The organism is Leptotrichia hongkongensis (assembly GCF_041538065.1).
Classification (GTDB): Bacteria; Fusobacteriota; Fusobacteriia; order Fusobacteriales; family Leptotrichiaceae; genus Leptotrichia; species Leptotrichia hongkongensis.
Window position 1 is genome coordinate 288358 of record NZ_JBGORW010000001.1, and the last position, 44686, is coordinate 333043.

36 protein-coding genes (1 of these 36 cut by a window edge) are annotated in these 44686 nt (G+C 30.0%); 28 read left to right on the top strand and 8 right to left on the bottom strand.

Annotation, left to right across the window (positions count from 1 at the left end; translation table 11 throughout):
- The 9 genes from infB to ACEG17_RS01420 form a co-directional block, all read left to right on the top strand.
- Positions 1-2170 carry the 3' portion of a translation initiation factor IF-2 gene (gene infB / locus ACEG17_RS01380; RefSeq protein ID WP_372582266.1) on the top strand. 866 nt of this gene lie to the left of the window's left edge, so 2170 of the gene's 3036 nt are visible here — the last part of the coding sequence; its start codon lies off the left edge, out of view; its stop codon occupies positions 2168-2170.
- A 22-nt stretch (positions 2171-2192) separates the two neighbouring features.
- A complete protein-coding gene (rbfA, locus tag ACEG17_RS01385) occupies positions 2193-2561 on the top strand; it encodes a 30S ribosome-binding factor RbfA (RefSeq protein ID WP_372582267.1) in 369 nt (122 codons plus the stop codon).
- A gap of 87 nt (positions 2562-2648) precedes the next feature.
- Positions 2649-4346 (top strand): single-stranded-DNA-specific exonuclease RecJ, encoded by a 1698-nt coding sequence (gene recJ, locus ACEG17_RS01390; protein ID WP_372582268.1) that lies wholly within the window; start codon positions 2649-2651, stop codon positions 4344-4346.
- Positions 4347-4403: 57 nt separating this feature from the next.
- Positions 4404-5690 (top strand): trigger factor, encoded by a 1287-nt coding sequence (tig, locus tag ACEG17_RS01395; RefSeq protein WP_372582269.1) that lies wholly within the window; start codon positions 4404-4406, stop codon positions 5688-5690.
- 181 nt (positions 5691-5871) lie between these two features.
- Positions 5872-6447, top strand: coding sequence for an ATP-dependent Clp endopeptidase proteolytic subunit ClpP (clpP, locus tag ACEG17_RS01400; RefSeq protein ID WP_026746415.1), 576 nt, complete (start codon positions 5872-5874; stop codon positions 6445-6447).
- 366 nt (positions 6448-6813) lie between these two features.
- Positions 6814-8043: an ATP-dependent Clp protease ATP-binding subunit ClpX gene (gene clpX, locus ACEG17_RS01405; protein WP_021745019.1), complete on the top strand. Its 1230-nt coding sequence runs from the start codon at positions 6814-6816 to the stop codon at positions 8041-8043.
- Positions 8044-8173: 130 nt separating this feature from the next.
- Positions 8174-10531 (top strand): endopeptidase La, encoded by a 2358-nt coding sequence (gene lon / locus ACEG17_RS01410; RefSeq protein WP_372582270.1) that lies wholly within the window; start codon positions 8174-8176, stop codon positions 10529-10531.
- A gap of 588 nt (positions 10532-11119) precedes the next feature.
- Positions 11120-11581, top strand: a complete 462-nt coding sequence (locus ACEG17_RS01415) for an autotransporter-associated N-terminal domain-containing protein (RefSeq protein WP_372582271.1) — start codon at positions 11120-11122, stop codon at positions 11579-11581.
- A 134-nt stretch (positions 11582-11715) separates the two neighbouring features.
- Positions 11716-18057: an autotransporter domain-containing protein gene (locus tag ACEG17_RS01420; protein ID WP_372582272.1), complete on the top strand. Its 6342-nt coding sequence runs from the start codon at positions 11716-11718 to the stop codon at positions 18055-18057.
- Positions 18058-18490: 433 nt separating this feature from the next.
- Here ACEG17_RS01420 and ACEG17_RS01425 read toward each other — a convergent pair whose 3' ends face one another.
- Together ACEG17_RS01425 and metH are read right to left on the bottom strand one after the other, a co-directional pair.
- Positions 18491-19030, bottom strand: a complete 540-nt coding sequence (locus tag ACEG17_RS01425; protein WP_372582273.1) for a hypothetical protein — start codon at positions 19028-19030, stop codon at positions 18491-18493.
- A gap of 75 nt (positions 19031-19105) precedes the next feature.
- The gene (metH, locus tag ACEG17_RS01430) at positions 19106-22615 is read right to left on the bottom strand and encodes a methionine synthase (protein ID WP_372582274.1); all 3510 of its coding nucleotides are present in this window, start codon (positions 22613-22615) and stop codon (positions 19106-19108) included.
- A 470-nt stretch (positions 22616-23085) separates the two neighbouring features.
- Here metH and ACEG17_RS01435 point away from each other — a divergent pair, with 470 nt between their 5' ends.
- From ACEG17_RS01435 to ACEG17_RS01480, 10 genes are all read left to right on the top strand, one after another.
- Positions 23086-23325: a thioredoxin domain-containing protein gene (locus ACEG17_RS01435; protein WP_147005528.1), complete on the top strand. Its 240-nt coding sequence runs from the start codon at positions 23086-23088 to the stop codon at positions 23323-23325.
- A 372-nt stretch (positions 23326-23697) separates the two neighbouring features.
- A complete protein-coding gene (gene nrdI, locus ACEG17_RS01440) occupies positions 23698-24069 on the top strand; it encodes a class Ib ribonucleoside-diphosphate reductase assembly flavoprotein NrdI (RefSeq protein ID WP_372582275.1) in 372 nt (123 codons plus the stop codon).
- A gap of 492 nt (positions 24070-24561) precedes the next feature.
- Positions 24562-26661, top strand: coding sequence for a class 1b ribonucleoside-diphosphate reductase subunit alpha (gene nrdE, locus ACEG17_RS01445; RefSeq protein ID WP_372582276.1), 2100 nt, complete (start codon positions 24562-24564; stop codon positions 26659-26661).
- Complete coding sequence (locus ACEG17_RS01450) at positions 26649-28361, top strand: hypothetical protein (RefSeq protein WP_372582277.1); 1713 nt, start codon at positions 26649-26651, stop codon at positions 28359-28361. The genes nrdE and ACEG17_RS01450 overlap by 13 nt, the downstream gene beginning before the upstream one ends.
- Positions 28362-28695: 334 nt before the next feature.
- Positions 28696-29322: an Abi family protein gene (locus tag ACEG17_RS01455; protein WP_372582278.1), complete on the top strand. Its 627-nt coding sequence runs from the start codon at positions 28696-28698 to the stop codon at positions 29320-29322.
- Between the two features lie 392 nt (positions 29323-29714).
- Complete coding sequence (locus tag ACEG17_RS01460) at positions 29715-30005, top strand: type II toxin-antitoxin system RelB/DinJ family antitoxin (RefSeq protein WP_068154069.1); 291 nt, start codon at positions 29715-29717, stop codon at positions 30003-30005.
- Positions 29995-30291 carry a type II toxin-antitoxin system YafQ family toxin gene (locus tag ACEG17_RS01465; RefSeq protein WP_372582279.1) on the top strand — a complete coding sequence of 99 codons (297 nt, stop codon included), beginning with the start codon at positions 29995-29997 and terminating at the stop codon, positions 30289-30291. The genes ACEG17_RS01460 and ACEG17_RS01465 overlap by 11 nt, the downstream gene beginning before the upstream one ends.
- Positions 30292-30369: 78 nt before the next feature.
- Positions 30370-31374 carry a class 1b ribonucleoside-diphosphate reductase subunit beta gene (gene nrdF / locus ACEG17_RS01470; protein WP_021770171.1) on the top strand — a complete coding sequence of 335 codons (1005 nt, stop codon included), beginning with the start codon at positions 30370-30372 and terminating at the stop codon, positions 31372-31374.
- Positions 31375-31377: 3 nt separating this feature from the next.
- Positions 31378-32109, top strand: a complete 732-nt coding sequence (locus tag ACEG17_RS01475) for a YaaA family protein (RefSeq protein WP_372582280.1) — start codon at positions 31378-31380, stop codon at positions 32107-32109.
- 55 nt (positions 32110-32164) lie between these two features.
- Entirely contained in the window at positions 32165-32353 is a 189-nt protein-coding gene (locus ACEG17_RS01480) for a hypothetical protein (protein WP_372582281.1), read from the top strand.
- A 174-nt stretch (positions 32354-32527) separates the two neighbouring features.
- Here ACEG17_RS01480 and ACEG17_RS01485 read toward each other — a convergent pair whose 3' ends face one another.
- The 4 genes from ACEG17_RS01485 to ACEG17_RS01500 all read right to left on the bottom strand — a co-directional run bounded on the left by ACEG17_RS01485 (position 32528) and on the right by ACEG17_RS01500 (position 35591).
- Positions 32528-33337 carry a metal ABC transporter permease gene (locus ACEG17_RS01485; protein ID WP_372582282.1) on the bottom strand — a complete coding sequence of 270 codons (810 nt, stop codon included), beginning with the start codon at positions 33335-33337 and terminating at the stop codon, positions 32528-32530.
- Between the two features lie 76 nt (positions 33338-33413).
- Complete coding sequence (locus tag ACEG17_RS01490) at positions 33414-34112, bottom strand: metal ABC transporter ATP-binding protein (RefSeq protein ID WP_372582283.1); 699 nt, start codon at positions 34110-34112, stop codon at positions 33414-33416.
- Between the two features lie 50 nt (positions 34113-34162).
- On the bottom strand, positions 34163-35092 hold the full coding sequence (locus tag ACEG17_RS01495; RefSeq protein ID WP_372582284.1) for a metal ABC transporter substrate-binding protein: 930 nt from the start codon (positions 35090-35092) through the stop codon (positions 34163-34165).
- A gap of 142 nt (positions 35093-35234) precedes the next feature.
- Positions 35235-35591 (bottom strand): Fur family transcriptional regulator, encoded by a 357-nt coding sequence (locus tag ACEG17_RS01500; RefSeq protein WP_015769305.1) that lies wholly within the window; start codon positions 35589-35591, stop codon positions 35235-35237.
- A 383-nt stretch (positions 35592-35974) separates the two neighbouring features.
- Here ACEG17_RS01500 and ACEG17_RS01505 point away from each other — a divergent pair, with 383 nt between their 5' ends.
- The 4 genes from ACEG17_RS01505 (at position 35975) to ACEG17_RS01520 (ending at position 39668) form a co-directional block, all read left to right on the top strand.
- A complete protein-coding gene (locus ACEG17_RS01505) occupies positions 35975-36430 on the top strand; it encodes a MarR family winged helix-turn-helix transcriptional regulator (RefSeq protein ID WP_372582285.1) in 456 nt (151 codons plus the stop codon).
- A 15-nt stretch (positions 36431-36445) separates the two neighbouring features.
- The gene (locus ACEG17_RS01510) at positions 36446-37279 is read left to right on the top strand and encodes an ABC transporter ATP-binding protein (RefSeq protein WP_372582286.1); all 834 of its coding nucleotides are present in this window, start codon (positions 36446-36448) and stop codon (positions 37277-37279) included.
- Positions 37280-37419: 140 nt separating this feature from the next.
- On the top strand, positions 37420-37944 hold the full coding sequence (locus tag ACEG17_RS01515; protein WP_372582287.1) for an NAD(P)H-dependent oxidoreductase: 525 nt from the start codon (positions 37420-37422) through the stop codon (positions 37942-37944).
- A gap of 203 nt (positions 37945-38147) precedes the next feature.
- Entirely contained in the window at positions 38148-39668 is a 1521-nt protein-coding gene (locus ACEG17_RS01520) for an ABC transporter permease/substrate-binding protein (RefSeq protein ID WP_372582288.1), read from the top strand.
- Here ACEG17_RS01520 and ACEG17_RS01525 read toward each other — a convergent pair.
- Positions 39658-39792, bottom strand: coding sequence for a hypothetical protein (locus tag ACEG17_RS01525; RefSeq protein WP_372582289.1), 135 nt, complete (start codon positions 39790-39792; stop codon positions 39658-39660). The two genes, ACEG17_RS01520 and ACEG17_RS01525, sit on opposite strands and share 11 nt — an antisense overlap.
- Positions 39793-40108: 316 nt before the next feature.
- Positions 40109-40609 carry a hypothetical protein gene (locus ACEG17_RS01530; RefSeq protein ID WP_372582290.1) on the bottom strand — a complete coding sequence of 167 codons (501 nt, stop codon included), beginning with the start codon at positions 40607-40609 and terminating at the stop codon, positions 40109-40111.
- A 228-nt stretch (positions 40610-40837) separates the two neighbouring features.
- On the opposite strand from ACEG17_RS01530, the gene ACEG17_RS01535 reads away from it, so the two are divergent.
- From ACEG17_RS01535 to dusA, 5 genes are all read left to right on the top strand, one after another.
- A complete protein-coding gene (locus tag ACEG17_RS01535) occupies positions 40838-41245 on the top strand; it encodes a YkvA family protein (RefSeq protein WP_372582291.1) in 408 nt (135 codons plus the stop codon).
- Positions 41246-41257: 12 nt separating this feature from the next.
- The gene (locus tag ACEG17_RS01540; RefSeq protein ID WP_372582292.1) at positions 41258-42163 is read left to right on the top strand and encodes a YlmH family RNA-binding protein; all 906 of its coding nucleotides are present in this window, start codon (positions 41258-41260) and stop codon (positions 42161-42163) included.
- A 67-nt stretch (positions 42164-42230) separates the two neighbouring features.
- A complete protein-coding gene (locus tag ACEG17_RS01545; protein ID WP_372582293.1) occupies positions 42231-42413 on the top strand; it encodes a hypothetical protein in 183 nt (60 codons plus the stop codon).
- Positions 42414-42499: 86 nt separating this feature from the next.
- Positions 42500-43294, top strand: coding sequence for a M48 family metallopeptidase (locus tag ACEG17_RS01550; RefSeq protein ID WP_299570573.1), 795 nt, complete (start codon positions 42500-42502; stop codon positions 43292-43294).
- 75 nt (positions 43295-43369) lie between these two features.
- Complete coding sequence (gene dusA, locus ACEG17_RS01555) at positions 43370-44368, top strand: tRNA dihydrouridine(20/20a) synthase DusA (protein WP_372582294.1); 999 nt, start codon at positions 43370-43372, stop codon at positions 44366-44368.
- Positions 44369-44686 lie beyond the last annotated feature (318 nt).

Here is a 44686-nt window from a genome sequence, read left to right on the forward strand (position 1 = left end):
TGGAAATACTCAATCAAGAGATGGCCGTGATAACCGAAGTTTCCAAAATCGAGATAGAGATAATCAAAGTGGTTCAAGAAACTTTAGAGATAGACAGGACAATAGAGGATTTTCTGATAAAGGCGGATTTAATAAGGACAGAGATGACTTTAGAAGAGACAGCCGAAGTTTTTCTAATGCTAAAAAGGAGCCAGCATCTGAAATTCCTGCAGCAACAGTAGCCGAAAAAGGGAAAGCTGGTGGAAAAGGAAAAGGAAAATTTGAGAAGAAAAAATACGAAAAAAACAGAAGAGACAGAGAACATCAAGAAAAAGAACTTCGTTCAGACTTTAGAAAAGATGACAAAAAGAAAAAGAAAAACAAGAAACAGGAAAAAGTTGTCAAGGATGAAATTGTTAGAATTGAAGGAGAGAGCATAGGAATGATAACAATTGGAGAAGAAATTGTTATTAAAGATTTAGCTGAAAAACTAGGAATCAATGTTTCTGATATAATTAAAAAATTCTTTATGGAAGGAAAACTTCTTACTGCAAATGCAATTTTATCATTTGAAGAAGCCGAAGAAGTGGCTCTTGAATATGAAGTAATTGTAGAAAAAGAAGTAGTTGAAGAAGTTAGTTATGGTGAAAAATATCATCTTGAGCAGGAAGATACAGATGAAGAACTTGTAACAAGAGCACCTGTTATTACAATAATGGGACACGTTGACCACGGTAAGACATCGTTATTAGATGCACTTAGACACACAAATGTAATGGGTGATGAAGCTGGAGGAATCACGCAAAAAATAGGGGCTTATCAAGTAAATTGGAAAGGTCAAAGAATTACATTTATTGATACTCCAGGACATGAGGCGTTTACTGAAATGAGGGCAAGAGGAGCGAATATTACAGATATTTCAATTCTAATTGTAGCAGCTGATGATGGGGTAAAACCCCAAACTGTAGAGGCAATTTCTCATGCTAAGGAAGCAGGAGTCCCAATAATCGTTGCAATTAACAAAATTGATAAGCCAGGTGCAGATCCTATGAAGGTTAGAACTGAATTGACTGAATATGGACTGATGTCACCTGAATGGGGAGGAACTACTGAATTTGTTGAAATTTCTGCAAAACAGAAAATTAATTTAGAAGAACTTCTTGAAACAATACTAATTACAGCGGAACTTGAAGAATTAAAGGCCAATCCAAACAAACGTCCTAAAGCAGTTGTAGTAGAGTCAAGACTGGATCCAAAAATGGGAGCAGTTGCCGATGTGCTTGTGCAGGAAGGGACACTTAAAATTGGAGATGTGTTCGTAGCAGGGGAAGCTCATGGTAGAGTCCGTTCAATGCTTGATGACAGAGGTAAAAAAATAAATAAAGCCATTGTTTCACAGCCAGTAGAAATTACAGGATTTAATGTTGTGCCAAATGCAGGTGATGTTTTATACGGTGTAGAAAGCGATAAGCAAGCTAAAAAAATTGTAGAAGACTTTATTAGAGAGAAAAAAGTAAACGAGCAGAATAAGAAAAAACATATTTCACTAGAAAGTTTGTCTCAAGAATTAGAAGAACAAGAATTAAAAGAATTGAAATGTATTATAAGAGCCGACTCAAAAGGGTCTGTTGAAGCATTAAGAGAATCACTTGAAAAACTTAATACTGAAAAAGTTGTAATTAACGTAATTCAAGGAAGTGCAGGAGCTGTAACTGAAGGAGACGTAAAACTTGCAGAAGCATCAAATGCGATTATAATTGCATTTAATGTACGTCCAACAACACCAGCTAGAATCATTTCTGAAAAAATTGGAGTAGAAATTAGAAACTATAACGTAATCTACCATGCAACTGAAGAAATTGAGAAAGCAATGAAAGGAATGCTTGATCCTGAATTTAAAGAAGTTTACTATGGAAGAATAGAAGTTAAGCAAGTGTTTAAAGTATCAAATGTTGGAAATATTGCTGGAGCAATCGTTGTTGATGGAAAAGTTACAAAAGATTCAAAAATTCGTGTAATTCGTGATGGAATTATCATTTTTGATGGTGAATTAGGTTCATTGAAACGATTTAAAGATGATGTTAAAGAAGTTGTAATGGGACAAGAATGTGGAATTGGTATTCAAGACTTTAATGATATTAAAGCTGGAGATATTATTGAATCGTACATTATGGAAGAAATCCCAAGATAACGGATAGATAGGTGATAATTGTATGAATGATAGAAGAAAAAGAGGACTGGAAAAGGAAATATCAAGAATTATCGGAATGACACTTTTAACAGAAATAAAAAATGACAAAATAAAAAATCTTGTATCAATTCACAAGGTTGAGCTGACAAAAGATGGACGATACCTTGATTTAACATTTTCGGTACTAGATTTGAAAGATAAGGTAAATAAAGAAAAAATCGCCGAAGATTTGAATAAGTTAAAAGGTTTTTTTAGAAAAAAAATAGGTTCACAGCTGTCGATAAGATTTGTTCCAGAAGTGAGAATTCATTTGGATGACAGCGTTGAATATGGAGTAAAAATTGCTTCGATATTGAACGAAATAAAAAAGGATGATCACAATATCGAATAAAACATGGGTCTGCTTTAAAAATATAGAACTAGTTTGATTTTGAAGCAGTCCTTCAACTAAACAAAAAAGGAAGCGATTAATCTTGTAATGAAATGGGAATTAAAAAGCTATAATGAAGATTATTTGACAACAAAAAGTTCTGAATTTGGTGAAAGCAGATTAATTTCAAGGCTGCTTTTGAATCGAGGAATTGACACAAAGGAAAAAGTTTCTAAGTTTTTAAATTCAGATAAAAAAGATATTCATAATCCATTTTTATTTGAAAATATGGAAAAAGTCGTAGAAAGAATAAAAAAAGCTGGGAAAAATAAAGAAAAAATTGTAATTTATGGAGATTATGACGTTGATGGTATATCTGGAGTAGCATATCTAGTAATAATGCTACGAAAATTGGGACTTAATGTTGATTATTATATTCCAAATCGTGTTCACGAAGGGATAGGTATAAATAAAAACCTTTTAAATTTTTTGAAAAAACGGGATGCAAAATTATTTATAACAGTTGATATTTCAATAAATAACCATGAAGAGATATTAATGTTAAAAAATAGCGGTATCGATATAATTATAACAGATCATCATAGGCAGATTGGAGTTCTGGAAGATAAGAATCAGGAAAAAGAATTGGGGATTCTTACAATAAATCCAAAGACTAGTAAAACTTATCCAAATAAATCTCTGTCAGGTTCAGGAGTTGCCTTTAAACTTGCTGACGCTATTTATGAAAGATATGATGCAAATAAAAAAATACTGTATGATTATATGGATATTATAATGATTGGAACAGTTGCAGATGTAGTACCAATGACTGATGAAAACAGGTTTATCATAAAAAAAGGACTAAATAATTTAAAAAAAACCAAAATAAAAGGTTTAAAGTATATTATTAACTATTTGAAGATAAATCCTAGAAATATAACAACTAGCGATATTGGATTTTTTATTGCACCAATTTTTAATGCACTTGGAAGAATTGATAATTCAAAAATTGTTGTAAATTTCTTTATTCAGGAAGATGATTTTAAACTTTTCTCGATTATTGAGGAAATGAAGCGAGCTAATAAAATCAGACGTTATTTGGAAAATGAGATTTATAATGAGCTGGAAGAAAAAATACAGCGTCTAGAACGTCCCAAATATATTTTTATGAAAAGCAGAAAATGGCATTCTGGCGTAATTGGGGTAGTCTGCTCAAGAATCTCAATAAAATATAATATTCCAGTAATTCTTATTTCAATAAAAAATGGATATGGAAAGGCATCATGCAGAAGTATTGAAGGAATTAACATTTTTGATATTTTAAAAAGCGTGTCGAATAAATTGGAGCGATTTGGAGGACATGACTTGGCGGCAGGATTTCTTGTTTCAGAAAAATATTTAGGTGAAATTGAAAAACATCTGCGGCAAAGACTTGCAAGAAAAAATAGGGAAAATGTGCAAAAAACTTTGTATGTTGATGCATGGTTGAACATTGAGTATTTAAACAAAAGAAAATTACATGAAATAAATAGGCTGTCGCCTTTTGGGCTAGATAATCAGGAGCCGAACTTTATGGATTCAGATATTAATTTTCTAAATTTAACGAGATTTGGGATAAATAATCGACATTTTAAAGGATTTGTCAGAAAAAATAACCGTATTATTTCAGTAATTGGATATAATTTAGGACATAAATTGAAAGCAAATAATTTTTATAAGAAAAAATTTAAAATAGTTTATACTCCGATATTTAAGTCAGGACATTCAGATTTATTTATCGAATTGAAAATAAAGGATTTTAAATAAAAATAAATTAATTAAAAAAATTATATATAATAAAAAATTTTAGGAGGAATTAAAAAGATGGCAGTAAAAAAATTAAATGAATCAACTTATGAAGTATCAGCAGTTAGAGAAGGAAAAGAGTTAAAACACTTAAAAGAGCATGTTTTGGTACATTTTAAAGATGCGAAAGTTGATGGATTCCGTCCAGGACACGTACCTGCAAAAGTAATTGAAGAAAAATTCAAGAAAGAAATTGAAGGAGAAATATTAAACCACATTATTTCTGATGAATACAGAAAAGCAGTTGCAGAAAATGAATTAAAACCAATTGCTGATATTAAACTTGAAAAATATGAGCTTAATGATGACAAAGTTGAAGTAGTATTTACAATACCTGTATTGCCTGCATTTGAATTGGGACAATATAAAGGTGTGGAAGTAGAAAAGGAAAAAGTAGAAATTACTGATGAAAAAGTAAACGAAGAAATTGAAAGATTAAGAGAAAATGCTGCAAAATTAAAAGAAGTTGCAGAAAATGAAGAAGCTAAAAATGATGATGTTGTAAATATTAACTTTGAAGGATTTATAGATGGTAAAGCATTTGATGGAGGAAAAGCTGAAGGATATGACTTGACATTAGGTTCTCACAGCTTTATTGACACTTTCGAAGATCAAATCGTAGGACATAAAAAAGGTGATGAATTTAACGTAAATGTTACATTCCCTGAAGAATATCACGCTGAAAGCCTAAAAGGAAAACCAGCTTTATTCAAAGTAAAAGTAAATTCAATCAAGAGAAAAGAAGAAGCTGAATTAAATGATGATTTAGCAAAAGAATTAGGATTTGATTCTGTTGAAGATATGACAGCTAAAACTAGAGAAAATATTACAAAAAGAGAAGAAGCAAGAGCAGAAAATGAATTTAAGAACAAAGTTATAGATGCTGTAGTAAACGGAACAGAAGTTGAAGTTCCAGAAGCATTAGTTCAAAGAGAAATTGACTACCAAATCAACAGATTTGCACAACAATTGCAAATGCAAGGAATTAATCTTAACCAATACTTCCAAATGACAGGGCAAACGATGGAAGCAATGAGAGAAAGCTCAAAAGAAAATGCTGAAAAAGCAGTAAAAACAGAATTAGTACTAGCTGAAATCGCAAAAGCTGAAGGAATTAAAGCAACTGATGAAGAAGTATCAAAAGAAATCGAAACATTAGCTGCAATGTATGGACTTGAAAAAGATGCATTAATAGCTGATGTAAGAAAAAATGGAAACTATGAAAGATTCATTGATGAAACAAACTATAGATTAGTAAATCAAAAAACAATTGATTTATTAGTAAAAGAAGCAAAAGTTAAATAGTAATTTTGAGAAAATTGCTAAATAAAAAGAATATTTTGATTTTAGAAGAATTTTGTGATAAAATAGTTTATTGCGAAATTCTTTTTTCTCTATATTTAAATTGCAAAATGTTAAAACAATTTTGTAATAACAAGAGAAAATAAAAAATGAAAGAAAATTGACGGAAACAGGAGGAAATAATATGTCAGCATATAGTCCAGTAGTTATTGAAAATGATGGGCGTGGGGAAAGAAGTTATGATATTTATTCAAGACTTTTAAAGGATAGAATAATTTTTGTAAGTGGAGAAGTTGAAGATGGAATGGCAAATGCGATTGTCGCTCAATTATTATTTTTAGATGCACAGGATAATGAAAAAGATATAGTTATGTATATAAACAGTCCAGGAGGAGTAATTACCGCTGGGCTTGCGATTTACGACACAATGCGTCACATAAAAAGCGATGTTTCTACAGTATGTGTAGGACAGGCAGCAAGCATGGGAGCAGTGTTATTAGCGGCTGGAGCAAAAGGTAAAAGATACTCGTTGCCAAACTCAAGAATCATGATTCATCAGCCACTAGGTGGAGCAAGAGGTCAAGCAACAGACATTCAGATCCAGGCAAAAGAAATTGAAAGAATGAAGGAAATTACAAGCAAAATTTTATCAGAAGCAACTGGAAAATCAGTAGAAGAAATCTACGCAGATACTGAAAGAGACAACTTTATGTCACCAGAAGAAGCTGTAAATTATGGATTGATAGATAAAATTTTATAAAAACTTTATTTAAAATATATTTTTAAAATTATAGAAAATTTTATTTATGATAGTTTCATTTTTAATTATCTAAACTTCTATTTAATTAAATACATATTAAGCAAAATTTCGTTAGAAGAAAAATAGCTGTCTGAGCTTTTAAAATAAATTTTAAATTGATATAAAATTATTTGTGTTGAAATAATTTATATTTAAAAGCGAGTTCTATTTTTCTTTTATAAGAAAGTTTTGCGTAAAGCGGGAGTGCAGAGGTATGGCGCTTGATACCTCTGCGTTAAAAAAATAATAAGTAAAATAATAAAATAGAAATTAATAATAAAAATATATAAATAGGAATTATATAAAGAAAAAACGAGGTGAAAAATATTGGCAAATAAGAAAAAAAATTACTGTTCATTCTGTGGCAGGGAAGAGCATGAAGTGGAACGGTTAATACAGAGTCCTGAAGAGGATGATGTGTTTATTTGTAATGAATGTATAGAAGACAGTGCTGAATTACTGGACAGTTTTAGGGAATATGACGAAAATGAGCATAACAGGGAAATCACGCTGTTAAAGCCAAAAGAAATAAAGGCAAAACTTGATGAATATATTATCGGACAGGAACAGCCTAAAAAGGTGTTGTCTGTGGCGGTTTATAATCATTTTAAGAGAATAATGCACAAACAGAAAAATGTAGATAATGATGTGGAGCTTCAAAAATCAAATGTACTGCTAGTAGGACCTACTGGAAGCGGAAAAACCTTGCTTGCACAGACACTAGCGAAAACATTGAATGTGCCTTTGGCGATTGCAGATGCAACAACATTGACAGAAGCTGGATATGTTGGGGATGATGTTGAGAATGTACTTTTAAAACTGATAAAAGCGGCTGATTATGATATTGAAGCAGCAGAGCATGGAATAATTTATATTGATGAAATTGATAAAATCGCTAGAAAATCGGAAAATATGTCAATTACAAGGGATGTTTCTGGAGAAGGAGTACAGCAGGCGTTACTTAAGATTATTGAAGGAACTGTTGCAAGTGTGCCTCCACAAGGTGGAAGAAAGCATCCAAATCAGGAAATGATTGAAATTAACACAAAGGATATTTTATTTATCGTTGGTGGAGCATTTGAAGGACTGGAAGCGAAAGTTAAGGATAGAGTTAATGAAAAAAGAGTTGGATTTGGGCTTGAAACAAAAAATACAAAACTAGATGATTTGACTTTATTTGAAAATGTACTGCCTGAAGATTTAATAAAATTTGGACTGATTCCTGAATTAATTGGGCGGTTACCAGTAATCACGGCACTTCATGGACTTGATGAAGAGGCTATGATTAAGATACTGACAGAGCCTAAGAACTCGCTTGTTAAACAATATAAAAAATATTTCGAAATGGAAAATGTTGACTTGGAATTTGATAAGGATGCGATTGTTGAAATTGCACAGCTGGCACTTAAGCGAAAAATTGGAGCGAGGGGGCTTCGTTCAATTATTGAAAGTGTTATGACTGATTTAATGTATGAAATTCCATCGAAGGAAAATGTTAAGAAAGTGATAATTACAAAAGAAGCGGTTACAGATAAAGAAAAAGTGGTTATAGAGTAATCAAGATTTAAAATTATTTATAATAAACTTGAAAATTATTAAATAATAATGGGATTTTATTTATTAAATCTGATTTTAAAGCAGTTTTACTGTATTAAAGAGCAGATTTTAAAGTATGAAAGGAGAAATTATGCAAAATAAACCATTTATAGCAACAAGAGAATTAGTTGTATTTCCAGGTGTTGTAACTCCGATTTTTATCGGTAGGCAGTCAAGCCTGAAAAGTCTTGAAGAAGCAATAGCAAGATTTGACAGCAAACTAATTCTTTCGGCACAAAAAGATGCAAATGTAGAAGAGCCCAAATTTCCAGAAGATATTTATGAAACGGGAGTTTTAGTTCACGTTATACAGACGGTAAAAATGCCAAATGGAAATGTTAAGGTACTAGTTGAAGCTAAGCATAGAGTTTTAATCAACCAATTTCCAAAAGATGATAATGGTGTTGTTTATGCTGAATATGAAGAAATTTTTTCAAAGCCTATCGAGGAGAGTAAAGCTGAAGCCTTGAAACGTAGAGTAATTGATGAATTTTCAAATTATGCACAGAAAACTAATAAAGTATTGCCTGACATTATTTATAATATAAAAGAGATTAGCAATATTGACAAGGTATTTGATTTGATTTGTACAAATCTGATGGTAGCAGTTGAAACAAAACAAGAATTATTGGAAATATTAGATGTGGAAGCAAGAGCATATAAAATTTTGAGTATTCTTGAAAGAGAAATTGAGATTTTTATGCTTGAACGTGAGATTGAAAATCGTGTAAAAGAACAAATGGCAGAAGTTCAGAAAAACTATTATTTACGTGAAAAAATTAAGGTAATGCGTGAAGAAATGGGAGAAGGAACTGATTCTGACGAAGAACTGGAGGAACTTGACCAAAGAGTTAGAGATGCAAAAATTCCTCAGGAGCTAAAAGATAAACTGGTAAAAGAGCTTTCAAGAATGAAGAAGATGCCAGACTTTTCTGCTGAATCTTCGGTAATCAGAACGTATCTTGAAACTGTACTTGAATTACCGTGGGAAGTTTCAACTAATGATGAAATTGATATTGAAAAAGCTGAAAAAATTCTAAATGAAGATCATTATGGATTGGAAGAAGTTAAGGAAAGAATATTAGAATTCTTGGCAATTAAAAAATTGAATAACACATTAAAAGGTTCGATTATCTGTCTTGTAGGACCTCCAGGTGTAGGGAAAACATCGCTTGCACATTCGGTGGCACGTTCAATGAACAGAAAATTCACAAGAATATCACTTGGTGGAGTAAGAGATGAAGCTGAAATTCGTGGACATAGAAGAACTTATGTGGGAGCAATGCCGGGAAGAATTATAAACTCATTGAAACAGGTTGGTGTAAATAATCCAGTAATGCTGTTTGATGAAATTGATAAAATGGCTTCTGACTTTAGAGGAGATCCCGCTTCAGCAATGCTGGAAGTTCTAGATCCTGCACAAAACAACTCGTTTGAAGATCACTATATCGATCATACTTTTGACTTGTCAAACGTATTTTTCATTTGTACAGCAAATGATTTGGGAGGAATTCCAGGACCACTTCGTGATAGAATGGAGATTATCTCAATCGAATCATACACAGAATTTGAAAAATTAAATATTGCAAAAAAATATTTAATACCTCAAACACAAGAAGAAAATGGATTAAAGGATTATAAAGTTTCATTTTCTGATAAAGCAATCATGAAGATTATAAATGAATACACAAGAGAAGCTGGAGTAAGAAATTTACGAAGAGAAATTGGTAAATTATTCAGAAAAATAGCAAAAGAAATACTTGTATCAAAATCTAAGAGTAAAAAAATCTCTGTTTCTGAAACAAAAATCAAGAAATATTTAGGAAATCCAAAATTCAGAGCAGATAAAGTCAAGGAAAAAGAAGGTAAAATTGGTGTTGTAAATGGACTTGCATGGACAGCAGTCGGAGGTACAACTTTAGAAGTGCAGGCAGTAAAAATGGAAGGAAAAGGTGTGCTGCAGCTTACAGGAAAACTAGGAGACGTAATGCAGGAATCAGCTAGAGTGGCTTATTCTTACGTAAGACATATAAAAAATGAACTTGGTATCAAGGAAAAATTTAACGAAACAACAGATGTTCATTTACACTTCCCAGAAGGAGCAGTGCCTAAAGACGGGCCATCAGCAGGTATTACAATTACAACAGCAATTATTTCAGTATTGACGGATAAGGAAGTTAGGCAAGATGTCGCAATGACAGGAGAGATTACGATTACTGGAGAGGTTCTGGCAGTTGGTGGAATCAAGGAGAAGGTAATTGGAGCTCATAGGGTTGGAATAAGAGATGTTCTACTTCCTTATGACAATAAAGTTGATACAGAGGAATTGCCAAAGGAAATTGCAGACCAGATGAAATTCTACTTTGCTAAAACTTACGATGATGTGAAAAAGATTGTTTTTGTAGAGAAGAAAGAAGTAAAAAAAGCAGGAAAAAGAAATAATAAGTAAAAGTATTTAATAAAAAATATTGAGGGAATAAAACAATAGAGATTCTTAGAAATATAACTAAGTTTGCCCTTATTTTTTAGTATAAATTTTCATTAGCATAAAATTAGACTGATATATTTTTTTTAAGTATACATACTGTTTTGAAAAAAAGAAAAATTAGATAAATTAAAAAAGAGATTAGAAATTTTTCGAAATATGGACTAAAAGGCTAGATAAATTCTAGTCTTTTTATTATTTTCTTAGAAAAAAAAGTAAATTTAAAAAATTTTTTTAATTTTTTTTAAAAAAACACTTGATTTTTTTAGTTTTTTGTATTATATATATATTAATAACTTTTCACAAAGACAATATTAATCTAAAATCAAAAAATCACTTATTTTATTTGAAATCACTAAAGCTAAATATCATCTAATTTTAGATTATTCCATTATTTTTGTGAAAATTTTAAGTTGTTTTATAATATGGCAATATTTATTTAAAATTAAAGCTGTGTTATTAGAATTCCAAGTTAATTTAATTTTTTATTAAATTCAAAGGGATTCAAATGAAACTTAAAAATTCTAAAAAATAAGGAAAGAGGAGAGATTTATGACAAAAAGTTTGTTACAAGTAAAAAAAGATTTAAAAGCCTTTGCCAAAAGATGTAAAGACTTTAAATACACTGATTCTGCATTGCTTATATTTTTATTATGCGGAATGTTATTGTCAGTTAATTTATTTTCAGCGCCTACAGCTGATTCGAGCATTAAAAACCAGGTTCATCAGATTAATACGTCAATAAGTCAGATACGAACAGATTTCAAGCGTGCAAAAGCTGAAAACAGAAAACTGATAAAAGGTACAAACCTTGAATTAATTCAGTTAATGGAACAAGGAGATCATGTAGTAAAATCGCCTTGGAGCAGTTGGCAATATGGAATGAATTTCTTCTACAATGACTGGCAAGGAAAATACAAAGGTCGTGGAGATAAAACAGAAAATATTAAATACAAAAGAGATGCCAGCAGTAAATTTGGAACATTCGATGGTGGGAAATATGGAACACTTTAAATAATAAAGTTATTGAACCAATTTCGGCGGTACCAGTAGATGCTGCTGTTAGACCAAAAAATATTGACAAGCAACCGCCAACATTCACTGTTGCAGGGGCAGATGGTGGGTTCCCAAGCTTCGAAACAAGAACAGTGCCAAGTATTTCAAGAATTGAAATTGGTACTCCCGCTACTATAAATACATTTAATCCACCTGCATTAAGTTTTGTAGGAACTGGTTTTGGACAAGGTGATTCAATAGGTAGGATAGGTGATTATAAATTTTTAACAGGGTCTGGAACAGTAGTAATAGAAAATTTTGAAACATATAATGCTAATAATTTTGTAGTTGAAATGACAAATAGTGCTTCAAATGCTACAGCAGGAAGTTTAACGGCAAGTGTAACGGCCAAAGAAGGTGGAAAACCATGGTCTTCAGCCCCTGCTGCTACAGTAAGCATTAATAATTCAAATACATTTGGAGGAAAAAATGCTTTTATTAATGATTTACGTCCACGTGATGTAAATTACAATGGAAATTATACATTTAAAACAAATTCTTCAGATCAGAAAATATTTATAAGTTATAATCCTGCCGGACTTATTAATGGTACTGAACGTCCAGTTTATGCTCCTGGTTCTGGTACTTTTTGGTCTGGATTTGGACAACACTATACTTCAAAGCTGAATGGAGATTTAAATATAGAATCTAACGGTTCTGGAATTACAATAGGAGTAGAACATCAATTATGGAATTCTGCTGTTGGGGCTACTGCCGATTTGTCAGATGGATATTCAACATGGCTTAATACAGGAAATATGAACCTGAACAGAGGTAATCAGATAATAGGAATTATGATTGATATTGAGTCAGAAGCAGATGATGCAAATGGATTGAGAAAGAAAAATAATGAACAGACTATTAATAGAGGAAAAATTACAATAGGAACAGGAAATAATACGACAACTGATAGTATAGGAATAGATTTTGGTGATTATGCGGCTTCTCCAACAATTCCAGTAGATGTAGAGCTTGGAAATATTGTTGTAAATGATAATAGGAATTATGGATTTAGAATGAGAAATTTAACATCACGTGCTATAGCTGATACTTACTATGATGATGTTACTATATCTGGTGGAAATGGGAAAGTATCAGTTGATGGAACAAATAATGTTGGACTAGCTATTCAGAAATCAGTATCAGCTAATGTTAAAGATACTGCTACTGGTAATGGTGCTACTGTAGCAGCCAATGGAATTTATACAATAGCTGGAAACAAAAACTACGAAAGACTTATAGGAGATAACCCTATTTCAAACTATTTTTCATTGAATGTTGATTTAAAAGGACATGAAAATGTAGGTATTTTAAGAATGGCAGGTTATTCAGCAAATAATACAAATGACTTTATTTTCTTTGATAACTTTACAGATAGTAAAGGAGCTGCACAAACTGGAAATATAGGAACTTTTGATATTCATAATGCAGCTAACACTACATATATAGATAGTGGGATAACAAAGACAAGACATGGAGCTACAAATAACGTATTATTAAGAACAGATGCACACGGAATGCAAAATCAGGGAACAATAACTATCAATGGTTCAAATGGAGGATATGTAACATATCAAGATCCTGTAAATTCAACTAAAACAATAGAAGAAGCAGCAGGAAATATAGTTATGCTTGCTAATGGAACTGGACAAAAAGTTGTAAACTACGGAGTAATTAATCAGACAAATGCCGGACTTAAAAATACAGTAGGACTTGTTGCAAATGCTGGTGGAGAAGCTAAAAATAGTGTTTTAATAGCAGCAGATGCAAATAATGCAGCAAATCATAACAGAAGAACTAAAAATGATACGGCTAGAACAAATGATATGATTGGTAAAATCGAAATGGCAGGTGTGGGAAGTATTGGAATGTATATTACTTCTGGTTCAACAGGGGAAAATAGCGGAGAAATTAAACTTACAGGTGCAGATGGAAGAAATGTAGGAATATTTAATGCAGGAACTACAACTGTAACAGGAGCAGTACTTACAGCAGCGACAACAGATGGTAAAATAGAAACAACAGGTAAAAATTCAGTAGGATTATTTAATGAGAATGGTGGAATAGCTAACATAAAATTAGATAATGGCGGTGCAACAGCTTTAAATGTAAGCATTATAGGAAATGATGGTGCTAGTGGAATTTATGCAAAAGGTGGAACAGTAACAGCAGATGACAGTAAAAATGCTATTACAAATCCAACTTCTACAAAAGGTGAATTAAAAATAACGGTAACTGATACCGGTGCAGATAAAGGTGTTGGAGTTTACGCAGAAGGAAATGCAGTTATTACATTAAAATATTCTGATATTAATGTAAATAATGGAATAGGAGAAGGTGGTGGAGGAATCTACGCACTTAATACCTCTAATGTGAATGTAGAAGGAGCTACTGTAACATATAATGGAGAAGGTTATGCTCTCTATACAGAAAACAGTGGAACTATAAATGCTAATAATTCTAAGATTAAATTACTTGGAAAAGCAGTAGGATTTAATATTAAGGGAACTGGTGGAACATATGTTTCAAATGTCAGTTTGAGTGGTGCTGGAATAGATATTGATTCAAATGATGTTATACTTTTAGGAGTAACAGATCCAACTTCTCATAATTTGAGCAATTTTGATTCTGTATTACTTGGTGCTTCAGGAGTGAGCTTGTCTGGTATTGGTGGAACAGCAACTGATTATAAGATAGCGGTACTTGATGGTGTAAATAATGGAAAATCATTTAAAATAGATCAAGTATTAGATAAAAGTGAAGCTGTAACACCTACACCTATATCAGCAGCTACTCAATCATATAAATATGTTAGAAATTTATTGTTACAAAGAAGTATTATTGATGTAAATGCGGATGTAAAAGCTGAATTAAGTTCATCTGATGCAACAGCAATGAAATCTCCAAATGGTGCTGTTGTTGGACTTTATGTAACTGCAACACCAAATGCAAGTAGTAATAATGAAACTGGAATAAATGTAAATAATATTACAATAACTTCTGATAGAACAGATGCAGGAGCTGGAGCAATTGGATTATATACAAATTATGGTAAAATTAATATTTCTAATGGTTCAACTTTAAATATTGAAACAAATACCTCAAATACTATAAATGATAAAGCAGTTGGAGCATATGTAGTAAATGGTTCCGAAATAGATAATAAAGGTACAATTAATATTGGTGGAAAAAAATCTATAGGACTTTTAGGTCTTTCATATAGACAAGATTCGAGCGGTAATGTTGTTGGAAATGAATTTGGAAATGGAGACGAAGGAATAATAAAAGTTAATAATGATGGTAATTTAGTTCTTGATGGAGAAGGAGCAAAAGGAATATTGGTATATAATAATAGTAGTAAAGCTCCTCTTACATATACAAACAATAGTGGAATAACTGTACCGCTTCCTACAAATATAACACCAGTGGCGGTAAACACAGCTACTAACGATTCAAATGGAATAATAACACTTACAGGAGAAAAAGCAGTAGGAATTTATGCTGATGAGGCAATTGCGACGAATAAAGGTATTATAGACTTACAAGGAACAAAAGGACAGATAGGACTTTATGGAACAACTACTTCAGGAATAGCAGGAAGGGATTCTGTATTAATAAATGCCAATGGTGGAACTATTAAAGTAGGAAATTCAACATTATCTGCAAATACTGATGTTCCAAATATTGGAATATTTACAGAATCTAACAATCAAGTTACAAATGACGGAACAATTACAGTTGGAGATAATTCTTATGGAATTTATGCTAAAAATATAAGAGAAACTGGGAATTCTAATTTAACTGTTAATCAAAATGGTGTTGGAATATTTGCTGTTGGTGAAGTAGGAACACCTGGAAATGTTGTTATTGATAATGGAGCTAAAATAACAGTAAATAATGGTATACCTAAAAAGGAAAGTGTTGGGGTATTTACTGGTGGAAATAACACAGTTAATGTAACAGATAATGGTTCTATTATGGACTTGAAAAATTCAACATTTGGTTTTGTATTAAAAGCTCCAGGTACATTTGTTAACTCAAATACAGGAACTGTTAAACTATCAAATGATGCAGTCTATGTTTACACAGATAACAGTGCTTCTAATATTACTAATAATGCTACGTTAACAACAACAGGAGACAGAAACTACGGATTATATGGAAATGGTACGATGGTAAATAACGGGGTAATTGATTTCTCAGCAGGTAATGGAAACGTAGGAATGTATGCAACCACAGGTGGAACTGCAACTAACTTTGGAACTATTAAAGTTGGAACATCTAATACTTCAGCTAAAGAATTTGGTGTAGGTATGGCGACTGGATATTATGATGACACTCCAGGTTCACCAACACGTGGTCAAACATTTAATCAAGGAACTGTAATAAATAGAGGAAGAATAGAAGTAAGTCAGCCAAATACAATGGGTATGTATGCGGTAGGAGCAGGTTCTAAAGCAGTTAACTATGGAGATATCGACCTTTCTGGAAGTAGTACAATAGGTATGTACATTGATAGAGGAGCAACAGGAGAAAACTGGGGAAATATAAGAACAACAGCAAGCGGACTTACATCAGTAAAAGGTATTTACGTTGCTAACGGAAGTTACGTTAAGAACTACGGAACAATAAATATCGCAGCATCAGATCCTAAGAGTGCAGGTGTTTGGACTGATACTCAATCTGTAGCAAATGTTGATGATACTGCAACAGGAGTAAGTCCAATAACAGGATTTAGTCAAACAGGAACTTCAACACCTAGAATGAAAGTAGTAACAGCTGATGACATGAAAGAAATGGGAGGAATCACAATTAAAGTTCCGCCTAGAATGACACCACCTACTGTTACTGATGCACAAGGTAATGTTATCCCAATATTTAAAGTCGATACAGATGTTCCAGCACCAGCACCAACAACTGCAATTGTAACATCACCATCAGGAATTACTTCAATAAATCTTGCTACAAGTAACTTCTTGAACTTCCCATCAGCTTCGGAAGCTTCAAGTTTAGGAATGTATGTAGATACTTCAGGAGTTAATTACACAAATCCTATACAAGGAATAAACAACTTGACAGGATTGACAGACATTAATTTATATTTCGGAAGTGAAGCGGCAAAATACACTACCGCAAAAGCAATACAGATAGGGAATAATATTTTAAAACCATATAATGATGCACTAGCTTCAGTAGTAACAGCTGGAACAACATTAAACTCAACTGCAGCCAGCCTTACTTGGATGGCACAGCCTACAAAAAATGCTGCGACTGGACTTTTGGATAAAGTATATCTGGTAAAAATTCCTTATACAATTTTTGCCAAAGCTGGAGATGCCCAAACTTATAACTTCCTGGCAGGACTTGAAGAAAGATACGGAGTAGAAGGCTTGGGAACGAAAGAAAAATCAATATTTGATAAGCTGAATAGCTTGACAGGTGGAGAAGGACACATTTTAGCTCAAGCAATCGATGAAATGAAAGGTCACCAATACTCAAATATCCAACAAAGAACTAAAGAAACTGGAGATATCTTGAGTCAAGAATTTAATTACTTGCAAGATGAATGGAGAAATCCTACCAAAGACAATAACAAGATTAAAATGTTTGGTCATAGAGGAGAATACAACACTGATACAGCTGGCGTAGTTGATTACACAGATAATGCTTACGGAGTGGCTTATGTTCATGAAAATGAAACTGTTAAACTTGGACGTAAATCAGGATGGTATGCAGGAGCTGTAACAAACAGATTTGACTTTAAAGATTTAGGTAAATCGAAAGAAACTCAAACTATGGTAAAAGCTGGATTATTCAAGACAGTATCGCCTTACAATGATCACAATGGCTCATTAACTTGGAAGATTGCCGGAGAGGCTTTTGCAGGACGTGGAGATATGAAACGTAGATACTGGATAGTTGATGAAGTATTTGAAGCAAAAGGAAAATACACTACTTACGGTGTCGCACTTAAAAATGAAATTGGAAAAGAATTCAGAACAAGTGAAAACACAAGTATCCGTCCATACGGAGCTTTGAATTTGGAATATGGAAAATATTCAGACTTTAGAGAAACAGGGCCTATGGCTTTGAAAGTGAAAGGAAACGACTATTTTTCAGTAAAACCCGAAGCAGGAATATCATTTAACTATAAGCAGGATTTGGGTGAAAGAAGCAGATTAACGGCTAGTTTAACAGCGGCTTATGAAAACGAGCTAGGTGAATTATACGATGTTCAAAATAAAGCCAAACTAAAAGGAACAAAAGCGTCTTACTACAAACTTCGTGGAGATAAGGAAAATCACAGAGGAAATGGTAAGTTTGACTTAAACTTTGGATGGGACAACACAAGATTTGGAGTAACGGTAAATGCTGGATATGATACAACTGGAGAAAACTTTAGGGGTGGAATTGGATTTAGAGTTATTTACTAATTCTTAATATTTTGAGTTATAGTTCTAATTAATAAAGTTATAAAAAATTGGAAGTTATCTATTAATTTAGATTTTCTTCCAATTTTTTTGTTATATATATAGTAAAACTAGTTTAAAACAGAACTCAAAAATTATGATTATTTTACTCAAACCCTAAATTATATAATTTCTATCAGTTTAATTTTAAATGGGTTCGAGTATACTATTTACAAACTATGTAATTGTTATCCTATTCCCCGTTTGAAAGTAGTCTCTAATATGCTTTAGAATAAGATTATTTTGTTTAATAATGGTTTTTATTGTTTTATTATGTTTTTTCTTTATTAAAAAAAATTTTAATTATTTTGAAATACTAGGTTTTTATCCTTCATTGGAAAAGTTTTTAACGAATTCGTTATTTAAATGGAGCTTAGTATTAATTTATCACGAATTATTATTTTTGCCATTTATCTCTATTTTCCTTTTCGATTTTCTTCTGATTCTCTATATATTCTGTAATGTTTATAAAAATTTCTTTTAATTTAAATAATGTAATGCAATAAAGTGATAGAATGCTTAAACTGTTAATTTCAATATTAAAAATTAACATTAGCAGTAAAAATATTAAAATAGTAATTAAAACTATTGTCCATTCAATTTTAGAAAAAGGATTGATATTATTGTCATCCATTCCTACATCAGTTGTAATGAGAAGATGAAGAATATAAACGCCAATTAATTTTATTAATTGCCAAAAAAATGAAAAATTTTCTAGAATAATCTTGTTTCCAGCCAGATGAAATAAAATAATCATAAGAAATTCAATTATAAAAAATTTTTTCTCGTCATATAAATTTATAATTCCATTAATTAGTGACAAAACAAGCATTATTTCAATAATATGTATTGTAAATCCGTTTTTATCCAACTTTTGAATATCAATATAATCCATAAAAATTGAATTTAATAAAATCATTTTTATTATTTGATACATTTTGTTTCTCCTTTCATAAGAAAAGTGCATTATATAAGTTAAAATAACACACTTCACTTACAAAAAATTCAAAAACTACATATTAAAATATTTACAGAATGGCTGTGAGAATACAATCGCACTTACTGTAGCTTCTGGGTACATCATAAACTCTTCTGTTAGAGAGATTCCGTATCTTTCTGGTTTCAATAAATTAAATAATTTTCTCTGGTCACTTAAATCTGGGCAGGCTGGGTATCCGAAAGAGTAACGGTTTCCTTGATACTGAGCGTTTAAAATTTCGTTTAAGGAGATGTCCTTGTCAATAATTCCTACATCCTGACGCATCATTTTGTGAATGTATTCTGATGTTGCTTCAGCAAGTTCAAGTCCTACAGAGTTTACAATATGCCCTCTGTAAAATTCACCTTTTTCTTTAAGTTCATTTGAAACAAGTCTTGATTTTTCTCCTGCAGTTGCAACGAAGAATCCGATGTAGTCAATTCCATCTGGGCTTACATAATCATTTAATGATAAAAACTGTCCGTATTTTTGTCTTGGGAAATCAAATGTTTCTAGAACAGTTGACAAGTCATCTGATAAAACTTCGATTTTGAAATCTTCCTTTCTTTCTCCAGCTTTTCGACGTACAGGGAAAAACTTGTAGATAGCTTTTATATCAAAATATTCATCACCATTTTCGATAATATCCAAAATTTCATTGTATAATTTTATTGTTCTAGGATCTTGCTTTTCAATTAGATTATTTACAATCCATTTCATTCCAAGGTGTTTTCCAATTAACATTTGTAAATTTATGAATGGGAATACATCTTTTGCTTTTATGTTTGTTATAATTTGTTTATTTAATGTTTGTGGCTTATAAATTTTTTCAAAGTCGTATTTTGGAAGTTCAACTTTTGAAAAATCAAATGTTCCGTCAGCATCCTTAATGTCACTTACTGTTGGTTTAACTTTTAACTGCTCAAGTTTTTTTGCATCTTTAATTGTTACGAGTTCTCTACGTTTTTGCAAGTATTCCTTAAATTCTTCAAATTTTTTCTCATCAATCATTTTGTTTAAGTCAGCAAGAGCCGTCATTGCATCTCTTGAGTAAATTACGATATTATTTTTGTAGGCAGGCTCAATTTTATTTACAGTGAATTTTTCCGTAAGTGCCGCACCTCCTACAAATATTGGAATATCAATACCAGCTTCATGCAGAACGCCCATAGTATTCACCATTTCTGTGGCAGATTTTACAAGAAGTCCAGAAAGGCCCAAGAAGTCTGCTTTATGTTCAATAATTGCTTCACGGATTTTTTCAGCAGGAGTATTTATTCCTAAGTCGATTACTTCATAACCATTATTTCCAATGATTATTCCAACCAGATTTTTTCCAATGTCATGAACATCCCCTTTTACCGTTGCCATAATTACTTTTCCTTTTACAGATGATTCATCTTTTTCCATAAACTGTTCCAGATGTGAAACTGAGGCTTTCATAACTTCTGCACTTTGCAGGACTTCGGCAACAATTAAGTCATTGTTGTTAAACAGTCTTCCGACTTCATCCATTCCAGTCATCAGAGGACCGTTTATTATGTCGATTGGAGAATATTTCTGAAGTAATTCATCAAGATAGACAATCAGATTTTTTTTACTTCCTTCAACAACTAAATTTGAGACTTTTTCTTCGGTAGTTAAGTTGCTTGTATCGACCACTTTTTGGATGGCTTTTTTCTCACGGTAGAAGTTTGCAAATTTTGATACATTTTCATCGTTTGTATGGAATAATAGATTTTCTGCCAATTCCTTTTCTTCATCTGAAATTTCGTCCATTGGCATAACTTTTTCAGTATTTACTATTGCATAGTCAAGTCCAGCTTCGTAGGCTTTTTGCATATAGTAAGTATTCAAAACTTCTCTTCCTGCGACAGGCAGTCCAAATGAAACATTACTTACTCCTAAAATTGTCTTTACATTTGGCATTTCAGCTTTAATTTGTCTAATTGCCTCAATTGTTGCTGTGGCAGAGCCAATATACTTCTGATCTCCTGTAGCAACTGGGAAAACTAACGTGTCAAAAATTATATCTCTTTCATCAATTCCGTATTTTTTCGTAAGAAGTTCGTAACTTCTTCTAGCAACTTTCAATTTTTTCTCAACTGAAACAGCCATTCCTTCCTCATCAATCAGTCCCACAACGACAGAAGCCCCAAAATCCTTAATAACTTTTGCCATATCAGCAAATTTCTTTTCTCCATCTTCAAGGTTAATCGAATTTATAATTCCTTTTCCTTGTAAGTAAGTAAGACCTTCCTTAATAACATTTATATCAGTTGAGTCAATCATAAGAGGAACTTTTGCAAATTTTGCCACTTTATCTAAGAAAGCTTTCATGTCTGCCACTTCATCCCTGTCTGGATTTGCAAGGCAAATATCAATTACATCTGCACGCCCCTTAATCTGAAGTCTGGCAACTTCTGTAGCCTCGTCAAATTTTTCGCTTGCAATTAAGTTTTTAAAAATACGTGAACCAATTACATTTGTACGTTCTCCCACGTAAATTGGACGGTTTTGGGGAGTTTCTAGAGTAATTAGTCCTGATACATCATTAAAATCTTTGCTTTCATCAATAACTCTTGGAGAATAGTTTACACTTTTTTCCTTAATTTTCTGAATATGTTCAGGCGTAGTTCCGCAGCACCCTCCAACAATATTTAAATAATTATTTTGGAAAAACGGCTCAATTTTTGCAGATAATGTATCTGGAGTTTCCTCGTATTCCCCATCTTCGTTAGGAAGTCCAGCATTTGGGTAAACTGAAATATATGTATTTGAAATATTATTCAATGTCTTTAAAAATTGTGTCATAAATTCAGGTCCTGTTGCACAGTTCAGTCCCACAGAAAATGGATTCATATGATTTACAGCGTAATAAAAAGCGTCTGCCGACTGTCCAGCAAGTGTAGTCCCTGTACTTTCGATTGTAAACGATAGCATCAACGGTACAGTATAATTTTCTTCCATTGCCTTTTTAAGCCCCAAATAAGCTGCCTTCAAGTTTCTTGTATCCTGAATTGTTTCAAATAGAATCAAATCCACGCCACCAGCAAGAAGTCCTGAAACAGCTGTATAATAGCTATGGATAAGTTCCTCGAAAGTAACGCCACCAGTAACGCTGATAGATTTGTTAGAAGGCCCTAATGCCCCTGCAACATAAAGATTTCGAGTAACTTCAGGATGTTCGCTTCTATATTCAGCAATAGCTTCATTTACAAGTTCCGCTGCAGCTTTATTCATTTCAAAAGCTTTATCTTCCAAGTCATAATCCTTCAAGACAATATCCAAAGCCCCAAAACTGTTAGTTTCAATAATATCACTCCCAGCCTCCAGATATCCTTTATGAATATTTTTAATAATGTCAGGTCTTTGTAGAACAAGATAATCATTACATCCTTCATATTTTTCACCACCAAAGTCATCGGCAGTTAAATGTTCCTGCTGAATCATAGTCCCCATTGCTCCATCCAGCAGTAATATTTTGTTTTTTAAATCATTTTGCAATAAATTGTAAGAATTTTTGTATTTGTTTTCTTTCATTTTTTCAGCTCCTATTTTCAAATTACATTTTATTATTTTATCATAAAAAAGTGTATGTGTATATAGAAATATAATATTTTTCTAGTATATTTTTACTTATCAGAAACAATTTATATAAATATTTAAAAATAATCACAAATTTTTTAACATTATTTAAAAATAAATTTAATTATATTTGTAATAATTTTAGAAAATTTTTTATATTGATAGTTAAATAAAAAAATAATATTACAAAAACTATTATTTTTTCAGAACTTTTTTAAATAATAATAAATAAGAAAATTTTGATATATAAAATATATAATTTATAAAACCCCTTTATCCATCAACTTAGAAAACTCTTTAATCAAAAATTAAATATAATCTTATTGAAAAAATTTCAAAAATGAGATACACTACATATACGATATAAATTTAAAAACAAACACAATATATTGTGTTTTGTTTATAACAAAGGAGAAGATGTAGAAATGAGAAAAATTATAAAATTTGAAAAAAATGATTGTAATCCATGTGCAATGGTATCTGACTTATTAGATAAAAAAGGAATAGAATATGAAAGAATAAATCCATTTGACAATCCAGAGATTGCTGTAAAATATAAAATAAGAAGTGTTCCAACAGTAATTTTATTTGAAGAAAACGAAGAAATAAAAAGAACGATTGGATTTAAGCCAGAAGAAATCAATGAAATTATCTCAATGATGTAACTTTAGAACAATTTGAAAATACAATTTAAAGTAATAATAATAATACTCAAAACAAATTTTATTAAAATATTTAGTTTTGGGTATATTTTATGCCAAAAATTCGGAAATGTAATCGAACCAATTTAAAATTATACAATTTAAAGTTATACAAATTTAGGGTTTGAGAATAATAGTTATAGCTTTTGAGCTTGGTTTTAAAGAAATTTTACTATATATTTAGTATATTTAAAATTACTTGAAATTTAAAATTATATAAAATTAAGTGAGTTAGCATAATTAAGGATTTTTGGTTTAAAAAAGTATTTGTAAAATAAAAATGAGCAGCTTTTTGACGGAAAAGTGAAACAAATATTAAAAAGCAAGGTGAAATCGATGTATATATATTACGATTCAAAAACAGGAAATGTTGAACGATTCATAAAAAAAATACAAGCCCAACGTCCAGACTGGCATTTTATAAAGATAAATCCAACTATGGTAATCAAAAATGAAGGACATTTTCTGACATTTACAACAAAAATTGGAGAAATTCCAGTAACAACAAATGAATTTCTGCAAAATGAAAACAACAGCAAACTATTAAAATCAGTAAGTTCCAGCGGAAACAGAAACTGGGGACAATTTTTCGCACTAGCAGCTGATAAAATTCAGCAAAAATACAAAATTCCAGTATTAATGAAATTTGAATTGTCAGGAACAAATACGGAAGTAGAAAATTATATAGATTATTTGGAAAATAATTAATTTTTAATTTTATTATGATATTTAGAATTAAAAGATGTTTTTATTACAAATTATTTTAATTAATAGTTCTTTTTAGTTATAGTTAAATTAATCGCTGTATTAAACTAAAGTTGTTGTGATTTTATAAAAAAAATGCTTATACTAAAATTCTTTTTAAATAAGGGATTTATTATAAACTCTTTTAAAAAAGTATAATTTAAAATAATTAAAACACAATTTTTTAAGAAACTGACGAAGCTTTTATTTGTTCAGCTACGACTGTTTGACGACTGAAAGGAGGAGTTTCGGAGTTGAATAAATAAAAGTCGTAGTCTAGCCATAGGTGCAGGATTTGCGGCAATGAGCAATCCTGCTGAAATAAAGGAAAAACAATAAAAATTATAGAAAAAATATTTATTAACAATAATTTGTTTTAAAATTGAAAAAAATTATTAATTTTATGTAAGCATTGAGTTTAGTTAAATTATAAAATAAAAAAAATAGGAGAAGATTATGGTAGATAAAAGAGCAAAAAAATGGATATACCTAAATAACGAGATAATGGTAAAGCAAGGGGAGGATTTTCAGCTTGAGAAAGATAAGGAGGCTGTTTATTCGTATTTTGTGGATTATGTGAACAAAAATACGGTGTTTTTTCATAACCTTGAGGAAAAGATGAGATATTTGATAAAAAATGATTATTATATTGATTTTTATGAGATGTATAGCCATGATGAGATAAAGGAAGTGTTTAAGCTGGTTTATGATAAAAAGTTCAGGTTTGCTTCGTTTATGAGTGCATCGAAATTTTATCAAAGTTATGCTTTGATGGATGATTCTGGGGAGAAATTTTTGGAAAGATATGAAGACAGGGTTGCGACAGTTTCGCTTTATTTGGCACAGGGAGATGTTGAAAAAGCGAAAGAGTACGCTTTGATGTTGATAAATCAAGAATATCAGCCTGCTACGCCAACTTTTTTAAATTCTGGAAAAAAACGTTCTGGGGAGCTTGTTTCTTGTTTTCTTGATGAAATGGGAGATAATTTGAGCGGGATTGGATATGTTTTTGATTCTTCAATGAAACTTTCTTCAATTGGTGGAGGAGTTTCGATTAACCTTTCTAAAGTAAGAGCAAGAGGAGAGTCAATAAAAGGCGTTGAAGGCAGAGCTTCTGGAGTTTTACCAATTATGAAGATTTTAGAGGATATTTTTTCGTATGCAAATCAATTAGGACAAAGAGCTGGAGCTGGAGCGGTTTATTTGAATGTATTCCATTCTGACATTAATGAATTTTTGGATAGTAAAAAAATAAATGTAGATGAAAAAATCAGGATAAAATCATTGTCAATCGGAGTTATTGTTCCAGATAAATTTATGCAGCTGGCAATGGAAGATGAAGTTTGTTACACATTTAATCCACACACAGTATTCCTTGAATATGGGCAATATCTGGATGAGATGGATATGAATGAAATGTATGAAAAACTGGTTGATAATCCAAATGTTAAAAAGAAAAAAATAAACGCAAGGGAACTTCTTGTGAAAATTTCTCAAACTCAAAAAGAAAGTGGATACCCTTATTTATTCTTTAAAGATAACGCAAATAGGGAGCATGCATTAAAAGAAATCGGAACAGTTAAGTTCTCAAATTTGTGTACTGAAATTATGCAATTATCAGAAGTTTCAGACATTAATGCTTACTATGAAGAAGACACGATAAGACGTGGAATTTCATGTAATTTAGGTTCATTGAATATTGCAACAGTAATGGAAAACAAAAGAATAAAAGAAGCTACAAAAGCGGCAATTGATTCACTTACAATGGTATCAGACTTAACAAACATTGATATTGTTCCGTCAATAAAAAAAGCAAACGACGAGCTGCACTCAGTAGGGCTGGGAGCAATGAACCTGCACGGATACTTGGCTAAAAACTTTATTATGTATGAAAGCAAGGAAGCGCTTGACTTCTGTAACGTATTCTTTATGATGGTAAACTTCTATTCATTGGAACGTTCAATGGAAATTGCAAAAGAAAAAGGCGAAACTTTCAAGGACTTTGAAAAATCTGAATACGCCAATGGAAACTATTTTGACAAATACATTACAAAAGAATACATGCCACAAACAGAAAAAATAAAACAGCTATTTGAAGGAATCTACATCCCAACAAAAGAAGACTGGGCAAACCTAAAAGAACAGGTAATGAAACACGGAGTCTACAACGCCTACCGAATGGCAATCGCTCCAAACCAGTCAACATCCTACATAATGAACTCTACAGCCTCAGTAATGCCAGTAGTTGACACAATCGAAGTAAGAGAATACGGAGACAGCACAACTTTCTACCCAATGCCATACCTGACAAACGACAACTACTTCTTCTATAAGTCAGCATACGATATGGATCAAAAAAATATCTTGAAACTAATTTCTGTAATCCAAAGACACGTAGATCAAGGAATTTCAACTATCTTGTATACAAAGAGTACAGACAGCACTAGAGATTTGGCTAGACTTTATATTTATGCACATAGGCTGGGGTTGAAGTCGCTTTATTATACTCGAACTAGGAAGGCTACGATTGAGGAGTGTATAAGTTGCTCGGTGTAAATAAGCCTAAAATTATTCATATTAAAACTATAATAGAAGAGAAAAAGAAGTATAATTCCAATTATTTTTATAAAAAGAGATTTCCGACAACATTCATCATTATTATTTTAATAATTCCAATTACTTCAACGGGAATTATAAAGTATTTTTTTAGTAATGTAGATTTTTTTAAAACATGGATTAGTACTGTATTTTTGGTAATGAATTTATCAATATTTTGGGTATATTGGTGTTATTCTAAACGTTTAAAGTCAAAATTAAAACTTGGGAAAAATGAGATTGTAGATTTCTATGATGATAGAGTTTTAATTAATAATAGAATCAACAATTTATTTAAAGAGTATATTGATTCAAATTATATAATTAAACTAGAAAATATAGATGAGTTGTTAAAGGAATTAGAAAACGAAATAAATGACGAAATTAATAAATGGAAAAAAATTACTACTATTACTACAATCAACTTTTCTTTGGTTACTCCAATATTATCTGTTGTATCAAGTCAATATTTTAAAATAAATGAAAAATTTGAATGGATTAATTTTATAATTTTTATAGCAGGTTGTTATTTTTTTGGATACTGTATATTAGTAGGTAGTAATTTTTTAAGAAAAAAATTTTTAAAAGAAATTATAGATATAGGAATTGTAGAATTAATTGAAATCAAAGAATTTTTATTAATTAAGAAAAATATTTTGGAACTAAAAATAAATAATATCTTGAATGAGATACTTAAAACAGACTATAAATATGAAAATATTTCAGAATATTTGTTGGAAGAAGATAAAGAAAAAATATTAAGTTTTTTGAGAATAAATCAAAATGAATTAAATGAAAGAATTAACGGTATAACTTTTAATATAGAATTTGATTATTTTAATTTACATGAGTATAAAAATAATAATGAAGAAAGTTTTGTAATTTTTCCTATAAAACTAAAATTAAAAAAAGAAAATTTTGAAAATAATATTAATATTAGAATTGGTGATGTGTATTCGTTTGATTTTTTCTTTGTGTTAAAAAATGAAAATGGTTGGAATTTAATAAACGAAAAGAAATTTATCCAAAAATACAAATCAGAGTATTTAGTAGAAAATAAAAGGAAGAATCCTAAAATATCCTCTTTTTTAATTGTGTTGTTTGCTTCAATAATATCATTAGTTGTAATATGGATTAATAAAGATGGAATAAGACAGAATGACGTATTAGACAAAGGTTTAAAAAAGTATACTTTAAATAATTCAACTGATAAAGAAATGAAAATAAAATTAGATACAACAGCAGATTACAATTACATATTAGAATCATATTCTTCAAAAAAAATAACATTAAAAGCAGGTGAACATAGCATAGAAAAAAATGATGGTACTAAATGTCAATTTACTATTAATTCTGATTCAGAAATTGGAATAATTGATTTAAAAAGTTGTGGTGTTGTTAATCAGCAAAGTCAATTTAAATCTTTTCCTAAAGAGTATGATTATATTTTAACTAATCTATCAGACAGAGAAATAAGTATAGATTTATATTTGGATAAGGAAGAGTTCTATAAATTAGAACCAAATACTTTAAGAAAAGTAACTTTTAAAGAAGGAAAATATAGTTTAACTAAAAATTGTAAATTAAATGTTGAATTTAATTCAAAAGGTGGAATAGTTACTTTTATTGATAGTGATAAATGTAAAAAATCTTATTATTAAAAAAATTAAAGAATGTAGGTGTTATTTATAGAAAGCGAATATAAAAAATACAAGAAACGATTGGCAAGTATAAAAAACAACATATTGGAAAATAGTGGTTGGGCTTAATCAGGTTGATGATTTGAAATTAAGTTATTAAAAGAGTTGCCAAAATTTACTTAGTAAAATAAAATTTTTTTACATTTGACAAATATCAAAATATAGAGTATAATAATTTTAATGATCGTACTACAAGAATAACCCACTTAACTGTGCGTTGTTGTAGACTGTAGAAAAAGCTCTTTCAATTTTGATAGGGCTTTTTTGCATTTTTGAGATAAAAGGGGGAAAGGGAATGGATAAGCCATTTAAAACTTTTAAGGAACAAGTTGAGATTTTAAATGGAGAAAACGGAGGTAAATTACGGGTAAAAACTGATGAGAAAACAATTTATTGTTTAATGAGGTATAATTATTATTCTATCATAAATTTTTACAAAGAACCTTTTTTAAAAGGGAAAGATTTAAACGGAAATGATATTTATAAATCGGAAGTTCATTTTAATCATTTGAAAGCATTGTATGATTTTGATAAAAGTTTGAGAATGTTGTTTTTTGATATTTTGACACAATTGGAAAGAGCTTTTAAAACGGCAATTGCATATTATTATTTGGAATGCTATACAAATAAAGAAAGTTATTCGGAACTTGATAATTATTATGTTGGAATTAGAAATGAAAATACACATCTTATTTCACATTTAGTAAAAAAACTAAATTTTTTAAGAAATAACAAAAGCAATAGTATAATAAAGCATTATAGTACAACAAAAGATAATATACCATTTTGGATAGTAATTAATTTTTTTACATTTGGAGAAATGAGCAGGTTTTATTTGATTTTAGAGCATAGAGTACAAAATAAAATAATAAGCCATTTTAGAAATTTGTATAAAATGAGTACACAAATTTACCTAAATTAAATAATAATTTTATAAAAACTTTTTTACGTGCAAGTTCATTATTTAGAAACATAGCAGCACATAATGAAAGAATGTATGATTTTTCATCAAAAAATATTGTAAATATAAATAATATTATAGATATAACAAATAATAAGAAACAAAAATTATTTACGATATACGAGGGACTTAAATTATTTTTATCAAAAGAAGAATATGAAAGTCTAACAAAAAAGTTACGAGAATTATTAAGTTTACTTGAATTTAAACTAAAAGATATTATAGATATAAATGATATTTTATATAAAATGGATTTTCCGAAAGATTGGCATAAATAAACATTATGATAAACTAATTGATTGACAAAAGATATACTTTGTATGTATAATAAATATAAAAGGAAGTGATATTTTATGGCAACAGTTAATACAAGTATAAAGATAGATGAAGAAACTAAAAAAGAAGCACAGGAATTATTTAAAGATTTAGGATTAAGTCTTAGTACAGCAATTAATATATTTTTGAAACAAGCTATAAGAGAAAAAGGCATACCATTTTATATAAATTCTTTACCTGAAAATTCAGAATTGGCTCAAGCATTTGAAGAAGCTAAACAAATTAAGAAAAATCCTTCAAATTATAAATCGTACAGTAGTCCAGAAGAAATGTTTAAAGATGTCTTGGGAGAAGATTATGAGGGGTAAAAAAGAAGAGTATAAATATTCTATTATTCTTACTGGGAAATTTAAAAAACATTTAAAAAATCTAAAAAAACAGAAAAAAGATTTAAAATTATTGGAAAGTATAATCTCAATATTAGCAAAAGGAGAGAAACTTCCTCCTAAAAACAAGGATCATAAATTAGTCAATAATTATGATGGGGCAAGAGAATGTCACATAACTCCAGATTGGTTATTAATCTATGAGATAGTTGAAGATAAATTAATATTGATTTTATTAGCATCAGGTAGTCATAGTGAACTATTCTAAATTTTATATAAAATGTGGGAGTTGATTGAGATAATATAAATTGATAAAACAATTTTATCAAGAAAGGAAAACAAAAAAATGGAAAAGAAAATATACGAAGCAGTAAACTGGAACACACCAGAAAATGATTATGTAGAGATGTTTTGGGAGCAGAATTTGAAGCAGTTCTGGATTGATACGGAGTATATTCCATCAAAGGATATTGATAGCTGGAATTCGCTTGAGCCTGCGATGAAGTTGGCGTATTTGCACGTGTTGGGAGGATTGACGCTTTTGGATACGTTGCAGAGCCATACGGGGATGCCGAAGATTATTGATCATATTGAGTCATTGCAAAATCGTTCGGTGCTTTCATATATGTGTATGATGGAAACGATTCACGCAAAGTCTTATTCGACAATATTTACAACGGTTGCATCTACAAGGGAGATTAATGAAACATTCAGATGGGTTCAGGAAAATCCGCATTTGCAGTATAAAGCCAATAAAATTGATACATATTATCAGAAAATGAATAATCCTGAGGCTTCAAAAAGAGATATTGCGATGGCTCTGGCAGCTTCGGTTTATTTGGAAACATATTTATTTTACAGCGGATTCTTTTTACCGCTTTGGCTTGCAGGACAGGGAGAAATGGTTGCAAGCTGCGACATAATCAAGAAAATCATAGCTGATGAGTCGATTCATGGAGTTTTTGTCGGACTATTATTTCAAGAATTATACAATTCTTTCAGCGAAGAAGAAAAAGCTGATATGAGAGCTGAACTGAAAAAATTGATGTACGACTTATATGAAAATGAAACAAGATATACTGATGAAATTTATGGTGATTTAGGGCTTACAGGCGATGTTAAGGAATACATCCGTTACAATGCGAACAAAGCCTTGATGAATCTAGGATTTGAAGAAGAATTTGAAGTGAAGAATGTAAATCCAATTGTGTTAAATGGGTTAAATGTGGAAACAACACAGCATGATTTCTTCTCGAAAAAATCTACGAATTATGAAAAAGCACTGGAAGTGGTGCATTTGCATGATGATGATTTTAAATTTAATAATGATGAATTAGATTTGGAGATTTAATCTATGAAAATTATAATATCACCAAGCAAAACTAAAAAAATTAACAATTTGCCAATAAAAGATAATGGCTCTTTGACTGAAAAAGAGCCTTTTTATCTAGAAATAACAAATGAAATTATTGAAAAAATAAAAACCTTTTCTGTGGAGGAAATTGAGAAAAAGTTTAAATTAAAAAATGAAAAGGCACAAAAGTTATTGGAATTTTATAAAAATTATGAAAAAGAGAAAAGCGGAAATGCTTTGGCAAGCTATACTGGTGTTGCGTATAAGGCTATAAAGATTGAAACGTTTGATAAAAGTGATTTTGAATATTTGGAATCGCATTTGGTTATCTTATCTGCTTTGTATGGGATTTTGACACCTTATACAAATGTGAAGGAGTATCGTCTTGATATGACAAACTCGATTTTTGAGAATAAGTCGCTTTATGAAGTCTGGAAAACTAGCGTGAATGAATATTTTGAACACGAAGATATTATTTTAAATCTTGCCTCAAAGGAATATTCTAAACTTATAAACCCTGATAAATTAATTGATTTTGAGTTTTGGGAAGACTCAAATAGGAAATTAAAGCAAGTGAGTACAAACTCGAAGAAAATGAGAGGCTTTACATTGAATTATATTGTAAAAAATAAGATTAGTGATGTGAAAAAATTGAGAAATATTACTTTGGATGGGTATGTTTTTAGTGAAGAGATGTCGGATGAGAGAAAATTTGTTTATGTGAAGAAATAACAATAAGTGATTGTAAAAGAGAAAGTATTGTTTTATAAAGTTATGAAGGGAGTATATGAATAAACTAATCTTGATTTTTTTATTATTGGGGATTTTAGGATTTTCAAAAGATAAAATTGTGATAAAAGATAAAAAAATATCTGATGAAAAAAGAAAATTTTTATTAAAACTTTCAGAACAAGCACCATATAAGACAGAAACTGAAAATCTAGTAGATTATATACTCAAACCTATTTTAAATTAAACTGCTAAAATTATATAAATTTATGGTTTGAGTAAAATAGTCATATCTTTTGAGTTTGGTTTTAAATAAGTTTTACTATGGTTATATTTGCATTTTTGATAATTAAATAATTTAAAAAATAGAGAGTTTTATATATATGCTCTCTATTTTTGTTTATCTATATTTATAAAAAAGTCAATTCAAAAATTTACCCTTCACAAATCCCCCAACCTTAACTAACGCCAATAAAATCGTAAGCAGTACAATAATCGAAGGGCCTGACGGAATATTTAGCGTGTAGGAAAAATATAGTCCTGATAGTATTCCGATGAATGAGAAAATTATGGATAGAATTATGATTGTTGAGTATTTTCTTGCGAGTGAGGCTGCGATTGCTTGTGGGATTGTCAGGATTGAGATTATTAGGATAATTCCTATTGTTTTTATGTTTATTATTATTACAGAGGATATTAGGATTATCATAAAGTAGTTTATGAAGGTTACTGGTACGCTGTGGATTTTGTAGAAGTTTTCATCAAAGCTGGTGTATACGATGCTTTTGTAGAAGATGATGAAAAATGTGATTGTGATTATGTCCAGTATTAGCAGTAAAATTATGTTTAGGGTGTTGGATAAAAGAATGTTTCCGAATAAGTAAGTTGACATATCCGCCTGATAGCCGGGTGTCAAGAAGGCAAAAATAATTCCGATAGCCATTCCCATTGACATAACGATACCTATTCCCAAATCACCGTCAACGTGAAGAGTGTCTTTTAGAACCAAAATCAATATACCTGACAATATTGAGAAAATCAGTCCAAAAAATAATGGATCCTTTATTGGCAAGTTAAAGAAATAAATTAGGTAAATTCCTATTCCAATACCGCCGTAAGAGGCATGGCTGATACTTGATGAAATAAAGACCATTTTTTTATTTACAATATAAGTTCCTATTATTCCACAACATATACTTGAAAGAAGCCCTACAATAAGGGCGTTTCTCATAAAAGCGTATTCAAAAATTTTTATAAATTCCATATTTCCCCAATCTTTAATAATTTATCTTTTAATTTTGTAAATTTTATTTGTGTGAATGTAAATAAGGATTGCTGCACACGTAATCTTCTTTTTTCTCATAAACTCGAATATTGCCTTCCACAACAAAAATTGAATCAATGTAGTCGTAAATTTTTTCCAGTTCGTGAGAAATTACAACTATTGTTGAATCTGACAATTCCTTTATTTTTTCAAAAAGTTTAAATTCAAATTCCTTATCCAGAAATGATTCCGGCTCATCAAGAAAAATAAGTTCTGGCGAAGAAATTAAGGCACGTGCAATTAATGCCCTTTGAAGTTGTCCTCCAGATACTTCGTTTATTAATTTATTTTTTAAATGAAAAATATCAAATTCCTTCAAGAGTATTTCAGCACGTTTTTTTTCTTCATTGTTAAATCTTCTGAAAAGATTATTTTTATTAGTCAATCCTGATATTACCAAGTCAAAAATGTTAATGGGAAAGGAAGTGTCAAACTCCCTTATTTGTGGCAAATATCCAATTTTGTTTTCACTTGTAAAAAATTCAATACTGCCAGAATTTTTTCTCAAAAATCCAAGCATGGTTTTTACTAAAGTCGATTTTCCGCCACCATTTCTTCCCAGAATTGCAACATTTTTTCCTTTAAAAATATCTAAGTTTATATCATTCAAAATATAGTCATTGTTATATTTAAAGTTAAGATTTCGTACACTCACAAGTTTTTTATTCTGTCCGTTAGCCATCAAATTTTTATCCTTTCGTTTTCTTCTCGTTCTTTTTTGAATAAAAATTTTTAATTTAAATAATCTACAAACTGTTTTAGATTTTCAAAGACATTTTCCTTGTCAACATTAAATTCAGCGACTTTTGAGTTAGGAATTTCTTTTGAAATAGCTTCGGCACTTTGTTTTGGAAATTGAGGCTGAACTAGGATTGTAGTTATGTTATGTTCTTTTGCTTCGTCAATGATTTCTTTAATTTGCTGTGCTGATGGCTCTTTTCCTTCCTGCTCGATTGAAATTTCTTCAATGGCATAGTTTTTTAGGAAATAGTTTAATGCAGGGTGATAAATCATAAATGATTTTTTAGTTTTTGAAGCCATTTTTTGTGAAAGTTCTGCTTTTACTTGATTAAGTTCTGTGATGAAAGCATTGTAATTTTTTTCAAAAGTTTCTTTTTTGTCTGGGTAAAGTTTTGACAATTCATTTTTTATATTTTCAGCAATTTTTGGCATCATATCAAGCGAGAACCATACATGTGGATCAATTCCGCCGTGTCCTTCATGCTCGTGATGATGTTCATGTTCTTCCTTTTTACCGTGTTCATGTTCGTGGTCATGATCATGATCTCCTTTGATAAATAAATTTTTATCAACACCATCCAATACGTTAACAATTTTATTTTTATCACTTAGGCTGTTAGAAATTGTTTCTTCAAATCCTAACATATTGTAAGTGAAAAATACTTTTGAATTTTCCAGAATTTTCAAATCTGAAGGTTTTGGCTCAAATAGTTCGTGATTCATATTTGGTTGCACAATTGAAATAACTTCAAAATTATCTCCTGCAATTTTTTGAGTAAGCCATCTTAAAGGTGGCACACTTGTTACAATTTTTTCCTTTGCTCCTGTAGCAGTTCCTTGCTCTTTTTTAGTTTCTGATTTATTTCCACAAGAAAAAATAAACAGAGCTGATAATAAAAGTAATGGTAATAATTTTTTCATTTTAATTCCTCCTATATATATTTTTTGTAATAAAATAATGAATTTATTAAAAACTTTTCTAGAAAAAGATAAAAAATTAATATTTTTTAATAATTAAAATATAATTTCATTTTTTAAACAGAGTCTAGTATAAATCATAAATTTAATCACAATCATTGCATTTTCCTTTAAAAATCGAAAGATGTGACAATAGTGAAAAGCCTCGTTTTTTTAATTCGCTTTTTTCTTTTTCTGTTTCTTCATTTGAAAATTCAGGCATAGTTTCAATATGCTTGCAAGAATCACAAATAAAAAAATTGGCATTTTCTTCCTTAAAGTAGTATTTTTCATTTTCAAAGTCAAATGAAAAAATATAATTATTTTTCTCTAAAAATTCCAAAGCTCGATAAACTGTCGATAAGTCAAAATCTACTTTTGATTTTAAAAATTTGGCATTTATTGGAGTGTCTGAAGACTGTATAAGATTAAGTATTTGCTGCCTTTTCTTAGTTAATTTCATAATAACATCTCCTAATAATAAAAAACGTTTTTTATTTTGCAAATTTGCAAATCATTCGCAAATATTTTTGATTATATATTAAAAAAACCTATTTGTCAAATGAATAGGTTTTCATATAAATATTAAATTATAGTAAAAGTTATTTAAAAAGGAACTCAAAAGTTATGACTATTTGTTAATTTATATAATTTTTTGTAGTTTAATTTAGTGCATTTTAGAATAAAATATTATTTTTCTATTAATATAAGTTTTTTTGGATAGTATAATTTGACTCAAAATATTTATATGCAAAAATTTTTAAATTGACAAAAATAATTCTTTATAGTATTATACTATATAGAACTAAAAAGTCAAGAAAATTTTGTTTAGGTTAGGAGGTTATGATGAATAAAAAAGTAAATTTGGGAATATATGTAAGTAAAATTAAGCAGATACATGATAGAATCTTAAATTACATTCTTTCAAAAAGAGAAATTACCATTTTTAATGGTGAACGTGGGAAAATCTTGCATATACTCTGGAAAAAAGATAATGTAACATGTAAAGAATTATCAGAAAAAACAGGGCTTGCAATAAATACGCTTACACCAATGCTGGATAGAATTGAAAAGGCTGGTCTGATAGAAAGAGCGCCACATCCTGATGATAGACGGAAAGTGCTGATAAAACTTACTGAATATGCACAAGGCTTTAAAAAAGAATATGAGGAAATTTCTGAAACTATGATAAATTATGTTTATGAAGGATTTTCTCAAGAGGAAATTGAGATGTGTGAAGAGTTTTTTAAAAGAATTTCACAAAATTTGGAAAAAGTTGAAAAGGAAATATGTAAAAAATGATGGGAAGGATAGAATATGGATAAAATTATAGAATTTCAGAATGTAAATAAAGTGTATCCAAATGGAAATGAAGCTGTAAAGGATATGAATTTTTCGATAAATGAAGGAGAATTTATTGTGTTTATCGGAACTTCGGGAAGCGGAAAAACTACAGCTTTGAAAATGATAAATAGGTTAGAGGATGCGACTTCTGGGAAAATAGAAATAAAAGGGAAAAATATTTTTGAATATAATATTCATAAAATGCGTTGGAATATGGGTTATGTCTTACAGCAAGTTGCTTTGTTCCCTCATTTGACGGTAGAAGAAAATATAAGTATAGTACCTGAATTAAAAGGTTGGAAGAAAGAAGAGATTAAGGCAAGGACAGAGGAACTTCTGGAAATGATTGGGCTGGAAAGTGAGAAATATTTAAAAAGAATGCCGTCTGAACTGTCTGGCGGGGAGGCACAGAGAATTGGAATTGCAAGAGCATTAGCAGGAAATCCTGAAATTATACTTATGGATGAGCCTTTTAGTGCGTTAGATCCGATTACAAGGAAAAGTTTACAGAAAGACATAAAGGAATTGCAGCAGAAAATTAATAAAACGATTGTTTTTGTAACGCACGATATTGAGGAAGCTTTTTATCTGGGAGATAGGATTTTTATAATTAAGGATGGGAAAATTCTTCAATCTGGAACGAAATCTGAATTAATTAATAATCCGAAAGATGAATTTGTAAGGGAATTTATTAGTTTGGAGCAAAATAAAAATGCTGAAAATGAAATTGATAAAAAAATTATTGAGAAATTAAAGGAAAATGGGGAATATGAGAAAATGATTTTAGAAATAAAAAAATATAAATAAAAATGAAAAAAATTTTTAAAAGATTATTATTTTAATAGTTTTCAGAAATATCCTAATAAAGAAATAATTTTAATAATTTTTGAAAATGGATTATTAAGAAAACTAAGAAAAACAATTTGAAAGAAAGAAGGAAAATAAAAATGAAAAAAACATTAGTGGTTTTGGCACATCCTGATATGGAAAATTCAAGAGCAAATAAAGCCTTTAAAGAAGAAGCAGAAAAATTATCAAATGTAGAGTTGTATAATATTTATGAAAAATACCCTGATGGAAAGATTGACGTTGAAAAAGAACTGAAATTATTGTCTGAAACAGGTACTTTAATATTGCAGTTTCCTTTATTTTGCTTTAATTGTCCGTCTTTGCTTAAAGAATGGATAGATACTGTATTTGTGTCATCTCTTTATAGCGAAAATAAAGTTCTTAAAGGGAAAAAAATAGGAGTTGCAGTTACAACTGGAGGAATTGCATCAAGATATGATGGAACAAATGGATTGACAATAAAAGAAGTGCTAAAACCGTTTTTGTTAAGTATAGATTATGTTGAAGGTATTGAATTGCCAATTTATTCACTATTTGGAGTAAAGCCTGATTTAAGCGATGAAAAGATTGTTGAAAGTGCAAAAAAATATGCAGAATATATAAAAAATAATTCACAAGATTAGATTAAATTCAAAATAAACAGTTATGATTAGGTATATTGAAAACTATTAAAATAATAATTTTTTAAAAAGTTTTTTAAGTCAAAAATAACAGTATTAGTTTTATAACAATTCATAAACCAAATACAACATAGATTTTGAATTTTTTAGATACTTCCTGATTTAACTTTAAATGAGTAAATTTTATAAATAAAAGGAGAAAAATAATGAATAATAACTTTTTTCAAGTATTTTATGAGCGTAAAGAGGAGTTTTTCAAGGCTGTTATTGAGCATATCCAGATTTCATTTTATGCACTTGTAATTGCCTTGATTATCGCAATTCCTCTTGGAATTTATTTGACATATAAGAAGAGAATAGCAGAAATAATTATCGGACTTACAGCAATAATGCAAACTGTACCTTCACTAGCATTACTTGGATTATTGATTCCAATTATGGGAATTGGTAGAAAACCTGCAATTACAGCACTTGTAATTTATGCCTTGCTTCCACTTTTACGAAATACATATACGGGAATAAATGGAGTTGATCCAGTATATATGGTGGCTTCAAGGGCTATGGGAATGAATAAGATGCAACAGCTTTTTAAAGTTCAGCTGCCACTTGCAATGCCTGTAATTATGGCAGGAATCCGTACAGCAACAGTGCTTATCATTGGAACGGCGACACTTGCTTCGCTAATTGGTGCAGGAGGGCTTGGAAAACTGATTTTACTCGGGCTTGATAGAAACAATATGAACTTAATTTTGCTTGGAGCAATTCCGTCAGCATTGTTAGCAGTTTTATTTGATTTTGTGCTTAAAAAACTGGAAAATAAAAACTGGAAAGTAATTGTAATTTCATTTATAAGTCTGTTTATAATATTTTTTGCTGGAAATTTAGTTATGAATAAACAAAGCAAAAAAGATAAAATTGTAATTTCAGGGAAATTGGGAACAGAGCCGGAAATATTGATAAATATGTATAAACTTTTGATTGAGGATGAAATGAATGTGGATGTGGAACTAAAAGCAGGATTTGGAAATACATCGTTTAACTTTAATGCCTTGAAATCAGGAAATGTCGATATTTATCCTGAATTTACAGGAACTGTAGTATTTACATTCCTTAGCGAAAAACCAGTAAGTAATATAAAAGAGCAAGTTTATGAGCAGGCTAGAAATGGAATCTTGAAAAAATATGATATGGTACTATTAAAGCCGATGGCATACAATAACACTTATGCAGTTGGAGTGACACAAAAATTTGCAAGTGAAAATAACATTACAAAAATATCAGACTTGGCACGAGTAAAAGATAAAGCAAAAGTTGGTTTCACAAGAGAATTCGTTGACAGGGAAGACGGATACAAAGGAATGAAAAAATTATATAACTTTGAATTTTCAAGTGTGAAGGAATTTGAGCCAAAACTACGTTATGTAGCAGTACAAAGTGGAGATATAAACGTGATAGATGCTTATTCTACAGATAGTGAGCTGGAGCAGTATAAAATTACAGTTCTGGAAGACGATAAGAATTTATTCCCGCCTTATCAGGGAGCTCCTTTAATGAAAAGAGAAACTTTGAAAAAATATCCGAAATTAGAGCAAATCTTAAATAAATTACATAATAAAGTCACAGATGACGAAATGCGTAAAATGAACTTTGAAGTAGGAGTCAATGGAAAAAAAGCTTATGATGTGGCAAAGGAATATTTGATAAAAAATAGATTAATTAAAAAATAAATACAGTTTTTTCTATTTTATTTTCATAGGATTGCTCATTGCCGCAAATCCTATAACCTATGGCTAGTCTACGACATTTTTCTGCACTGACAAAAAACTCGCTATGCTCAAACAGTTTTGTCACTACATAAAAATGCTCCGACGGATTAATTTAGACTAGATTCTGTTTAAAAAATGAAAATTACATCTTGAATTATTTGAAAATATTAGATTTATATCTTCTATTAGAAAAGTTTGTAATAAATTTGTTATTTAAATAGATTGAGTATTAAATATTTAGAAATACTAAAATGGCAGTCCTGAATTATAATTTCTTATAACTTGCAGGATTGCCATTTTTTTCTTAAATAGTGAATATGGAGAGAGTATTATAAAATTCACTATTTAAGATATGAATTATTAAAAATATATTTGTTAGCATTATTATTAGTATGACTATTTTATTGGTCTAAAGGCATATCATTAGGTTTAGGTCCTTTAGGTTTGTGATTTAACATTTCTATTAGTTTATTTGCCTCGTCTTTTGAGACTTTTCCGCTATTTAAAGATTTTGTAAGAGACTGAATTTCTGTGTCAGTTAATCTTTTTGGTGCGTCTTTTGGCTTGCATTTATCATTTGGTTTACCGTGCGGACCTTTTCTTTCCAGCATTTTTGCAATTTCTGCCCCTTCATCTTTTGTAATTTTTCCATTATTTAATTTGGTTTTTAATTCTTCGATTCTAGCTGTATCAGGTTTTTTTATAATATTTCCATTTTCATCCACAAGATTTCCATTACTGTCTTTTTGCAGTCTGTGTGGCGGTTTGCATTCATCATTAGCCATGCTATTGGCAGTAGTAGTTCTGCTAGAATTATTTGTCGCAACAGTTGTTCCTGCAAATACTGATAATGAAGTTAATAAAGCGATTCCTAAAATTTTTTTCTTACCTATTTTTTTCATAGTAGTTCCTCCGTTTATTTATTTTATATTTTTTGCATCGTTCCTTATCGACAAGGATATAATATCAATAAATTTTGACAAAATTATGTAAAATTTGTGTCTTTTTTGTGAAGTTTTAAAATTTTTTTGAAAAAATATTCTACTTTGGTAATTTTAAGTTAATATAATTGAATTAAAAAGATTTTTTTAGTATAATTAAGAAGATTAAGTTTATGAAAGAGGAAAATTATGTTAAAAAGAGCAAAAAAATTGTATGAAAAATATAAAAAGACAAAAGTTACAGTAGAAGATTTGAAAAAGGCAGGAAAATTGAAAAATCATCTAGGAGCAGTTGCCACAAAATTTGGACTTCTTGTTAGAATGCTACAGGCGGATAGAAGAGGAGAATTTAAGATTCCGGCGATGGATAAGGTAAAAATCATTGGAGCAATTGTTTATGTTATTTCAACAATTGATGCAGTACCTGATATTTTACCTATTATTGGATTTGGCGATGATATTGGGATTGTAGCTTATGTTATTTCAAAATTAGGGAATCTAATTTCTGAATATGAAAAATTTGAGATTCAGAAGAAAAGAGAAGACAAAGATAGGAATGTAGATTGGGATAATCTAAGAGTTGTAAATGAAGATTAGAAATGGAGAAATATGAAAAAAGAAAATTTTTTGAAGCAGTTTCCAAAAGAAATGGAGTATTTGGCGAGTAAATTATATAATTCATATGAAATTGCACGAAATTATGAAATTATAAGTTTTACAGAAGAATTTTATACACCAAATTTTTGGAAGAAGCTTGGAAAAAAGATGGGCGGAGTGAATATTACCTGTGACGGTGTTTTTACTGATAGTGATAGACGGCAAATTGCATTTGTACCTGATATTTTTATAAACGGAAATGATAATTTTGAAAATTTTTATAATGATTCTGATAAAAATAATGAAAATTTCGATATTAATGATGAAAAAATAAAAAGTTATGAAGAACTTGAAGAAAATTTTAGTAAAAATAGTTTTGAATTTCCGAATAAATTGTTAAAAATATCGATAGATTCAAGATTCCGTGAATATTTACACAAAGATTTTTTGGGAAGCCTTATGGGTCTTAATATAAAAAGAGAACTTATGGGGGATTTAATTATTGAAAATGAAAATAAACAGGTTTTGGGATACATTCCAGTTTCTGAAAAAATTGCAGATTACATTATTTCAGAATTAAAACAAATTGGAAAAGCGCCTTGTGAAATTGAAATTATTGAAACAAAAAATAAAAACAGCCTTCCAAAATACAAGTATGATGATAAGTTAGTAACTGTTCCGTCAAAACGTCTAGATAGTATAGTTTCAACAATTACCAATTTATCTCGTACAAAAGTAATTGATCCGATTGAAAAAGGGAAAGTCCTTGTAGATTATGTAGAAGAAAAGGACAAGTCAAAAATGCTTGAGATTGGTAGTTTGATTACAGTAAGAGGATTTGGAAAGTATAAGTTGTTCTTAGATAAAGGAGAAACAAAAAAGGGAAAAGAGAGAATTCTTGTGAAAAAATATATTTAGAATTAAAAAAATATATATTTATCGATTTTAATTTAAATATTTTAAATTAAAGAAAGAAGGTAGAAAAATGAAAGATGTTACACCAAAAAGCGATTTTGAAATACTTATAAGATGTCTTGTAATAGCGGTTGGAATAGTGGCAGTAATTGCTTTTCTAAAATTGGCATTTTCAGTATTTTTATCAGTTGCAGGTTGGATAATTCCGATTGCATTAATATTATTTTTGTATGAAAAATTCAAGGAAAAATAATAGACTTAAAAAAATAATATTGAAAATTGTAAAAAAAAATTGTAAAATTAAACAAATATATCTAAAAAAGGAAAAGGAGTTTAAAAATGAAAAAATATTCAAAAATCTTATTTTTAATAACAGCAGTAACTATGATTTCAAGCTGTACAGTGGCACCTCTTACAGGGAGAAGACAATTAAAGCTGGTAAGTGATGAAAGTGTTGCCTCAAGTTCAGTTTCTGCTTATAGGCAGTTTATTCAGCAGGCTAGTGCTAAAGGGCTGATTGCAAATGATACAGCTGATGGGCAAAGATTGAGAAGAATTGGTGGAAGAATTTCAACAGCAGTTGAGCAATATTTGAATGAAAATGGATTATCAAAGAAGTTAGGAAATTTACAATGGGAGTTTAATTTAATAAAAACTAACGAAATAAATGCGTTTGCAATGCCAGGTGGGAAAATAGCCTTTTATACTGGAATAATGCCAGTTCTTAATAGTGACGCAGGAGTCGCATTTGTAATGGGGCATGAAATTGGACATGTTATTGGAGGACACCATGCGGAAGCTTCAAGTAATAGGGCACTTGCAGGAATTGCTGCGACTGTAACAGATGCTGTAACAGGAGGAAATGCTGTATCTTCTCTTGTTTCAAGCGGACTGTCCATTACACTTCTGAAATTTAATAGAACACAGGAGTATGAAGCAGATAAATATGGAATGATATTTATGGCAATGGCTGGATATAATCCATCTGAAGCAATTACGGCACTTGAGAGAATGGACTCAATAGGTTCAGGAAAAGGAGCTGAAATTCTATCAACACATCCATCTGGAAAAAATAGAATTGAAGCAGCTAGAAAATTCTTGCCTGAAGCAATGAAATATTATAAAGCAAGATAAATTGATAATATAAATTACCGTATTTTTTATTCTCGTATTGAATAAAATTTTGATAGGAAAAATAATCAAAAAAGTATGAAAGGAAATGTTGTGAATAATAAGATAAGTATCGCTCCGATGGTAGACAGAACGGATAGAAATTTTAGAAATTTTGTAAGAATGATAAATAAAGACGTTTTACTGTATACAGAGATGATAACGGCACAGGCTATTCTTAATGGAGATTTAGACTATATTTTGGGATTTGATGAAGTGGAGCATCCAATTGTTCTGCAAATTGCGGCAACAAATCCAGAAGAAGCATATAGGGCTGTAAAAATCGCTGAAAAATACAATTATGATGAGATTAATCTAAACGTTGGATGCCCATCAGACAGAGTATCTGGAAATATGATGGGTGCTTATCTTATGGCATTTCCAAAAGAAGTAGCAAATATAGTAAAGGCAATGAAGGAAGCAACAGATAAGCCAGTTTCGATAAAACATAGAATAGGAATTGATGGAAAAAATATATTGCCAGCTTCTTTCGAACGAACACTATTAGACAAATATGAAGATATGGTAAATTTTATTAATACTACTAAAGAAATTGGGGTAAATAAATATATTATCCATGCACGGATAGCAATACTTGCAGGACTTGATCCAAAGCAGAACAGAAGTATTCCACCTCTTAGATATGATGAAGTTTACCGTGTAAAAAAAGAATATCCTGAATTACATATAGAAATTAATGGTGGAATTAAAACTGTTAAGGAAATTGATGAACATTTAAAATATGTTGATTCTGTAATGCTAGGACGTGAAATTTATGATAATCCTATGATTCTGACTGAATTTGGAAAATATTACGGGAAGGACATAAATATTACTCGTAAAGAAATCATAGAAAAAATGATTCATTATGTTGAAAATATGGAAAAACAGCAATTGCGTCCACATCTGTTTCTAATGCACACACATGGGTTATTTCATAACATACGTGGCAGTAAAGCTTGGAAAAGGGCGATTAATGAGCCAAAAGCAGATTCTAGAACATTAAGAGAGCTGTTAAAGAAAATTGAAGACTTATAATAAATGTTAGTAGTTTTATTTGAATAAAAATGAATTCAGGTTATTTGAGATAAATTCTTAGGTAACCTTTTATATTTTAAAATAATTTGAATATATACTCGAACCCATTTAAAATTGAACTGCTAAAATTATATAAATTTATGATTTGAGTAAAATAGTCATAGCTTTTGAGTTTAGTTTTAAATAAGTTTTACTATAAAATTGTAAAAATTTCAAAACTGTTGTGAGATAATACATATGTGACAAGCATATACAAAAAAAGAAAGGTTTCTGATATAATGTAAATCTACCAAACCACATTAAGGAGAAACCTTTCAT

What these genes read in the sequence shown, in the direction of transcription:
- rbfA (WP_372582267.1), top strand. Translation starts at nt 2,193, where the DNA reads ATGAATGATAGAAGAAAAAGAGGACTGGAAAAGGAAATATCAAGAATT.
- recJ (WP_372582268.1), top strand. Translation starts at nt 2,649, where the DNA reads ATGAAATGGGAATTAAAAAGCTATAATGAAGATTATTTGACAACAAAA.
- tig (WP_372582269.1), top strand. Translation starts at nt 4,404, where the DNA reads ATGGCAGTAAAAAAATTAAATGAATCAACTTATGAAGTATCAGCAGTT.
- clpP (WP_026746415.1), top strand. Translation starts at nt 5,872, where the DNA reads ATGTCAGCATATAGTCCAGTAGTTATTGAAAATGATGGGCGTGGGGAA.
- lon (WP_372582270.1), top strand. Translation starts at nt 8,174, where the DNA reads ATGCAAAATAAACCATTTATAGCAACAAGAGAATTAGTTGTATTTCCA.
- ACEG17_RS01415 (WP_372582271.1), top strand. Translation starts at nt 11,120, where the DNA reads ATGACAAAAAGTTTGTTACAAGTAAAAAAAGATTTAAAAGCCTTTGCC.
- ACEG17_RS01425 (WP_372582273.1), bottom strand. Translation starts at nt 19,030, where the DNA reads ATGTATCAAATAATAAAAATGATTTTATTAAATTCAATTTTTATGGAT.
- metH (WP_372582274.1), bottom strand. Translation starts at nt 22,615, where the DNA reads ATGAAAGAAAACAAATACAAAAATTCTTACAATTTATTGCAAAATGAT.
- ACEG17_RS01435 (WP_147005528.1), top strand. Translation starts at nt 23,086, where the DNA reads ATGAGAAAAATTATAAAATTTGAAAAAAATGATTGTAATCCATGTGCA.
- nrdI (WP_372582275.1), top strand. Translation starts at nt 23,698, where the DNA reads ATGTATATATATTACGATTCAAAAACAGGAAATGTTGAACGATTCATA.
- nrdE (WP_372582276.1), top strand. Translation starts at nt 24,562, where the DNA reads ATGGTAGATAAAAGAGCAAAAAAATGGATATACCTAAATAACGAGATA.
- ACEG17_RS01455 (WP_372582278.1), top strand. Translation starts at nt 28,696, where the DNA reads ATGGATAAGCCATTTAAAACTTTTAAGGAACAAGTTGAGATTTTAAAT.
- ACEG17_RS01460 (WP_068154069.1), top strand. Translation starts at nt 29,715, where the DNA reads ATGGCAACAGTTAATACAAGTATAAAGATAGATGAAGAAACTAAAAAA.
- ACEG17_RS01465 (WP_372582279.1), top strand. Translation starts at nt 29,995, where the DNA reads ATGAGGGGTAAAAAAGAAGAGTATAAATATTCTATTATTCTTACTGGG.
- nrdF (WP_021770171.1), top strand. Translation starts at nt 30,370, where the DNA reads ATGGAAAAGAAAATATACGAAGCAGTAAACTGGAACACACCAGAAAAT.
- ACEG17_RS01475 (WP_372582280.1), top strand. Translation starts at nt 31,378, where the DNA reads ATGAAAATTATAATATCACCAAGCAAAACTAAAAAAATTAACAATTTG.
- ACEG17_RS01480 (WP_372582281.1), top strand. Translation starts at nt 32,165, where the DNA reads ATGAATAAACTAATCTTGATTTTTTTATTATTGGGGATTTTAGGATTT.
- ACEG17_RS01485 (WP_372582282.1), bottom strand. Translation starts at nt 33,337, where the DNA reads ATGAGAAACGCCCTTATTGTAGGGCTTCTTTCAAGTATATGTTGTGGA.
- ACEG17_RS01490 (WP_372582283.1), bottom strand. Translation starts at nt 34,112, where the DNA reads ATGGCTAACGGACAGAATAAAAAACTTGTGAGTGTACGAAATCTTAAC.
- ACEG17_RS01495 (WP_372582284.1), bottom strand. Translation starts at nt 35,092, where the DNA reads ATGAAAAAATTATTACCATTACTTTTATTATCAGCTCTGTTTATTTTT.
- ACEG17_RS01500 (WP_015769305.1), bottom strand. Translation starts at nt 35,591, where the DNA reads ATGAAATTAACTAAGAAAAGGCAGCAAATACTTAATCTTATACAGTCT.
- ACEG17_RS01505 (WP_372582285.1), top strand. Translation starts at nt 35,975, where the DNA reads ATGAATAAAAAAGTAAATTTGGGAATATATGTAAGTAAAATTAAGCAG.
- ACEG17_RS01510 (WP_372582286.1), top strand. Translation starts at nt 36,446, where the DNA reads ATGGATAAAATTATAGAATTTCAGAATGTAAATAAAGTGTATCCAAAT.
- ACEG17_RS01515 (WP_372582287.1), top strand. Translation starts at nt 37,420, where the DNA reads ATGAAAAAAACATTAGTGGTTTTGGCACATCCTGATATGGAAAATTCA.
- ACEG17_RS01520 (WP_372582288.1), top strand. Translation starts at nt 38,148, where the DNA reads ATGAATAATAACTTTTTTCAAGTATTTTATGAGCGTAAAGAGGAGTTT.
- ACEG17_RS01530 (WP_372582290.1), bottom strand. Translation starts at nt 40,609, where the DNA reads ATGAAAAAAATAGGTAAGAAAAAAATTTTAGGAATCGCTTTATTAACT.
- ACEG17_RS01535 (WP_372582291.1), top strand. Translation starts at nt 40,838, where the DNA reads ATGTTAAAAAGAGCAAAAAAATTGTATGAAAAATATAAAAAGACAAAA.
- ACEG17_RS01540 (WP_372582292.1), top strand. Translation starts at nt 41,258, where the DNA reads ATGAAAAAAGAAAATTTTTTGAAGCAGTTTCCAAAAGAAATGGAGTAT.
- ACEG17_RS01545 (WP_372582293.1), top strand. Translation starts at nt 42,231, where the DNA reads ATGAAAGATGTTACACCAAAAAGCGATTTTGAAATACTTATAAGATGT.
- ACEG17_RS01550 (WP_299570573.1), top strand. Translation starts at nt 42,500, where the DNA reads ATGAAAAAATATTCAAAAATCTTATTTTTAATAACAGCAGTAACTATG.
- dusA (WP_372582294.1), top strand. Translation starts at nt 43,370, where the DNA reads ATGAAAGGAAATGTTGTGAATAATAAGATAAGTATCGCTCCGATGGTA.